The sequence below is a fragment of the Candidatus Flexicrinis affinis genome (assembly GCA_016716525.1).
GTDB classification, from domain to species: domain Bacteria; phylum Chloroflexota; class Anaerolineae; order Aggregatilineales; family Phototrophicaceae; genus Flexicrinis; species Flexicrinis affinis.
In genome coordinates, this window is sequence record JADJWE010000006.1 from 1 (window position 1) to 57,671 (window position 57,671).

52 protein-coding genes, 1 tRNA gene and 2 pseudogenes (1 of these 55 running past the window's edge) are annotated in these 57,671 nt (G+C 61.9%); 33 read left to right on the plus strand and 22 right to left on the minus strand.

The genetic code is table 11. From position 1 onward, the window contains the following. Positions 1–60 precede the first annotated feature (60 nt). From IPM16_15320 to IPM16_15340, 5 genes and pseudogenes are all read left to right on the plus strand, one after another. Positions 61–1,130: pseudogene (locus tag IPM16_15320) on the plus strand (PLP-dependent transferase). Between the two features lie 520 nt (positions 1,131–1,650). Beyond that, positions 1,651–1,806, plus strand: a complete 156-nt coding sequence (locus tag IPM16_15325) for a hypothetical protein (protein MBK9124470.1) — start codon at positions 1,651–1,653, stop codon at positions 1,804–1,806. A 255-nt stretch (positions 1,807–2,061) separates the two neighbouring features. Further along, the gene (locus IPM16_15330) at positions 2,062–2,313 is read left to right on the plus strand and encodes a hypothetical protein (protein MBK9124471.1); all 252 of its coding nucleotides are present in this window, start codon (positions 2,062–2,064) and stop codon (positions 2,311–2,313) included. Between the two features lie 175 nt (positions 2,314–2,488). Beyond that, positions 2,489–3,343, plus strand: coding sequence for a S8 family serine peptidase (locus IPM16_15335; protein ID MBK9124472.1), 855 nt, complete (start codon positions 2,489–2,491; stop codon positions 3,341–3,343). Between the two features lie 322 nt (positions 3,344–3,665). Then, a pseudogene (locus IPM16_15340) lies at positions 3,666–4,333 on the plus strand (esterase). 39 nt (positions 4,334–4,372) lie between these two features. Here IPM16_15340 and IPM16_15345 read toward each other — a convergent pair. Beyond that, positions 4,373–4,651, minus strand: a complete 279-nt coding sequence (locus IPM16_15345; protein ID MBK9124473.1) for a hypothetical protein — start codon at positions 4,649–4,651, stop codon at positions 4,373–4,375. 10 nt (positions 4,652–4,661) lie between these two features. On the opposite strand from IPM16_15345, the gene IPM16_15350 reads away from it, so the two are divergent. The 4 genes from IPM16_15350 to IPM16_15365 all read left to right on the plus strand — a co-directional run bounded on the left by IPM16_15350 (position 4,662) and on the right by IPM16_15365 (position 8,139). Next, entirely contained in the window at positions 4,662–5,366 is a 705-nt protein-coding gene (locus tag IPM16_15350; GenBank protein ID MBK9124474.1) for a hypothetical protein, read from the plus strand. A 2-nt stretch (positions 5,367–5,368) separates the two neighbouring features. Further along, a complete protein-coding gene (locus IPM16_15355) occupies positions 5,369–6,727 on the plus strand; it encodes a circularly permuted type 2 ATP-grasp protein (GenBank protein MBK9124475.1) in 1,359 nt (452 codons plus the stop codon). Positions 6,728–7,324: 597 nt separating this feature from the next. Then, complete coding sequence (locus IPM16_15360; GenBank protein ID MBK9124476.1) at positions 7,325–7,681, plus strand: IS5 family transposase; 357 nt, start codon at positions 7,325–7,327, stop codon at positions 7,679–7,681. Further along, the gene (locus IPM16_15365; GenBank protein MBK9124477.1) at positions 7,681–8,139 is read left to right on the plus strand and encodes a transposase; all 459 of its coding nucleotides are present in this window, start codon (positions 7,681–7,683) and stop codon (positions 8,137–8,139) included. Before IPM16_15360 ends, IPM16_15365 begins: the two co-directional genes overlap by 1 nt. On the opposite strand, the gene IPM16_15370 is transcribed toward IPM16_15365, so the two are convergent. After that, entirely contained in the window at positions 8,093–8,602 is a 510-nt protein-coding gene (locus tag IPM16_15370; protein MBK9124478.1) for a hypothetical protein, read from the minus strand. The two genes, IPM16_15365 and IPM16_15370, sit on opposite strands and share 47 nt — an antisense overlap. Then, positions 8,592–9,467 carry an ATP-binding domain-containing protein gene (locus tag IPM16_15375; protein ID MBK9124479.1) on the minus strand — a complete coding sequence of 292 codons (876 nt, stop codon included), beginning with the start codon at positions 9,465–9,467 and terminating at the stop codon, positions 8,592–8,594. Before IPM16_15375 ends, IPM16_15370 begins: the two co-directional genes overlap by 11 nt. 124 nt (positions 9,468–9,591) lie before the next feature. On the opposite strand from IPM16_15375, the gene IPM16_15380 reads away from it, so the two are divergent. Both IPM16_15380 and IPM16_15385 read left to right on the plus strand, forming a co-directional pair. After that, positions 9,592–9,789 carry a hypothetical protein gene (locus tag IPM16_15380; GenBank protein ID MBK9124480.1) on the plus strand — a complete coding sequence of 66 codons (198 nt, stop codon included), beginning with the start codon at positions 9,592–9,594 and terminating at the stop codon, positions 9,787–9,789. After that, a complete protein-coding gene (locus tag IPM16_15385) occupies positions 9,753–10,400 on the plus strand; it encodes an IS982 family transposase (GenBank protein ID MBK9124481.1) in 648 nt (215 codons plus the stop codon). The genes IPM16_15380 and IPM16_15385 overlap by 37 nt, the downstream gene beginning before the upstream one ends. Before the next feature lie 3 nt (positions 10,401–10,403). Here IPM16_15385 and IPM16_15390 read toward each other — a convergent pair whose 3' ends face one another. The 4 genes from IPM16_15390 to IPM16_15405 form a co-directional block, all read right to left on the minus strand. Next, the gene (locus tag IPM16_15390; protein ID MBK9124482.1) at positions 10,404–11,405 is read right to left on the minus strand and encodes a DEAD/DEAH box helicase family protein; all 1,002 of its coding nucleotides are present in this window, start codon (positions 11,403–11,405) and stop codon (positions 10,404–10,406) included. Positions 11,406–11,475: 70 nt separating this feature from the next. Continuing rightward, positions 11,476–12,372, minus strand: coding sequence for an IS982 family transposase (locus tag IPM16_15395; protein ID MBK9124483.1), 897 nt, complete (start codon positions 12,370–12,372; stop codon positions 11,476–11,478). Between the two features lie 335 nt (positions 12,373–12,707). Continuing rightward, entirely contained in the window at positions 12,708–13,466 is a 759-nt protein-coding gene (locus tag IPM16_15400; GenBank protein ID MBK9124484.1) for a hypothetical protein, read from the minus strand. A 57-nt stretch (positions 13,467–13,523) separates the two neighbouring features. Further along, the gene (locus IPM16_15405) at positions 13,524–14,888 is read right to left on the minus strand and encodes a vanadium-dependent haloperoxidase (protein MBK9124485.1); all 1,365 of its coding nucleotides are present in this window, start codon (positions 14,886–14,888) and stop codon (positions 13,524–13,526) included. A gap of 271 nt (positions 14,889–15,159) precedes the next feature. Here IPM16_15405 and rpsO point away from each other — a divergent pair, with 271 nt between their 5' ends. Together rpsO and IPM16_15415 are read left to right on the plus strand one after the other, a co-directional pair. After that, positions 15,160–15,429: a 30S ribosomal protein S15 gene (gene rpsO / locus IPM16_15410; protein MBK9124486.1), complete on the plus strand. Its 270-nt coding sequence runs from the start codon at positions 15,160–15,162 to the stop codon at positions 15,427–15,429. Positions 15,430–15,616: 187 nt separating this feature from the next. Continuing rightward, complete coding sequence (locus IPM16_15415) at positions 15,617–17,905, plus strand: polyribonucleotide nucleotidyltransferase (protein ID MBK9124487.1); 2,289 nt, start codon at positions 15,617–15,619, stop codon at positions 17,903–17,905. A gap of 68 nt (positions 17,906–17,973) precedes the next feature. Here IPM16_15415 and IPM16_15420 read toward each other — a convergent pair whose 3' ends face one another. The 3 genes from IPM16_15420 to IPM16_15430 all read right to left on the minus strand — a co-directional run bounded on the left by IPM16_15420 (position 17,974) and on the right by IPM16_15430 (position 19,179). Beyond that, positions 17,974–18,402, minus strand: a complete 429-nt coding sequence (locus tag IPM16_15420; protein ID MBK9124488.1) for a putative toxin-antitoxin system toxin component, PIN family — start codon at positions 18,400–18,402, stop codon at positions 17,974–17,976. Continuing rightward, on the minus strand, positions 18,399–18,638 hold the full coding sequence (locus IPM16_15425; protein MBK9124489.1) for a hypothetical protein: 240 nt from the start codon (positions 18,636–18,638) through the stop codon (positions 18,399–18,401). The genes IPM16_15420 and IPM16_15425 overlap by 4 nt, the downstream gene beginning before the upstream one ends. A gap of 148 nt (positions 18,639–18,786) precedes the next feature. Continuing rightward, a complete protein-coding gene (locus IPM16_15430; protein MBK9124490.1) occupies positions 18,787–19,179 on the minus strand; it encodes a hypothetical protein in 393 nt (130 codons plus the stop codon). A gap of 175 nt (positions 19,180–19,354) precedes the next feature. Between IPM16_15430 and IPM16_15435 the strand changes: the two genes are divergently transcribed. After that, on the plus strand, positions 19,355–19,816 hold the full coding sequence (locus IPM16_15435; GenBank protein ID MBK9124491.1) for a DUF1801 domain-containing protein: 462 nt from the start codon (positions 19,355–19,357) through the stop codon (positions 19,814–19,816). A gap of 18 nt (positions 19,817–19,834) precedes the next feature. Here the strand turns inward: IPM16_15435 and IPM16_15440 are convergent, their stop codons facing one another. Further along, the gene (locus IPM16_15440) at positions 19,835–20,677 is read right to left on the minus strand and encodes a hypothetical protein (GenBank protein MBK9124492.1); all 843 of its coding nucleotides are present in this window, start codon (positions 20,675–20,677) and stop codon (positions 19,835–19,837) included. Positions 20,678–20,972: 295 nt separating this feature from the next. Here IPM16_15440 and IPM16_15445 point away from each other — a divergent pair, with 295 nt between their 5' ends. The 13 genes from IPM16_15445 (at position 20,973) to IPM16_15505 (ending at position 34,829) form a co-directional block, all read left to right on the plus strand. Then, positions 20,973–21,329, plus strand: coding sequence for an NADH-quinone oxidoreductase subunit A (locus IPM16_15445; protein ID MBK9124493.1), 357 nt, complete (start codon positions 20,973–20,975; stop codon positions 21,327–21,329). 23 nt (positions 21,330–21,352) lie between these two features. Next, the gene (nuoH, locus tag IPM16_15450; protein ID MBK9124494.1) at positions 21,353–22,564 is read left to right on the plus strand and encodes an NADH-quinone oxidoreductase subunit NuoH; all 1,212 of its coding nucleotides are present in this window, start codon (positions 21,353–21,355) and stop codon (positions 22,562–22,564) included. Between the two features lie 70 nt (positions 22,565–22,634). Beyond that, entirely contained in the window at positions 22,635–23,165 is a 531-nt protein-coding gene (locus tag IPM16_15455) for an NADH-quinone oxidoreductase subunit J (protein ID MBK9124495.1), read from the plus strand. A 10-nt stretch (positions 23,166–23,175) separates the two neighbouring features. Then, entirely contained in the window at positions 23,176–23,484 is a 309-nt protein-coding gene (gene nuoK / locus IPM16_15460; GenBank protein ID MBK9124496.1) for an NADH-quinone oxidoreductase subunit NuoK, read from the plus strand. Between the two features lie 15 nt (positions 23,485–23,499). Continuing rightward, positions 23,500–25,884, plus strand: coding sequence for an NADH-quinone oxidoreductase subunit L (locus IPM16_15465; GenBank protein MBK9124497.1), 2,385 nt, complete (start codon positions 23,500–23,502; stop codon positions 25,882–25,884). A 12-nt stretch (positions 25,885–25,896) separates the two neighbouring features. Further along, the gene (locus tag IPM16_15470) at positions 25,897–27,504 is read left to right on the plus strand and encodes an NADH-quinone oxidoreductase subunit M (GenBank protein MBK9124498.1); all 1,608 of its coding nucleotides are present in this window, start codon (positions 25,897–25,899) and stop codon (positions 27,502–27,504) included. 13 nt (positions 27,505–27,517) lie between these two features. After that, entirely contained in the window at positions 27,518–29,236 is a 1,719-nt protein-coding gene (locus IPM16_15475; protein MBK9124499.1) for an NADH-quinone oxidoreductase subunit M, read from the plus strand. Then, positions 29,237–30,727: an NADH-quinone oxidoreductase subunit N gene (locus tag IPM16_15480; GenBank protein ID MBK9124500.1), complete on the plus strand. Its 1,491-nt coding sequence runs from the start codon at positions 29,237–29,239 to the stop codon at positions 30,725–30,727. It abuts the gene before it with no gap. Between the two features lie 123 nt (positions 30,728–30,850). Further along, positions 30,851–31,138, plus strand: a complete 288-nt coding sequence (locus IPM16_15485; GenBank protein ID MBK9124501.1) for an AtpZ/AtpI family protein — start codon at positions 30,851–30,853, stop codon at positions 31,136–31,138. A 47-nt stretch (positions 31,139–31,185) separates the two neighbouring features. Further along, positions 31,186–32,772: a F0F1 ATP synthase subunit A gene (locus IPM16_15490; protein ID MBK9124502.1), complete on the plus strand. Its 1,587-nt coding sequence runs from the start codon at positions 31,186–31,188 to the stop codon at positions 32,770–32,772. 54 nt (positions 32,773–32,826) lie between these two features. After that, complete coding sequence (atpE, locus tag IPM16_15495; protein MBK9124503.1) at positions 32,827–33,066, plus strand: ATP synthase F0 subunit C; 240 nt, start codon at positions 32,827–32,829, stop codon at positions 33,064–33,066. A 31-nt stretch (positions 33,067–33,097) separates the two neighbouring features. Further along, a complete protein-coding gene (gene atpF, locus IPM16_15500) occupies positions 33,098–33,895 on the plus strand; it encodes a F0F1 ATP synthase subunit B (GenBank protein MBK9124504.1) in 798 nt (265 codons plus the stop codon). Positions 33,896–34,076: 181 nt separating this feature from the next. After that, positions 34,077–34,829, plus strand: coding sequence for a hypothetical protein (locus IPM16_15505; protein ID MBK9124505.1), 753 nt, complete (start codon positions 34,077–34,079; stop codon positions 34,827–34,829). 65 nt (positions 34,830–34,894) lie between these two features. Here IPM16_15505 and tpx read toward each other — a convergent pair whose 3' ends face one another. From tpx to IPM16_15520, 3 genes are all read right to left on the minus strand, one after another. Then, entirely contained in the window at positions 34,895–35,389 is a 495-nt protein-coding gene (gene tpx, locus IPM16_15510; protein ID MBK9124506.1) for a thiol peroxidase, read from the minus strand. Between the two features lie 84 nt (positions 35,390–35,473). Next, on the minus strand, positions 35,474–36,154 hold the full coding sequence (locus IPM16_15515) for a hypothetical protein (protein ID MBK9124507.1): 681 nt from the start codon (positions 36,152–36,154) through the stop codon (positions 35,474–35,476). A 113-nt stretch (positions 36,155–36,267) separates the two neighbouring features. Next, entirely contained in the window at positions 36,268–36,741 is a 474-nt protein-coding gene (locus IPM16_15520) for a hypothetical protein (protein ID MBK9124508.1), read from the minus strand. Between the two features lie 67 nt (positions 36,742–36,808). Here IPM16_15520 and IPM16_15525 point away from each other — a divergent pair, with 67 nt between their 5' ends. After that, the gene (locus IPM16_15525) at positions 36,809–37,189 is read left to right on the plus strand and encodes a hypothetical protein (protein MBK9124509.1); all 381 of its coding nucleotides are present in this window, start codon (positions 36,809–36,811) and stop codon (positions 37,187–37,189) included. A 376-nt stretch (positions 37,190–37,565) separates the two neighbouring features. Here IPM16_15525 and IPM16_15530 read toward each other — a convergent pair whose 3' ends face one another. Beyond that, positions 37,566–41,003: a WD40 repeat domain-containing protein gene (locus IPM16_15530; GenBank protein MBK9124510.1), complete on the minus strand. Its 3,438-nt coding sequence runs from the start codon at positions 41,001–41,003 to the stop codon at positions 37,566–37,568. A gap of 245 nt (positions 41,004–41,248) precedes the next feature. On the opposite strand from IPM16_15530, the gene icd reads away from it, so the two are divergent. The 4 genes from icd (at position 41,249) to IPM16_15550 (ending at position 49,197) form a co-directional block, all read left to right on the plus strand. After that, on the plus strand, positions 41,249–42,505 hold the full coding sequence (gene icd, locus IPM16_15535) for an isocitrate dehydrogenase (NADP(+)) (GenBank protein MBK9124511.1): 1,257 nt from the start codon (positions 41,249–41,251) through the stop codon (positions 42,503–42,505). Positions 42,506–42,710: 205 nt separating this feature from the next. After that, the gene (locus IPM16_15540; protein MBK9124512.1) at positions 42,711–44,234 is read left to right on the plus strand and encodes a protein kinase; all 1,524 of its coding nucleotides are present in this window, start codon (positions 42,711–42,713) and stop codon (positions 44,232–44,234) included. A gap of 155 nt (positions 44,235–44,389) precedes the next feature. After that, positions 44,390–48,541 carry a DUF87 domain-containing protein gene (locus IPM16_15545; GenBank protein ID MBK9124513.1) on the plus strand — a complete coding sequence of 1,384 codons (4,152 nt, stop codon included), beginning with the start codon at positions 44,390–44,392 and terminating at the stop codon, positions 48,539–48,541. 8 nt (positions 48,542–48,549) lie between these two features. Next, on the plus strand, positions 48,550–49,197 hold the full coding sequence (locus IPM16_15550) for a hypothetical protein (GenBank protein ID MBK9124514.1): 648 nt from the start codon (positions 48,550–48,552) through the stop codon (positions 49,195–49,197). Positions 49,198–49,337: 140 nt separating this feature from the next. Here the strand turns inward: IPM16_15550 and IPM16_15555 are convergent, their stop codons facing one another. The 5 genes from IPM16_15555 to sdhC form a co-directional block, all read right to left on the minus strand. Beyond that, positions 49,338–50,408 (minus strand): hypothetical protein, encoded by a 1,071-nt coding sequence (locus IPM16_15555; protein ID MBK9124515.1) that lies wholly within the window; start codon positions 50,406–50,408, stop codon positions 49,338–49,340. 935 nt (positions 50,409–51,343) lie between these two features. Then, positions 51,344–51,589 (minus strand): hypothetical protein, encoded by a 246-nt coding sequence (locus tag IPM16_15560; protein MBK9124516.1) that lies wholly within the window; start codon positions 51,587–51,589, stop codon positions 51,344–51,346. A gap of 195 nt (positions 51,590–51,784) precedes the next feature. Next, the gene (locus tag IPM16_15565) at positions 51,785–52,567 is read right to left on the minus strand and encodes a succinate dehydrogenase iron-sulfur subunit (protein ID MBK9124517.1); all 783 of its coding nucleotides are present in this window, start codon (positions 52,565–52,567) and stop codon (positions 51,785–51,787) included. A gap of 39 nt (positions 52,568–52,606) precedes the next feature. Next, positions 52,607–54,445, minus strand: coding sequence for a succinate dehydrogenase flavoprotein subunit (locus IPM16_15570; GenBank protein MBK9124518.1), 1,839 nt, complete (start codon positions 54,443–54,445; stop codon positions 52,607–52,609). Positions 54,446–54,481: 36 nt separating this feature from the next. Then, entirely contained in the window at positions 54,482–55,534 is a 1,053-nt protein-coding gene (sdhC, locus tag IPM16_15575; GenBank protein MBK9124519.1) for a succinate dehydrogenase, cytochrome b556 subunit, read from the minus strand. A gap of 218 nt (positions 55,535–55,752) precedes the next feature. Here sdhC and IPM16_15580 point away from each other — a divergent pair. Further along, positions 55,753–55,825 (plus strand) — tRNA-Arg (locus IPM16_15580). Positions 55,826–56,768: 943 nt separating this feature from the next. Here the strand turns inward: IPM16_15580 and IPM16_15585 are convergent. Both IPM16_15585 and IPM16_15590 read right to left on the minus strand, forming a co-directional pair. Continuing rightward, a complete protein-coding gene (locus IPM16_15585; protein ID MBK9124520.1) occupies positions 56,769–57,500 on the minus strand; it encodes a recombinase family protein in 732 nt (243 codons plus the stop codon). 17 nt (positions 57,501–57,517) lie between these two features. Then, on the minus strand, positions 57,518–57,671 hold the 3' portion of the coding sequence (locus IPM16_15590) for a hypothetical protein (GenBank protein ID MBK9124521.1). 44 nt of this gene lie beyond the right edge of the window; the window shows 154 of its 198 coding nt (coding positions 45–198); its start codon lies off the right edge, out of view — the gene reads right to left on this strand; it ends in the stop codon at positions 57,518–57,520.

The window sequence follows — 57,671 nt, forward strand, 5'->3', positions numbered from 1 at the left end:
CCATCTCGATACGCTGGCGATCCACACGCCGGTCAGAGCGATCCGACGACCGGCGCGATTATGACGCGCCGATCTATCAGACATCGACCTACGTGCAGGCCGCACCGGCCGAGCGTTCGAGAGCTGAATACAGCCGCACCGACAACCCGACCCGCTCGGCTGCAAAGAGTGCGTCGCGGCCATCGGGGCAGTAAGTTCGGGCTGGCGTTCGCCAGCGGGCTGGCCGCCATCGACACGATCGGCGCGCCTGTTCAGCCCCGGCGATCACATAATCTCGTCGGGGATGACGTGTACGGCGGCGTTTCGCTTGTTCGAGAGAGTCCTCGCGCGTTACGGCCTGACGTTCAGCTGGGTCGACCTGACCGATCTGGATGCGGTGAAAGCGGCGTTTACCCCGGCGACCCGCCTGCTGTGGCTGGAGACGCCGACCAATCCGATGCTGCGCCTTGCCCGATATCGCCCGCGCTGGCCGCGCCGTGCCCCTTCGAGCGCGTGCTGGTGGCCGTCGACAACACGTTTTGCAGCCCCGTCATCCAACAGCCCTGCTGCTGGGTGCGGGACACATCGTGATACGCCAGCACGAAGTATCTTGGGGCCACTCCGACGTGGTTGGCGGCGTGGTCGCGTTCAACGACCCGGAGATTTACGCCCAACTGAAGTTTCTGCAGAACGCCATCGGCGCGGTGCGGGGGCCGCTGGTAACGGTTCCTCACCCTGCGCGGCATCAAGACCCTCGGCGTACGCATCGAACGGCACAGCAGCAACGCCACCGCCGTCGCGCGCATGCTCGAAGACCACCCTGCCGTCCGGCAGGTCATCTACCCCGGCCTCGACAGCCACCCCCAGTACGCACTGGCACAGCGCCAAATGCGCCTCCCCGGCGGCATGATCTCGGTGATCCTGCGACACCGCCGAACAGGCGCATCGCCTCGTCACGCGGACGAAGCTGTTGCCCGCACTCGCCGAGTCGCTGGGCGGCGTGAGCTTGATCGAGCACCGCGTACAGCAGGACTCACGCCAGCACCGCCGACAGCGACATCGCCGTGCCCCCCGCAGTTGGTGCGCCTGAGCGTCGGCATCAGAACGTCGACGACCTGATCGACGACTTGCGGACGGCGCTGGCCGACTGACAACCGTTGAAGCGGACTTGCCTTAACGCCTTGTTGAAGTGTTGACAACGTCACGCTAAAATTCCGCTGGTCCAGTCGGGGTAGGAACGAAAGCTCACGCCAGACAACTATCTTGGCCATCTCGGTTATCTCTAAAGCGAGGACCTCTTGTACGAATCCAAACGACAAGGGGCGCGTACGCTGCTCTTGACCGAGGAGAAGCTCAAGGACGAGTGGCCGCGGGACGCTGTCGACGATGTTCCAGATGCCCAATCTCAGCAACGGCTCCCGGACGTTCCACGCGGTATCGTATCTGGCGCGGACACCAGAAGATCGACGCAATCATCCCGCTGGACGAGTACGACGTCGAAATGGCGGCGATCCTGCGCGAACATCTACGTTTGCGCGGCATGGGGCCACAACCAGACCAAGAACTTTCGCGACAAGCTGGCGATGCGAGAAGTCACGTCGCGCGCCGGGCTGCGCGTGCCGGAGTCCGTCGGCGTCATCAACCACGAGGACATCCACGCGTATACCGACCATGTCCCGCCGCCGTGGGTGCTCAGCCGCGCTGGAAGCCGGCGCGATGGGCATCAAGCGCGTGGCGAACAAGGACGAACTGTGGTGGTTCATCAACGAATTGGGCGATCAAGCCTCGTTCCGCGTTATGGAGCAGTACGTCCCGGGCGACGTGTAACACGCCGACGCGCTCACGGTGAACGGCGAAACGATCTTCGTCAACGTGTCGTTACGGCAGGCCGCCGCTCGCCAGCCATGACGGCGGCGTATTCACGACCTACACGCTGCCGGCCAGCGACCCGGACGCCGAAGCCATCATCCGCTGAATCGTCCGGTGATCGAGGCGTTAGGGCAAAGCCATGGCCCGACCCATGCAAAGTTCATCAAGGGTCACGCCGACGGCGAGTTCTAGTTTGCCCGGAGATCGCCGCCCGTGTCGGCGGCGCGCACATTACCGACCTCGTCGCCGCGACGACCGGGCGTAAACCTGTGGGCAGAGTGGGCAAGGCTGGAAATCGCCACCGCGCGGCGAACCGTACAGCCTTCCCCGCTCAAGAACCTGCACGGCACGCTTTTGGTTTGCCTCGCCAAGCAGGAATGGCCGGACCTCAACACCTATAACGCGCCGGAAGTGGTCTGGCGCATCCACAAGTCGCACCACGCGGGGGTTGATCATCGCCGGTGAAGAACGCGACACGATCGACGCCCTGCGCGCCGAGTACGGCGAGCGTTTCGTTCGGGATTTCCTCGCCGTCGCACCGGCGCGCGAAAGCCATCTCGACGCCTAGCATGCCCGTGTATTGCCGACCTGATCCGAACGCCCGCCCGTGGATCACGCTGCCTGCCGGACAGCCCCGCTAATGCCCGTCCTGACGCCCTCGCTGCGACCGACGCCGGAGCGGGTCGGCGCACTGAGCGACTTTACCGGCACGGGCGTAACCATCGCGGTGATCGACAGCGGCTTTTATGCGCATCCCGACCTGCGCGGGCGCATCCGCGTCCACGTGGACGCCACGACCGACGACATCGTCGAGTCGCAGAGTGTGTCCAAGTCGCCGGCATATAGCTGGCACGGCATGATGACCAGCGTGATTTGCGCCGGGGACGGATGGCGCAGCGGCGGGAAGTACCGCGGCATCGCCAGCGGCGCCGAGCTTGTGCTGGTCAAGATCAGCAGTCCCAAGAACGAGGTCAAAGAGGTCGACATACAGCGCGGGCTGGAGTGGGTGCTGGCCAATCACCGCCGCTACCACATCCGGGTCGTGAACCTGTCGGTCGGCGGCGACTTCGTCAGCTACGACGGCCAACATCCACTGCATCTGGTAATCCGCACGCTGACGCAGGAAGGCGTGATCGTGGTCGCGGCCGCCGGCAACCGCCCGGTGAATCACCTGCTGCCGCCCGCCTCGTCGGCCGAAGCCATTACCGTAGGCGGGCTGGACGACAACAACACCGACGACCGCAGCGAATGGCGCTTGTACGGCCACAACAGCGGGCTGGCCTACGACGGCTCGGACAAGCCGGATCTGGTCGCGCCGGCGCGTTGGATCGCATCGCCGATCATGCCAAGCACGCCGGTCGCGTGGGAGGCGTTCTGGATTGGTCCGCTGCTGGAGAATTCAGCGAAACATCCGATCCGCCAGCTCATGGAGTCTGGAAGCGCCGACAGGGGCCTGACCAAGCTGTTCGGCCAACCATACAGCCCAACTTGCTGAGCACGCTGCAGGCGCGCGCTTACGAACATAAACTCATCGACGCGTACCACCAGCACGTCGACGGCACATCGGTCGCCACGCCGATTGTGACGTCGGTGATCGCGCAGATGCTCGAAGTCAATGCGGAACTGTCGCCGGCGCAGGTCAAAGCCGTGCTCAAGCGGACAGCTCAGGTGCTGGAGGATCGCGAATCAACCCGGCAGGGGGGCCGGGTGCTCGATGCCGCCGCTGCAGTGCGCATGGTGCGCGCTGGCGGCTTAGGGGAAACGATCACTATGACCGCGAATACCACCGCTGGTACAGTCCGTCGCTCCAGCGGGACATGGAACTGCTCATTTTCGGACATGCCGGCGCGCGGGTACTCGTATTTCCCACCAGCCGCGGCAAGTATTACGAGTGGAAGACCGCGGCATGTGGAGCAAGCTGTCGTGGTTCATCGACAATGGACACTTGCAGTTCTACTGCGTCGACAGCGTCGACGGCGAAAGTTGGTACAACCGTCATGCGCATCCGGGCCAGCGCGCGTGGCGGCAGACGCAGTATGACAACTACCTGTATAACGAGGTCGTGCCGCTGTCGCGCAGCAAGAACCCGAATCCGTTCATGATCACGCTGGGGCGAGCTTCGGCGCGTACCACGCGATGAACCGGCCTCAAGCACCCGGACGCGGTCGGGCGTATCCTCGGCCTGAGCGGGATTTACGACATCAGCTACTGGACGGACGGCTGGAATGGCGAGCACGTCTACCTCAACAACCTGACGTGGTACATCCCCGGCGAGAACGACCCGCGCCGGATCGCCATGCTGCAGCAGCTCGACATCATCATGGTAGCCGGCAGCGACGACCCGCTGCTCGATCGTTCCCGGACGATGAGCCGCGTGCCGTGGTCGAAGGGCATCGGCAACGCCCTGCGCGAGTGGAACGGCTGGAATCACGACTGGGGCTACTGGGAGCAGATGATCCGCGCGTACATCGGCGGACACGACTAGACGCAACCCGGGCTGCCGCACGCTGTGTGAGCGGCCTTGCTAAACGAAGAGAAGGCTCGCATCGAGCCGGGAGCGTGAACTATGGCAGAACCGTTGAAGATTGGATTGTTTGTCGGGCGCGAGTGGTCGTTTCCGCCCGCGTTCATCGAAGAGGTCAACAAGCGGAACGAGGGCGTGGTCGCCGAGTTCATGAACATCGGCGGGACGCGCATGAACGAAGCGGTGCCGTACCGCGTCATCATCGACCGCATCAGCCACGAAGTGCCGTATTACCGGTCGTTCCTCAAGAACGCGGCGCTGCAAGGTGAAGGTCGTCAACGACCCATTCATGTGGTCGTCCGACGACAAGTTCTTCGACGCCAGCCTCGCCGACCAGTTGGGCGTGGCGCATCCGAAGACGGTCGTGCTGCCCAACCACAGCTACGTCCCCGGCATCGTGCCGAACGAGAGCCTGCGCAACCTGACCTACCCGCTCGACTGGTATACGCTGGTCGAGTACGTCGGCGGCTTCCCGGTGATCCTCAAGGATGCCCACGGCGGCGGCTGGCAGGACGTGTACGTGGCGCACAGCATGGAAGAGCTGTGGCACTACTACAACCAGTCCGGCCTGCTGACGATGGTCTTGCAGGAGTACATCACGTGGGACAACTACGCGCGCGTGATGTGCCTCGGCCAAAATGACATCTACGTGATGAAGTACAAGCCCGGCCGCCACGGCGCGGGCCGCTACTTCGAAGAGCACGACTTCTCGCGCGAGCTGTACGACCGCATCGTGCGCGACAGCATCGCGCTGGTCGAGGCGCTCGGCTACGACATGAACACGGTCGAGTTCGCCATCCGCGACGGCATCCCGTACGCCATCGACTTTATGAACCCGGCGCCGGACATGGACATCAATTCGCTCGGCAAGAAGCACTTCGAGTGGATGGTGACGCACATGGCCGATATGTGCATTCGGCTGGCCAAGTCGGACGCGTCGACCGGATCGCGCTACGTGTGGTACGAAAAGGCGAATAACGCCCGGAGCAAATAGCCATGATTCAGCAGGCCATCCAGCACTACCACGATCTGCTCGTCGGCGGCCTTGCTGAAGAGACGCACCAACAGCTCATGGAGTGGCAGCGCGAGCGCCGCCTGTACTTTGGCGCCGTGCCGGTCTGCCGCGTGCTGCGCCCGCACTTCTATAACGTCGAGGCGTGGGAGTACCTGCGCGAGCGCACGGCGCTGGTGCTGAGCGCCTTCCGCAAGGCGCACGACGCCGCGATGAACGACGTGAAGCTGCGCGAGCAGCTCGACCTCGAGCCGTACGAGGAGGAGATGCTGCACGTCGACAAAGACGCGCGCATCGACACGCCGTGGACGTCCTCGCGGCTCGACTCGTTCTTCCGGCCCGAGACCGGCTACCTCAAGTTCGTCGAGTACAACGCGGAGACTCCGGCCGGCATCGGCTATGGCGACACGCTGACCGGCGTGTTCGAAGACCTGCCGGTGTTCCACCGCTTCCAGCAGCGCTACCGCGTTCAGCCGACGCGCGGCATGAGCCACCTGCTAGAGTGCATCCTGCGCGGGTACCGCGAGTGGGGCGGCCATGACCGTCCGCAGATCGCCGTGCTGGATTGGGCCAACGTGCCGACCCGCAACGAGCACTACATGAGCGCCGAGTACTTCGAGTCGCACGGCTATACGTCGATCGTGACCGAGCCGGAGGCGCTCGAATACCGCGACGGCGGGCTGTATCAGGGTGACTTCAAGGTCGACATCATCTACAAGCGCGTGCTGTGCACCGAGTTGATCCACCAGCTCGGCATGCAGCACGACGTGGTGCGCGCGGTGCGCGACGGCGCGGTGTTCATCACCAACTCGTTCAGCGCCAAGCTGCTGGCGAAGAAGGCGTCGCTGGCGGTGTTGAGCGACGAGACCAACGCGCACCTGTTCTCCCCGCGCGAGCTGGACGCCGTCCATGCGCACATCCCGTGGACGCGCCGCGTGCAGGATCGCAAGACGACCTACGAGGGGCAGGAGGTCGACCTGCTGGAGTGGGTGGCCGACAACCGGCACAAGCTGGTGATCAAGCCCAACGACGAGTACGGCGGCAGCGGAGTCATCATTGGCTGGGAGGTCGACAGCGACCGCTGGAACGCGGCGATCGGGCACGCCATGACGACCCCGCACGTGGTGCAGGAGCGCGTGCAGACCATCGAGCGCGACTACGCGGCGATGATCGACGGCCGGCTCGACATCAGCAAGCGGTACGTGGACGCCGACCCGTACGCCTACTACGGCGAGCGCATCGAGGGCTGCCTGACGCGCCTGTCCGGCACGGCCCTGCTCAACGTCACCGCCGGCACCGGCTCGGTCGTGCCGGTGTTCGTGATTGAGGAAGCCGGGGCGTAGAGACGCCGAACGTCTCCGCCCGAAACACCAACCTGCCGACGATGAGGGTGGCCGAACGCTGCGCGCCGTGGGCTCGCGGAAGAAGTTTGCCGCGGGGGGCCGGGGGCTCGGCGGGGTGGTTACCATGGAGATAACTACGAAAGCATGCCAGGAAACACAAGATGCGCAATGTGTCCCACATCGTCAATTGGAGTTGATGCGAAACAAGGCGAGTTTACGTGTCGTATCTCGGTTTCATTCCGGTATTTCCCCTCAGGTGTCAGTCGCTTGTTTCGGTATACGTCTGGATTGTTGATCGCCACTACCAGCTCTATGAACTGCCACGGTGAGGGAAGTCTGGATACAACCAACCTAGAATATGGAAAACTACTTAGGTGAAGATGACAGTCGTGATGAAGCACACCTCGACCTTGGTCAGGTGCGTAATCGATCCTCATGTAACCAACGAGTCGACTGTAACCACCTGCTGTGACTGCAATATCATACTCGTTAATCAACGCCAGAAGTGCAGTTCGATCTTCATTGCTCATCTTTGAACTAGAAGCGGTTTCAAAAATTGAGCGGTAACGGTACACTGGTGGGATGAGCCGACATGACGTGACTGACCAACAGTGGGAAATTCTGGAGCCGTTGATCCCTAAGCAGAAGCCGGGGCGCGGGCGACCGCGTGCGGATGATCGCCGTACGCTGAACGGCATTCTGTTCGTCCTGAAGACGGGCTGCCAATGGAAAGATATGCCCGAAGAGTTCGGCGACCATGTGACGTGCTGGCGGCGGCTGGATCGCTGGCAGCGGGACGGGACGTGGGAGCGGATCTGGCGGGCGCTGCTGGGGCAACTGGATGCGCAAGGCAAGTTGGAATGGACCGAAGCGTTTCTGGATGGGAGTTTCACCCCCGCTAAAAAGGGGGCTCCGGCGTCGGAACGACGAAGGTCGGCAAAGGCAGTCAAGTGATGCTGGTGGTAGAAGGACATGGGTTGCCAATTGGGGTGGTGGTGGAAAGCGCCACGCCTCACGAAGTCACGTTGGCGCAAGCCGTGATTGATGACGTTATGGTGCCCCGTGCGAAGCGCAAACCCCGGCGTCGCCCGCGCGCGCTGGGCGCTGACAAAGGGTTCGACAGCCGACGTCTGCGGGCCGCCTTGCGCCGGCGAGGGATCCGGCCCCGGATCCCGCAGCGCAAACGTGCCGAGGGCCACCGACCGCGGCGCGGTCGGCCGCAGGCGCCGTTGGGACGCACCCGGCGTTGGGTTGTCGAACGCACCTTCGCGTGGATGGACAACTGCCGTCGGCTGGTCGTGCGCTACGAGCGCAAGCTGGAAAACTTCAAAGCGTTCTGTCTGGTTGCCTTTATCCAATGGTCCCTCAACCGGCTACTGCGGCCTGTTGCCGCCATCGCCCCGTATTATTGAAATAGGCTCTAGTGTTTCCATCGCGGACTGTAGTTGAGTTATGTGGCGACTCAGCGTCGTATGCAGCCTCAATCGATATTTGCCTGAGTTTGCCTGAAGAATCTTGAAGCTCGACACCTCTGTCGCTACTTGGCCACGTCGGCGTATCAACTTCTTCGCGGGTGTCGATCAAGCTGAAATAACCGAGGCTTGCACTGACAATTTCTTTACCTCTTCGATCGAACCTATAGTGGACGCGTACCGCCGCGCCGCCTTCGAATTGAAACGAGAATTGCCGCCTGTTAACCATCTCAGCCAAGGCATCTTCAGTCGGAATTTCTGAGATAAGCTCGGAGGATCGCTGATTCCATGTTAGTTCGACGAAATCACCGAACTGACGAACTACAAAATTCTGGTTGATGGTGTGTGGCGACCAGAACTGATAGGCCGCGCTAAGCGACGCATACACTTGCTTAAGGTTCATCGTCTAGCTCATCCATGAGTTTCTTCAGTTCCTTCACGGATGACGGATCTTCTTCCATTGCCGCGAGGATTGCTCGTTTATTCAGGTTTCGTAACTTTGTCAAGGCGCTGGCGGCATCAGCTTTCTCTCTCCTCCTTTTCTTTGTTCCCGCATCTAGTCGGCGCTGAATTTCATTCATATCTGGAAATACAAATCTGAAGTAAGGCTGATCACCCAAGATGTTGTTGATCTCCTTGGTTGCCACCTCCATCTTCTTTCCAATCCCTGTAATCCTCACCCAAGCTTTGGAACGCGAAATGGCCGCGAACGCTTGATTACGAATTCCAGGTTCGTCGACGAAGTCGTATAGAAACTCGAAGTTCATAACGTAAATGACATCTGCCTCGTTTCCTTTCGCCCTGAAGACTGTGGTTAAAGTGACGTATCCGGGTTCCGCAAAGGCATCACTGCTATTGAGGACCCCGGGTATGGTTGAGGGAATTGCAAACTCCAACAAACGCGACTGAAGGTTTGAGAGGTTACTGCGGACAACGTCCCGGCGTGGATTCAGTGAAATCACTACGATCTTTTCTGGTGCTACGCCTTCGTCTCGCACATCGCGCCGGATTGAATCGGCTATCCAGGCAAGTTCACTCTCACGATCGTCGAAGCTTCTTGCCACGATGAGGTGCTGCGTTCCTGTGTATATCTCTGAAATTCGGTTTGGGCTGTTCTCTGCAGGTCGAAATATCTCGACCTTGTTACCCTTTTCAAGGATCCCAGTCACTTCATAACCTATTGCCTCCCACGACTCCCTACGCCCAAGCATCTGAACGCAATCTCCATCGGGATTGTAGATCCCCAATCCGATCGCATGAGCAAGCATGAGCACTTCTTGCGGGCAGCGATATGACTTATAAAGCACCAACCTTGATTGCTAGTTGAGGTCGTCCATGCGGCGGTCGCTAGAATGGTTGTCGCCAAACAAAGCCACGAGGCGAGCCAACCGCATGGACGAGACCTACATTGTAACCGCATATGTCGTGTTGGATGACGTGCTGAAAGTGATGAACTACCGGGACGATGTGCGAGCGACGGTGAGCGCGGCGGAGGTGCTGACGGTGGCGGTGGTGGCGGCGCGGTACTTCCAAAACCACCATGAACGGGCCTTGTGCGTATTGCAGCGGATCGGCGCGCTGCCGGGCTGAGCGTCTCGCGGTTCAACCGCAAACTGCACCGTCTGAGCCAGCACATCGGTCACCTGCTGAGCGTCTTGATGGAGGTGCTGCAGGCGGGGGAGGTGTTCATCATCGACAGCATGCCGGTGCCGGTCTGCAAGCGGGTGCGGGCGAGACGCTGTCGCAAGCTGCAGGGCAAGCGCTACTTCGGCCACTGTGCGGCCAAGGACGAAACCTTCTTCGGCTGGCGCTTGCATCTGGTGTGCAGCAGTGACGGCCTGCCAGTGGCTTTCGACGTCATGCCAGCCGCTTGGCACGACCTGACCGGGGTCCAATGGCTCACCGCCGAGCTCGCGGCCGGCTCGACCGTCGTGGGCGACAAGGGCTACAACAGCGACCTGGATGAAACGTTGTGCGACTACTACGGCGCTATTCTGCTGCTGCCCAAACGACGCAAGAACATGGTCCAGGATGTCCCCGAACATCGGGCGCTGCTGCGCCGTTTCCGTCCGGTCATCAGGACGGTTCACAGCCAGCTCGAGAAGATGGGCGTTCAGCGACTCCATGCGCGCACCAATCTCGGCCTGTTTCTCAAGCTGTACGCTTCGCTGCTCGCCTTGCTCTTTAATCCGTTTGTCTAGCAATCAAGGTAGCACCAGATCCTTTTCGATACCGCTTGGATAGTCCTGATCATCAAGCACTACTAGAGGATTGCCACTGTCATCTACTCCAAAGCGTTCCTCAGGAGTCGGAATATCAAGTGCTATCAAGCTTTGTAACTCGTCATATGCCCACGTAATCGGGTGAGGCTCTGTCGTAAGTCGATAAAGCAACTGGAAAAACTCGTTCGGCATGTCTTGTGCCTCATCGACTAATACATAGTCATACACAGGGACAATCGGGCGCTTCAATGCATCGATACAACATGCCCTGAATGGATCTGAGTAGTTCAATTGCCTAGCTTCATCCAAAGTCATCGGTTTGACGCCCTGACGAGCGCTCAAGTCAGAGTAAACGCCTGGCCGAGTATCGCCGCCCCACGAATGCCTAATATGAACTTGGCTCCAGTCGGGATCTTCCTTGCTATGAACCCTATAGAAGTGTGTAATCAAGGATCTAGCCTGGTTATACAGGCTTCTTGTATGAAAAGTGAAAAGCACTTTTCGATCAGGGAAGTGCAGATGAATATTGGCTACCTTCATAGCGAGAAGGACGGTTTTTCCGGTGCCCGCAAGACCGCGAATCTGCTGGGGACCCGGTGCAATCTGTAGCGCTGCCTTCTCTTGCTCATCATCAAGAAGGGCTATCTCCCTGTCAAGCAGCCTAATAGCGTCACTCAATCGATCAGCGCGCAAAGATGTATTACTGGAGGGCTTCGTCAGTGGTGTGACACCTTGCATTATGGCACGGGCTCGGCGCCAGTAATCCTCGGTAAGTTCTACCTCGAGGCTATGCAAGACAGTTGAAACATCGCCATCCGACCAAATCACCAGTGCGTCTGTAAGGATATCGCCGAACTTTCCACGAAAATCTTGGGCGGAAATCAATGGTAGAGCCAATACTGCTCGAGGTCGCAGGATATCTCTGAGATACCGATCCTCTCCAAAAAGCGATTGCAGCTTGAACGCGAAGTCTTCCAGTTCCAATAGCGGAGCTTCTATCTGCGAATCGTTTACTTGCCATTCCTCTTTTGTTGCTTGTGCGATTTCTTCCAGCCTAAATGGGAGACACCGTATGGCAACAGGGTTGAACTTTGTTAGCAAGAGAGTCAATTCTGCGAATACACCTGTGTTTACCTTGATTGCTAGACAAACGGATTAAAGAGCAAGGCGAGCAGCGAAGCGTACAGCTTGAGAAACAGGCCGAGATTGGTGCGCGCATGGGTCGCTGAACGCCCATCTTCTCGAGCTGGCTGTGAACCGTCTCGATGACCGGACGGAAACGGCGCAGCAGCGCCCGATGTTCGGGGACATCCTGGACCATGTTCTTGCGTCGTTTGGGCAGCAGCAGAATAGCGCCGTAGTAGTCGCACAACGTTTCATCCAGGTCGCTGTTGTAGCCCTTGTCGCCCACGACGGTCGAGCCGGCCGCGAGCTCGGCGGTGAGCCATTGGACCCCGGTCAGGTCGTGCCAAGCGGCTGGCATGACGTCGAAAGCCACTGGCAGGCCGTCACTGCTGCACACCAGATGCAAGCGCCAGCCGAAGAAGGTTTCGTCCTTGGCCGCACAGTGGCCGAAGTAGCGCTTGCCCTGCAGCTTGCGACAGCGTCTCGCCCGCACCCGCTTGCAGACCGGCACCGGCATGCTGTCGATGATGAACACCTCCCCCGCCTGCAGCACCTCCATCAAGACGCTCAGCAGGTGACCGATGTGCTGGCTCAGACGGTGCAGTTTGCGGTTGAACCGCGAGACGCTCAGCCCCGGCAGCGCGCCGATCCGCTGCAATACGCACAAGGCCCGTTCATGGTGGTTTTGGAAGTACCGCGCCGCCACCACCGCCACCGTCAGCACCTCCGCCGCGCTCACCGTCGCTCGCACATCGTCCCGGTAGTTCATCACTTTCAGCACGTCATCCAACACGACATATGCGGTTACAATGTAGGTCTCGTCCATGCGGTTGGCTCGCCTCGTGGCTTTGTTTGGCGACAACCATTCTAGCGACCGCCGCATGGACGACCTCAACTAGCAATCAAGGTTGTGTTTATCTTTATCACGGGATGTTTGTAATAACAGACACCATCGACATGGGATAACTTTTCCGAAATCCAGCGCAAGACGGTCCGAGCCGCGCTGTCTTGCTCGAAAGTGTGAAGTGCGGATAGAAACTCGATCATGCGCCCCAAGTCCTATTGAGACTCGACTATCACGGTATTCTACATGAAACATGACTCTCACGGTCACATTGTATGGGTCTGTAACAAAGATTGAGAGTCTTGTTGACCCCACCCTCACGGCGGGTCAAGCGGAAGCACCTCCAGCTTGACGCTCTTGTCGGCGAACATGTGGAACACGAAGAAGCGCTTGTCCGGGTGCAGGCGCTTACACTCGTTCATCGCCTCGATGATGAGCTGCAGGTTCTTCGGGTCGTCGTCGCTCATGCCGAACTGGTGCGGCAAGCTCGGGCCGTGCGTCCCCAGCCCGACCTCCACCGACCGGATAATCGCCAGCTTCTTCAGTGCCGGGATGGTGTAGTGCAGGTTCTCGTCGCCCAGTTCGAGCCGCGCCGGGATGTGGCTCACCGGGTAGATGGTCAGGTAGTTCGGCTCCGCGGCGATGAACCCGGCCTCCTTCAGCACGCGAATCCCTGCCCGGATCACGTTGGGGTGGTGGCCGCGCGCGGTGATGATCGACAGGGGCCGGCCCTTGGCGCAGGCGTGCTCGAAGAATTCCCACGACGGCGCCTGCCACTCGTCCGGCGGCTTGGTCTCGATCACATGCCGGATATCCGCGACGAAGTGCTGTTGATCGGGCGACTCGAGCTGCTCGTCCGGGATGTCGCGGAAGTGCTGATACGACCCTTCGAAGACGGCGTAGTCCTGCCACTCGCCCGGCACGCCCAACCGTGACGCGATCTGGGCGTATTGGCCGGTGCTCACGCGCTCGATCGCGCCGGTCATCGTGTTCTGAACGAGGATCGACGTATCGAGATACATGACGTTGTCGTCAAAGTCGAAAAAGTAGAAGCTCTGCGCCTGTCCGGTGGTCATGGGTCTGCGTCCTGCTGCTGTCGCGCGACTCCTCTAGCATACCGCGGGGTTGTCGGCTCAGGCCGACGGCGCGCGGAACTGGAGCGCGTTCACCTTGCGGCCGATGCAGCGCCCGTGTTCGAGGCCCAGCTCGATGGCGGCGCGGTAGTGGATGCCGCCGTACAGCCGCGAGATCGCCGCTTCCTCGGCCATCTCGGAGAACGACCGGTAATCGCGCGCCGGCAGTCCGCGGGCATCGTGCGTGTGGTCGGTGAAACGGTACTCGTCGCCGAACAGGCCGGCCAACACGACCGCCGCCGCGCCGGACTGCACCGAATGTCCGGACGGGTACTCGGGGAACGGCGGCGTGTTGACGATCGACATCCATTCCGGGTCGATCAGCTCGCGGATCACGGTGATCGGCCGAATGAGATGGTAGATGTACTTGGCGTTCCAGCAGCCGATGAACGCGTCGGCCACGGCGATCCCCATGCGGGCGTAGGCCTCGGCGGCCACGTCCAGCGACGCGCCTTCCTGCCGCAGCACCTGTGTCAGCACCGAGATCGAATGGCCGGGCGGGGTGGCGGTCACGCCGGGATCGTCCGACCAGAACTCGGCGATGGCGGTCTGCTCGTCGGTCAGCGCCATCGACACGTCGTAGACCTCGCGCACCTCGGCGAGGAACGCAGTCGATCCCTGCTCGGCATACGGCGCATCGACCCTGCATTCTGCGCCGGACTCGAGCGCGAACGACCGGTTGTCGCCCCAATAGGGCTGCATGGCGGGCTGCGGATTGCCACCGCGGCGCGGCGTCGGCACCCACATCGTCAACCCGACCGGGCGCACGTAGTCGGCTGGGAAGTTGAGCATGTAGCCCTCGTGGCCGCCGTCGGTCATCGACCAGTCATAGATTGCGCGCGCCACCAGCGTGCCGTGCACGGCGGAACGAATCGCGGTGTCGAGGTCGGTCTGCGCGGCGAGCGTGTTGTTGGTCTCCGCCTCCAGCGCGTTGATCGCCGCTTTTCCGGCGTCGGTCGCGTTGGGGAACATCAAGCGTGAGATTTCGGCCAGCGCGGCGTTGGCGACGATCCCCCAGTGCAGCGGCCGATCCGCGGCGGGCTGCGGCACCCCGGTGAATCCGTTGAGCTGACCGACCAGCGACTGATAGCCGGGCATGCCGGCCACCAGCGACTCATACAGCGCCACGCCGGAATACCCGAACGCCCGCGAGGCCACCGGCGGGGTGAAGCCGGGGCTCGTCCGCACCAGCTCAAGCTGCAGGTCGAACCATGCGGTCGCTACGTCGGCGGGCTGGTCGGCGGCCATCTGCGCGGGCGGCTGCGCGGCGACGGGCAGCACAGCGACAGTCAGCAGGAGGAGCGCTAACAGCGCAAAAGCCCGGACACTGCGGACAAGGATCAGCATTCTGATTCGAGCGTTCATCACTCACTCCCCGTCATCGTGACCACGCGATCACGAGCGGGCAGGATACGCCTCTGCCCACCTGCAGAATGTACTGCATACACCCCCTTCCTTGCATTCAGGTCGGCGTACGCGTCGTGCGATACCGGCTATACCAGCCCGCCTCTCCCCACCAAACACTGACCCCTGACCGCGCGGATGGGGTGTGCTACAATGCTTCTATCCGTTTTTCGACCCGTGGGCCTAAATGTCCGGCCTACGTGGTGACAGTCGCAAGGACAGGCAAACGCGAATGACCATCACCAAAGAGCAAAAGCAGACGATCATCGCCGATTTCGCCGTTAAGGAAGGCGATACCGGTTCGCCGCAGGTGCAAATCGCCCTGCTCAGCACGCGCATCTCTCAGCTGACCGAGCACCTCAAGATCCACAAGCACGACAATCATTCGCGCCGGGGTCTGCTCAAGCTGGTCGGCGAGCGCCGCAGCCACCTGAACTATCTGGCCCGCAAGGATCCTGAAGCCTACCGCGAGATCCTCGGGAAGTTGGGGCTGCGTAAGTAAGTGTTGGAAGTAGGGTCTGAGACGTCATCCGGAACGACCGCAGCGGCGATCAGATCCTTTTTCTGTTTTGGTCATGGAGTGCCCGGCATTGCAGGCATTGGAGAATGCCGCTAACGCACTGCGTTAGCCGTATCTTCCAATCCCTGACTGCCGGGCCTCTTGCTATCCCAAGGGGGAAAATCGAGACATGGTAGATCTACAAGTCAAGACCGCCAAGCGCTTCACCGCGCTCATCGGCGGCGAGGAAATCGTGTTGGAGACCGGCAAGCTGGCCGAACAGGCCGGCGGTGCGGTCACCATTCAGCTCGGCGACACGCTCATCTTTGCGTCCGCCACCATGGGCAAGAACCCGCGCGAGGGGATCGACTTCTTCCCGCTCAGCGTGGACTTCGAGGAGAAGCTGTACGCCGCCGGGCGCATCCCGGGGAGCTTTTTCCGCCGCGAAGGCCGCCCGTCCGAATCGGCAATTCTCACCAGCCGCGTCATCGACCGGCCTCTGCGCCCGCTGTTCCCGGACGACCTGCGCAACGAAGTGCAGGTCATCCTCATGCCGCTGTCGCATGATCAGGAACATCAGGCGGACATGCTCGGCATCGTCGCCGCGAGCGCCGCGCTGACGATCAGCGACGTGCCGTTTGACGGCCCGGTCGCCGGCGTCCGAATTGGCTGCGTCGACGGGGAGCTGGTCGTCAATCCGACCCTCAGCCAGATGGCCAACAGCACGCTCGACCTGCGCGTGGCCGGCACCGCCGACGCGATCAACATGGTCGAGTGCGGCGCGCAGGAGATCGACGAAGACACGATGCTGCGCGCGCTGGCGCTGGCGCATGAGACGATTCAGCCGCTGATCGAGATCCAGAAGGCGATGGCCGAGGCGGTCGGCAAGCCCAAGCGGGCCTATACGCCGGCCGTCATCAAGAAGGAACTGTTCGAGGAGATCGCCGGTAAGGCGCGCCTCAAGCTGCGTGACATCCTCACCAACATCACCGACCGCACCGAACGTAACGATGCCGTCGACGCGCTGCAAGCGTCGCTGGTCGCCGAGTACGAAGCAAACAACGCCGCGCTGGTCAACGGCGCCGAGCCTGTCACGGTCAAGGACATCGCGAAGGCGATGGACGACCTGATGTACGAGGAGGTCCGCCGCCGAATCGTGGACGACGGCGTGCGCCCGGATGGCCGCGACACGGTCACCATCCGCCCGCTGTCGGCGGAGGTCGGCTTACTGCCGCGCGTGCACGGCTCCGGCCTGTTCGCCCGCGGCCAGACTCAGGTGCTCAGCATCGCCACGCTCGGAACCCCGGGCGACGCGCAAGAGCTCGACAACGTCGCGCCTGAAGCCAACAAGCGCTACATGCACCATTACAACTTCCCGCCCTACTCGACCGGCGAGGCCTACCCGCTGCGCGGCACCAAGCGCCGCGAAGTCGGGCACGGTGCGCTGGCCGAGACGGCGCTGCGCTACATGATCCCCGAGGAAGACGTGTTCCCCTACACCATCCGCGTCGTCAGCGAGGTAATGAGCAGCAACGGCTCGACCTCGATGGCGTCGGTGTGCGGCAGCACGCTCGCGCTGATGGACGCCGGTGTGCCGCTCAAGCGGCCGGTCGCCGGTATCGCCATGGGCCTCATCAAGGAAGGCGACAAGGTCGCCGTCCTGACCGACATTCAGGGCCTTGAGGATCACCTCGGCGACATGGACTTCAAGGTGGCCGGCACCGATCAGGGCATCACCGCCTTGCAGATGGATATCAAAATCAAGGGCGTCACGCACGACGTGATGAAGCAGGCGCTGGCGCAGGCCAAAGACGCGCGCATGACGATCTTGGAAGTCATCAAGAGCGCCATCCCCGAGCCGCGCGCCAAGCTGAGCGACTACGCGCCGCGCATGGAGACGGTCAAGATCGACGTCGACAAGATCGGCGCGGTGATCGGGCCGGGCGGCAAGATGATCCGCGGCCTGCAGGAGAAGCACGGCGTCAAGATCGACATTCAAGACGACGGCACGGTGTTCGTCTCCGGCCAGAATGGCGCCGGCGTGGACAATGCGCTTGAGGAAATCCGCGGCATGACCGAATCGGCCGTGCTGGGGCGCATCTACACCGGGCGCGTCACCCGCATCGAGAGCTACGGCTGCTTCGTGGAAATCCTGCCGGGCAAAGAAGGCATGGTGCACATCAGCCAGCTGGCCGACTACCGCGTCAACAAGGTTGAGGACGAGGTCGCGATTGGCGACGAGATCATGGTGATGGTCACCGACGTCGATCCGGGCGGCAAGGTCCGTCTGAGCCGGCAGGCCGTGCTGGAAGGCTGGACGCTGGAAGAAGCGCAGTCGAAGGACAGTCGTCCGCGCGGTGGGGGCGGCGGCGACCGGCGCGGCGGCGGGGATCGCCGGGGCGGTGGCGACCGCGGCGGATACCGTGGCGGTGGCGATCGCGGGGGTGATCGCGGCGGCGGCGGATACCGCGGCGGCTGATCTCAATCCCAAGCCAAACAAGTAACGAACCGGCGTGCGGACGATCCGCACGCCGGTTTTCGATTGCACTATTTCGCCTCGCGACTCAATGCACTCAGAAAGTCCGCCGGCGAAATCACATGGAGATTCCCGTAGCGATCCAGCGCCTGAAGATCTCGATCACCCGAGACGAGATATTCGACCCGTGCCGAGACGGCGCACTCGACAAGCATCACATCTTTGGGATCTCGAAGTGCTGCGATCTTCATGGACACCGGTTCAACGACACGGCACGTCGACTGCCACAGCCTGACTACGTCCGATGGGGTTCGACCAATAGAAGCGAACTTAGCCGCAAACTTCTTGCGTGTCAGAACGTCTTCCAACTCAAGCAGAATCGGAACAGAGGTATAGGAGATAACACGGCCTGTCAACACGCCGTCAATGACTTCAGCGGACGTCCCAGTCCAGAGCAATCCCGATACGACAACGTTCGTATCGATGACCGCCGTGGTCATCGCGCTAAACGCTCTGCGCGCGCCCTTTCGAGTTCTGCTTCGATCTCGGATTCCGAAAGTTCAGGCGGAGCGGCGCGAAGCACTTCAACAAGGCTGCGCAGCTCGCTTTGAGCCGACTGCCGCTTCAATTCATGCTGTATGTAGGCGGCAAACGACTCGGCATCGAGCAATCCGGCGGCGCGCGCCTCCTCTGCGAGCTCTTTCGGCAAGGTCAACATGATCTGAACGTCGGTCATCCGCATAGATCCTCTATCTTCGTGTTTTCAGTATACTGCCAAAGGCCTTGTTGCGGCCCCTCCCGCCAGCAGGCTTTCGCCCTCTGGACTTGAACCTTAGCCCCGAGTCTCCCCCTCTCCATGGCCTTGGCGAGGTGAGGTTTCGTGGCTACCCATCCGCGGTGACGATCACCGGATTCTGACCGTCGGTCATGATGAGGAACGAGCCGCAGTTGCGCGGGAGCTGCGCGACCAGCGCTTCGAGCAGATGCCGGTCGCCGGAGACGGTGAACAGCATCTCGGTTTGGCCGCGCAGGCGCGCGTCGATGCGCAGCGCCTCGTGCGCGCCGTCCATCACCGCGAGCGACCACGACTTGCCGGACTTGTCCTGTACCATGCGCCGGACGGGCTCGTCCAGCCGGTCGAACGCCGCACGCACCTCGTCGGCGGTCGGGTAACGGCCCAGCCGGACGCCGTCCGGGACAGGCCCGCCGAGGAACGCGGTGAACTGCGCGCCGCGCATCTCATCGCTCAAGGGCACAAGTTGGTGAAGTTGGGACATGAAAAACTCCGGACACTCGCCAGCAACGGGAGTATACGCGATCAGAACCGAAACGTCCCTGACTCTCGCGACAAAGTGATGTGTGCCTCGCCACGACATCGAGTCGCGGCAAATCTGCGAAAACGGGGCGATTTCAAGACGCAAACATAGCACATCTGTTATATGATTCATGGGTATGACGAGGGAGGAGATTGAGATGGGTCAGCCGGCGAAGAAGTCAGGCAAGAAAGCGCAGGGATTCACGGCGGAAGAACGTGCCGCAATGAAGGAACGCGCTCGAGAGTTGAAGGCGGCCGCGCAGCGGGCAGACGGCGAGCAAGACGTGCTCGATAAGATCGCGGAGATGCCGGAACCGGAGCGCGGTATGGCCGAGCGACTCCATGCGCTCATCAAGGCCAGCGCGCCGGTGCTCGTGCCGCGAACGTGGTACGGTCAGCCTGCCTACACCAAGGATGACAAAGTCGTGTGCTTCTTCCAGAGCGCGCAGAAGTTCAATACGCGATATGCGACGCTCGGATTCACCGACGCGGCAAACCTCGACGAGGGCGCCTTTTGGCCGGTCGCGTTCGGACTCAAGGAGTTGACTCCAGCAATAGAGAAGCAGATCAGCGAACTGGTAAAGAAAGCAGTGAGTTGAGGACCGGGCACGGTCCAGCTAGTTCGGCGGGATGTGGACCTCGCACGGGGACGACGTACAGGTCGCCAACACGATGTCGTCGCGCTCGACCGTGAAACCGGCAGGCCAGAAGATCACCGAGGGGCCAACCTCGAACAGTGCATACAGCCGATCCCCGGCGCACTCCGGCGGCGGATTGCGGCGGCCCACCGACGCATCGCGCAAGCGCAGGCATTGGCCGTCCGGCAGGGTCTCGTGTACCGGTCCCCAGTCCTCGGCGCGCCAGCGCGTGCTTCGATCGCTGAGGGCGCGGAAGCGGACGCGCGCCAAAGACATCCGTGCGCCGCTTTCATTGACGACGTTAAACGCGTCCTGATCCCAGATCAGCACGGCGTTGGGCGGCAGGGTCGCGCCTTCGACCGTTGGCGGGATCGTCTCACCGGTCACGGGCGTCACGGGGAGGACAGGCAGCGACGTCACCGCAGCGACGGGTTGATTCGTCGGAACGTCCGTCGGAACATCTGTCGGTGCGGTAGTCGGTTCTAGCGGCGGATCGGTCGGCGCCAGAAGTGGCGACGGCTCGTATGTCGGGCTGGAAACCGCGGCAGCGGCGACGGTCGGCGTGGGTATTTCGCCGTCGTTGTCCATCAGCGCAGGAATGATCCCCACTACTGCTACCACAATCGAGATCATGCCGGTGATCAGCGCGGCGATGATCTGCGGATGGCCGAAGACACGCGCCGGCGGCGCAGGCTGCTGTGTCATCGGCGGCACCGGATCGTGCGGCACGGGCGTGCCGGACGGCGGTGTGGGTGGTTCAATAGACGGTGGCAGGGGATCGCTCATCGAGAGTGCCTTGACCGCCCAGTGGCGGTCGGACATACGCGGATGCTCGTATTGTAGCGACGTGCGAGCTCGCAGATCACAAAGGTTATCCTGCGATGTTGGCACGGAAGCGATCCGGTTAAGGCGCGGCATTCCTGTTTCAAACACGGGGGCGAATGTGCTACAATCCGCCGTCAGTTTGGGTGCATCGCGCCTTATTTTGGTGTCGTAAGTGCTGTGCGCCGCGCATTGCGCCGGCCGCGGGTGCTTTGCTATACTATCGACGCTTTGTGACAAACGACGCAAGCATGTTGACCTTATCGCTTACAGTGTGGGAGTCAGCCCCATGAATGTGCTGAACCAATGGGCGTTTATCGGCGTGTTTTTCCTGCTCGCGCCGCTGCTGCCCGCCTTGCCGATCGTGCTTGGCAACGTGTTTGCGCCGCGCAAACCGAACGCCATCAAACAAGCGACGTACGAGTGCGGCGTCGAAACGGTCGGCGATACGTGGGTGCAGTTCAAGGTTCAGTATTACATCTACGGCCTGATCTTCCTTGTCTTCGACGTTGAGATGGTGCTGCTGTTCCCGTGGGCGATGGCCTATCGGGACTTGGATTTCTTCGCGTTCGGCGCGGGGTTCCTGTTCATCTTCCTGCTGACCGACGCGCTGTTTTACGCGTTGGGCAAAAACGCGCTGAAGTGGGAATAACGCGGGGGCATTGAGGAACGGCTATGGACTGCATCAATAACCTGTCCCTGTGTTTGCGGCAAAGCGGTTTGGACGCCGGGCTGGCCGAGTTCGTCTCGATCTTCCTCGGCGTGGTCCTCGTTGCGACCTTCCCGCTGTTGGTGACGATCGTGCTGATCTGGGTCGAGCGCAAGTTCGCCGCCCGCATTCAGGATCGCATCGGCCCGAACCGCGTCGGCCCGTTCGGCCTGCTTCAGCCTCTGGCGGATGTCGTCAAGCTGCTCAGCAAGGAAAACATCACACCGTCGGGCGCCGACCGTCCGATATACAACCTTGCCCCGCCGTTCATGGTCGCGGCTGTGCTGCTGATCTGGGCGGTCATCCCGCTCTCGCCGATTCACTACGGTGTCGATCTCGAGATCGGCGCGCTGTATTTCGTGGCGGTCGCCAGCATCGGCACGCTTTCGGTGCTCATGGCGGGCTGGGCCAGTAACAACAAGTACGCGCTGCTCGGCGCCTTTCGCGTCGTCGCGCTGCTCATCAGCTACGAAGTCCCGCTCGCGCTGGCGCTGATCGTGCCGGTCATGCTGGCCAACAGCATGTCGATGATCGGTATCGTCGAGGCGCAGTGGGGCATGTGGTTCGTGTTCTCGGCGCCGATCGCCGCATTCCTGTTCTTCGTCGGCTCGCAGGCCGAGACCGGCCGCGCGCCGTTCGACCTCATCGAGGCCGAATCGGAACTGGTGGCCGGCTTCAACATCGAGTACAGCGGCATGAAGTTCGCCATGTTCTTCGCCGGCGAGTTCATGCACGTATTCACCAACGGCGTGCTGATGGCGGTGCTGTTCAGCGGCGGATGGATCGGGCCGTTTGTGGCCGAAGCGCCGTTGATCGGGTTGGTGTGGCTGCTGGCGAAGGCGTCGGTGTGGTACATCATCTCGCTGTGGGTGCGCAATTCGCTGCCGCGCTTGCGCATCGATCAGGTGATGTTGTTTAACTGGCAGTTCTTGGTGCCGCTGAGCATCGTCAATTTGTTGGTGACGGCGTTCCTGCTGCAGATTATCAAGGTCGCCGGGCTGGTGCCCGCAGATCCGGGCAATTTCGTGCAGAACATCCCGCAAACGCTGGTGCTGCTGGTGGGCAATCTGGCGGTGTTCGGCGGTGTGATGGTGATGCTGCGCAACCGCGGCCGGCGTGAACGTGCCGAGGACGCGGCCAAAGGGTTAAGCGCCCCCGCACACGCAGTCGGGGACTGAGAACAGTGCGAATGTCGCGCGGTTCGCTGGTTGGGGCGGCGAACCGCGCCTTTTTGCGAGGAGACGGCGTATGGTCATTGGCGGAATAACCCCTGAAGCCCTCGCGTTCGGGTTCTTTACGATCCTGACGCTAGGAGGTGCCTTGGGTGTCGCGCTCAACCGGAATCTGGTGCGCGGCGCGGTCTGGCTGATTGTCAGCCTGTTCGGCATGGCGGGGCTGTTCGTCCTGCTCAGCGCGCCGTTCTTGGCCGCGGTGCAGGTGCTGGTGTACATCGGTGCGATCGGTATTCTGTTCACGTTCGCCGTGATGCTCACGCGCAGCATGACGAACCTGCGCGAGCGTTTTACCAACCAATGGTGGATATCTGCGATCGTCGCCGCCTTGTTCTTCCTGTTCCTGCTGCTGGGCGTCGTTGTCCCAGTGTGGGGCGGCCTGACCCCTGATCAGGCCCCGGCCGTCGTCGGCACCACCGAGCAGTTGGGCGCCTCGTTTGTCGACGGCAATCAATTCGTGCTGCCGTTCGAAGTCGTGTCGCTGCTGCTCACCGCGGCGATCATCGGCGCTATCGTGATCGCACGTTTGCACGAGGAAGAGGAGTAAGGAGCGCAGCATGGTCCCGCTTTGGATGTATCTGGCCGTCGGCGCCGCGCTGTTCTGCATCGGCACCTACACGGTGCTTTCGCGGAAGAACGCCATCGCGATCCTGATGGGCGTCGAGCTGATGTTGAATGCCGTCAACCTCAATCTGGTTGGCTTCTGGCGCTATCAAGCGCCGGAGAATATGAGCGGGCAGGCGTTCGCCGCCTTCGTGCTCGTGATCGCCGCCGCGGAAGCTGCCGTGGGCTTGGCGATTATCATTGCGGTTTACCGCAGCCGCCGCTCGGTGGTGGTCGAAGATGTCGACCTGCTGCGCTGGTAGAGGGTATCGGACGTTATGATTGCTGACTTCTTGAACGACCCGAACTTCCTGCCGTGGCTGATCCCGGTCGGGCCGCTGCTTGGGTTCCTGATTATCGTGCTGGCCACCAACCGCAGCCGTTGGGTGCCGGCTACCGACCGGCACGAATACGGCGGGCATCACCCGGATTACAACGGCATGTCCGTGCCGGTTGTGGCGCCAGCGAGCCGAGTGCTGAGTATCGTCGTCGGCATGAGCGGCTCGATCGCCGCGTTCCTGATTGCGCTCGCGGTCGTGCTGCGCGTCTCGCAGGTCGACTTCGTGTTCGGCGAGCAGATCTTCGGCAGCGCCGTCGAGTGGCTGTCGGTCGGCATCGCCAATTTCAATATGGGTGTGATGGTCGACCCACTGACCACGATCATGCTGGTCATGGTACCGATCGCCGTGCTGTGCATCTTCATCTACAGCATCGGCTATATGGCCCACGACCCGCGCCAAGCCCGCTTCTTTGCCCTCATCTCGCTGTTTGCCGGCGCCATGTTGACGCTGGTCGTCGCCGACAACCTGCTGCTGCTGTTCGTTGGCTGGGAAATCATGGGCTTGTGCTCGTACCTCCTGATCGGCTTCTGGTTCGAGAAGGAAAGCGCGTACAAGGCCGCGATTAAGGCGTTCACGACCACCCGCGTCGCCGACGTCATCATGCTGCTGGGTATTGCCTATCTCTACTCCGTCACTGGCACGCTCAGCTTCCGCGAAATCCTGTACAACACCGAAGTGCTGGAGACACTCGCCAACACTCCGGCGATCCTGATCGGCGGCATGAGCGCGGCCGGTTTGATCGGCGTCTTCCTGATCATCGGCACGATCGGCAAATCGGCACAGTTCCCGCTGCACGTCTGGCTTCCGGACGCGATGGAAGGCCCGACCCCGGTCAGCGCGATGATCCATGCGGCCGCAATGGTCAGCGCAGGCGTGTACGCGATCCTGCGCATGTACCCGCTGCTCGAGGCCGGCGGTCACCCGCACGCGGGCGAATTCAACTCGCCGCTGCTGCTGATGGCGATTGTCGGCGGCTTCACCGCGTTGTTCTCCGCAACGATTGCCGTTGCCCAAAACGACGTCAAGAAGGTACTGGCCTATTCAACGATTTCGCAGCTCGGCTTCATGATGGCCGCGCTCGGCATCGGTGCCTTTATCGCCGCGGCCTTCCACCTAATCACGCACGCGTTCTTCAAGGCATTGTTGTTCATGGCGTCCGGCTCGGTCATCCACGCGATGGAGCACGGCGAACATCATGTCCATGAGCACGCGCATGGACACCATGACGACGAGGACGAGGACGAACATGCCCACGGCCACGCGGCCGAGGCACATCACGACGACCACGCCGAGCATCACGAGGAACATCACGACGAGGCGCACAGCGCGCCGCACTTCGACCCGCAGGACATGATGAACATGGGTGGGCTGGCCAAGCGCATCCCGGTCACGTTCTACACGTTCGTGATCGGCGGCTTGTCGCTGGCGGGCTTCCCGCTGCTGACTGCTGGCTTCTGGTCGAAGGACGAAATCCTCGCCGACGCATGGCTGGGCACGACCGAAGGCTTCGGCCCGCACGCGTTCGTGTTCCTCATGCTGGCGACAGCCGCGTTCCTCACCGCGTTCTACACGGCGCGGCAACTGTGCCTGACGTTCCTCGGCGAGCCGCGCACGGAAGAAGCCAAGCACGCGGGACTGGGTGGCCCGAGCAACGTCGTGTCGATCACGATGCAGCTCCCGCTGATCATCCTCGCCGTGTTCGCCATCATCGCCGGGTTTGTCGGCGTCCCGCCCGACTTCCCGATCTTCGGCGCGATCTTCTCGCCGGAGCACAACAACTTCAAGTACTTCGTCAACGAAACGTTGCCGCCGGCCATCCAAGCGGACGCACCGGCGTTCAACTGGTTCCCGGTGGCTGTGTCGTTCCTCGTCGCTCTGGGCGGTCTGGGGCTGGGCTACCTGATGTACGGGCGCAAGCCGCTGAAGGCGGGTGAGGAAGACCCGCTGATCAAGATGCTCGGTCCGGTGCACAACGTGTTGAAGAACAAGTACTTCTTCGACGAGCTGTACGAGACGATCTTCATCAAGCCGTCGCAGGCGGTCGCCCGCGCGGTGAGCGAGTTCGTCGATCGCGGCATCATCGACGGCACGCTGCACACGATCGGCTTCGTGTTCCGCTGGATAGGCGACCTGCTCAAGATGCTGAACCTGTGGCTCATTGACGGCTTCGGCGATGGCATCCCCCGCCTGATCGGCTGGACGGGCCTGCAAGTCCGCCGTATTCAGACCGGGCGCGTGCAGCAGTATCTGCTGCTGGTCGCCGCGGCCGCCGTCATCATCGGCCTGATCTTCGTGGTGTCGGCTGGCACCGCCGCCAACTAGAGGGGATGGAGCATGCAACTCGACGTTTTCGGGATTAACCCCCTCACCGTGCTGATCTTCGCCCCGGCGTTGGGCGGTCTGCTGGTGCTGGGCTTGCCCAACAACAAGACGATCGTGCGCTGGGCGTCACTGATCGTGTCGCTCGGCATCGCGCTGTTGGCGGCGATCGTGTTCTTCGCCTACGACCGCGACTTGGCCGGGTATCAGTTTGTCACCGACGGGCAGTGGTTCCCGCCGATCAACGCGCGCTGGACGCTCGGCGTCGACGGCATCAGCATCGCCATGGTGCTGTTGACCGGCATCCTCGTCCCGCTCGCGGTGCTGATCAGCTGGGAGATCGAGGATCGATTCAAGGCGCACCTGGCGCTGATCCTGTTCTTCGAGACCGGCCTGATGGGCGTGTTCGTGGCGCAGGACATGATGATCTTCTTCCTGTTCTACGAAGTCAGCCTCGTCCCGATCTACTTCCTGATCAAGGAATGGGGCGGCGCCAACCGGCAGTACGCGTCGACCAAGTTCTTCATCTACTCGGTCGGCGGCACGCTCGGCATGCTGCTGGCAACCCAGCTCATCGGCTTGACGGCCGGCACGTTCAACATCGAAGCACTGGCCAATCCGGCGACCGGATGGCCCGGCTTCAACCCGGAAGGCGGCGTGTTCCTCGGCGCCGACATCCAAACGGTCAAGACACTGGCGTTCATCGGCTTCTTCATCGCGTTCTGTATCAAGGTGCCGGTGTGGCCGTTCCACACGTGGCTTCCCGACGCGCACTCCGAGGCCCCGACCGCCGGTTCGATGCTGCTGGCCGGCGTCATGCTGAAGCTCGGCGCGTACGGGTTCATCCGTTTGGTCATCCCGCTGTTCCCGGATATCTGGGTCGCCGAGGTCAACATCCTCGGTGCATTCACCGTCGACTGGGCCGGCATCTTCGCCTTCCTCGCCATGCTCGGCGTGGTACTGGGGGCGTTCGCTGCGTTCGGGCAGAACGACATCAAACGGCTCGTTGCGTACAGTTCGGTGAACCACATGGGTTTTGTCGCGCTGGGGATCGCGGTGTATGCCGCAGTATACGGCCGGATGGTCGTGACCGGCAGCGACGGCGGCATGATGCAGGACGCGATCATCGCCGGAAACGGCGCCGTGCTGCAGATGTTCAACCACGGCCTGAGCAGTGCCGGCATGTTCCTTTTGGCCGGCGCGATCTATCACAAGACACACACCCGCGACCTGCGCGAATACGGAGGTCTGTGGGTGAAAGCGCCGGTGTATGGCGCGGTGTTCATCTTCACCAGCATGGCCAGCCTTGGTCTGCCGGGATTAAACGGCTTCGTCAGCGAGTTCCTCGTGGTGCGCGGCTCGTGGCCGGTGTTCACGGCGCTGACGGCCATCTCGATGATCGGCTTGCTGTTCACCGGTTCGTACATTCTGAAGGGCATCCGCGCGGTGCTGCACGGTCCGTTCAACCTACACTGGCGCGACTATCACCTTGAGATCGAGCGGCGCGAGTTTGTGGCGATCGCTCCCCTCATGGTGCTGATGTTGTTTACCGGTATCGTCCCGAATTGGATCCTGCCGGTGATCAATGACTCGGTGACCCGCATCCTGAGCGCGCTGAGTTAGGGGTAAAGTGAACATGCTTGAAGGGTTCTCGTTTCCAGTCCTGAGCGCCATCATCTGGGTGCCGATCATCGCCGGCGTGGTGATCCTGTTCATCGACGCCAAACAGCGCGATCTCGTGCGCGGCGTGGCCATCAGCGCGGCCACGATCGTGCTGGCGCTCTCGTTCCTCGTCTACTTCACCTACAACAGTCAGGTGCAGCAGGTGATGGACAATCAGGAGTTGCTGCTGCAAGCGGGCGGCTCGATGATGGGCACGCAAATGTTCGTCGACGGGCTGGCCTTTGTCGAACACGCCACGTGGATTGAAAGCCTCGGTATCAGCTACCACCTCGCCGTTGACGGCCTCAGCGCGCCCATGGTGCTGTTGACCGGCATGGTCGCGGTGGCCGGCGTGCTGATTAGCTGGCGCATCCAAGACCGCATCCGCGAGTTCATGGCGTTCTTCATGCTGCTGGTGGCCGGCGTCTACGGCGTGTTCATCGCCGTAGACCTGTTCGTGCTGTTCTTCTTCTACGAGCTGGCGATCTTCCCGATGTACCTGCTGATCGCGGGCTGGGGCTGGGTCAAGCTGCGCGAATACGCTGCGATGAAGCTCACGCTCTACATCCTGATCGGCTCGGTGGTCGCGCTGGTCGGCGTGATCGCGATGGTGCTCACGGCTTCGAACTACTTCGCTGCTGAAGGCGCGGGGGTGTTCGAGGCGGCCAAGCAGGCCGGCCTGCTCGCTGAAAGCACGCCGACGTTCAACTTCAATATGGTCTCGCTCACGCTGGCGGCCGAAAACGGCGCATTCGATATCCCGGGCTTCCTCGGTATCGAAACCATGACGTTCGCCAAGCTGTGGTTCCCGTTCATCTTCATCGGCTTCGGCGTTCTGGCCGGCGTGTTCCCGTTCCACAACTGGTCGCCGGATGGTCACGTGGCCGCCCCGACCGCCGTTTCGATGATCCACGCCGGCGTGCTGATGAAGGTCGGCGCATACGCGGCTCTGCGCGCCAGCGTGCAATTGATGCCGGAGGGCGCTCAGACTCACCTGCCATGGATCGTGATACTCACGCTCATCAACGTGGTGCTGGGCGCGTTCATCGCGTTCCGACAACGCGACTTCAAGTACGTTATCGGGTTTAGCTCGGTGTCGCACATGGGTTTGGTGAGCATGGGCTTCGCTACGATGAACGTGACCGGCATGCACGGCGCGGGCATTCAGATGTTCAGCCACGGCGCGATGACGGCCCTCTTCTTCGGCTGTGTCGGCATGGTGTACGACCGCGCCCACACTCGCGACATCCCCAGCCTCGGCGGCATGATCAAGCAGATGCCGTGGGTCGGCTTCGCCTTCATCATCGGCGGTTTGACCAGCATGGGTATGCCGGGCTTCAGTGGGTTCGTCGCCGAGTATCCGATCTTCATGGGCTTGTTCGAGGCGACCAACGTCTCGCTGAACCTCGGCAGCCTGCAAGTGACCAATTACTACCCGATCATCGCGCTCATTGCGGTGCTTGGCATCGTGATCACGGCAGCCTATGTGCTCAGGGTGGTTAGTCAGGTGTTCTTCGGAGAGTTCCGGCAAGACAAGTATCCCGAAGTCGCGGATATCTTCGTCACCGACCGGATCATCCTGCTGCTGCTGGGGGTACCGCTGCTGATCATCGGCCTATACCCGGCGGTTATTGCGCCAATGGTCGAAGCTGGCGTTCGCCCGGTGGTTGCGCTGCTCGGAGGGGGGTTCTAAATGCTGCCGTTCGACTTTTTGACGCATCTCCCGGCCGTCGTGCCGGAAGTCGGGCTGACGGTATTGGCCCTGCTGGTGCTGCTGCTTGACCTGCGCCTGCACGGCGAGAACCGCAAGGTGATCGGCATGGTGGCCGGGCTGGGCATGATCGCGCTGGCGATTACGCCGTTCATCTGGGCGCCAACCGACGCTACCGCCACCTATTGGGGCGGCATGGTGCGCCACGACGCGCTTTCGCAAATCTTCAAAGTGATCGCGCTGCTGGCCGGCGGCATCGTATCGCTGCTGACCGTCGAAACGCACGAAATGGGCCGCAAGGGCGAGTTTTATCTGATCGTCGTTGTCAGCACGTTGGGCGCCTGTTTGATGGCGGCCTCGGCCGACCTGATCATGGTCTTCGTCGCCCTCGAAACGCTCTCGATCCCGCTCTACATCCTCGCCTCGTTCAGCCGCCGCGACAAGCGCAGCGCTGAGGCCGGCGTGAAGTACTTCCTGTTCGGCTCGTTCGCGTCGGCGATCATGCTGTACGGGTTCAGCCTGCTGTACGGCTTCACCGGCCAAACCAACTTGTACGCTATCGCCGAGTACCTCGGCAGCCCAGAATTCGGGGCCAATGCCGCGCCGGTTCTGGCGACACTCGTCCTGATCGTGGTCGGTTTCGGCTTCAAGATCAGCGCGGTGCCGTTCCACTTCTGGACGCCGGACGTCTACGAGGGCGCGCCGACGCCGGTCACCGCGTTCGTCAGCGTGGCCAGCAAGGCGGCAAGCTTCGCGCTGCTGATGCGCTTCTTCCTTGCGGTGTTCCCGCATTCGATGGTCATCGGCGGCGTCGAAATCCAGAACTTCTGGGTCAACTTGGCGGCTGTCACCGCAGCGCTCACGATGACGGTCGGTAATGTGCTGGCGCTGTCGCAGAAGAATATCAAGCGTCTGCTGGCGTATTCGAGCATCGCGCAGGCGGGCTACACGCTGATCGGTGTGGCGGCGCTGCATGCCGGCACGGCCCAGAGCGTCGCGTCGGTCACGTTCTACATGCTGATGTACCTGTTCACCAACATGGTGGCGTTCGGCGTCATCATCGTGTTCAGCGAAGCGACCGGCAGTGACGACATCAAGGACATGGCCGGTTTGAACCGGCGCAATCCGTGGATGGCGCTGGCGATGACGGTCGGCTTCCTGTCGCTGGGCGGCATTCCGCCCGCGGCCGGGTTCTTCGGCAAGTTCTTCCTGTTCAACGCTGCCGTCGAAGCCAACCTGACATGGCTGGCGATCGTCGGCGTGGTGAACGCGATCATCGGCCTCGTCTACTACTTGGTCGTCATCAAGGTTATGTACGTCGACCGCAGCGCCGACGAGGACAAAGCCATCCCCGTCGCGCCGGTTGCGGCGTGGGCGATGGGCGGCGCCACAGTTGCCGTGGTGCTGCTCGGGACGATCGGCACCCAGATCGTCTTCAACTGGGCGCTCACGAGCGCCAGCGCACTGCTCTAGCGGGTTTCCTCGGCCCCCTCATCTGAAGTACCGGATGAGGGGGCCGCATTGAACAGATCGTCCGTCATAGCAATCGATTTTTGATTGTGATAAACTACACAACGTTTGTGGCCGGAAGAGCCGATGACACAGCAGCATACCCCGCCCCCGCCGAAGCCGCGTCTCCTGAACGTCGGGGTCGCACTGGCCGCAGGGCAGGCCGGGTGCGTTACTGTCGTTATCGTCCTTCTGGCAGTTGCTTTAGGGCTGTGGCTTGATTCATTGATCGGGCGGCGCGGGCTGTGCACGCTGGGCTTGGTCATCCTGAGCATTCCGCTCAGCCTGACTCTGATGCTCAAGCTGGCGTTCAGAACCGTACGGCGCGCGGCGACAATACTGCCGACGCCCGCCCCATCGAGTAAGGAGGAGTGAGCTGTTGTGAGTGCGTTAGCGCGGGTAACTTACAGAGGGGAGTGGCGATGAGCGCAAGAGGACGCGGCTGCATCATCTTTGCCATCCTCGTGGTGGTAGGGATTGTATTCTGCGGAATCGTCCCGTTTGTGGTCATGCCTTCCGCGGGCATCGGCATGGCGCTTCCCGTCATCGCCGTCCCCGGTGAAGTCGTGACCCCGGGCGGATTATTTGGGATCGACCTGACCAACACCATCATCGGCACAGTTCTGGCCGACATCTTGGTGATCGTGTTTGCGCTGCTGGCATGGCGCGCATCGCGCGGTTGGACGAAAGAAATCCCCGGACGGTTCCAGTCCTTCGCCGAAACCATCGTCGAAGGCTTTTACGGTTTCTTGAGTGGCATTGGTGGAGAGCGTTTGCGCACCGCCCCGATGCTTTGGCCGCTGGTAGCGACGATCTTCCTGTTCCTGCTGGCCGGCAACATGCTGAAGCTGTTCCCCGGTGTCGAGACGGTGGGCAAGATGCACTGCGCCCACGTCGGCTTCAACGGCTACCCGATTGTGCCGGGCACGATGTCTGACACGAGCTGGCTGTTGTACGTTGACGCAGCGCTCGACAGCGGCACCGAGCAGACCGAGGCTATGGAACACGCCTGCGTCGAATACTTCGACGAGAAGGCCTACGAACGGCTCGTGATTGCGCCGGATGCCGAAGTTGGCGCCGTGATCGAGGAACTTGAGGCCGAGAAGGCCACCCTCGAATCCCAACTGGCGACTGCGGACGCCGAAGCGGCGACCGAGATCGAGCATCAGATCGAGTTCGTCGAGATGCGGATCGCGAGCGCCGAACAGCTCGAAGGCATCGAGCCGCAGATTGTTGCGCTTGAAGCGCAGGTCGAGGAAGCTCGTGCTGCCGAAGCTGGCAGCAGCGAATCGGCGGACGATCATGGCGCGGCCGAAGACGATCACAGCGAGACGGCAGCGACCGACGGTGAAGGCGAAGCGGCTGCAGAGGGTGAAGCAGCCCCGCTGCCCGAAACACCGGCCGTGACACTGGCTGAACTCGAAGCGCAGCTTGCCGACCTCGAAACCGAGCGCAACCTTGCGTTGTCGCAGCTGCATTACCCGGGCGCGACGCTGGCTTTGACGCCCGAGCAGCTTGAGCGCGGCGCCATCCCGTTCGTCTTCCACATCACGCCGTTTGTCCGCGGCCCGGCCACCGACCTCAGCCTGACGATCGCGCTGGCGGTACTGGCGGTTGTGCTGGTGCAGGTTTACGGTGTCATCTCGCAAGGCCCGGCCTACTTCGAGAAGTTCATCAACGTCACGGCGCTTGGCAACTTGAACAAGAAGCCGATGGGCGCGATCGACTTCCTCGTCGGCCTGATCGAAATCATTTCGGAAATCGGCAAGATCGTCTCTCTCGCCTTCCGTCTTTTCGGCAACCTATTTGCCGGCGGCGTGGCGCTCATGGCGATCTCGTTCCTCGTCGCGCTGTTGGTCCCGGGCGTTATCTACGGCCTCGAGATCATCATCGGTGCGGTGCAGGCGCTGGTGTTCTCGGTTCTCACTCTGGTGTTCTCTGTGCAGGCGATGGAAGGACATCATGGCGATGAGCATGATGACCACGCTGCTGCCGAGGCCCATCACTAAGTCACGTTGGTAATCACACTCTAGAAGCTGTCCAGAGGACAAGGAGCAAACGTCATGATTGAAGGTAACATCGCTGATGGGCTGAAGGCCGTAGGCGCAGGGCTCGCCATGATCGGTGCGTTGGGCCCGGGTGTCGGCATCGGTGTGCTGGTGAACGGCGCGCTGCAAGCAATCGGCCGCAACCCGGACGCGGCCGGCCAGGTTCAGACCAACATGATTCTCGGTATCGTGTTCGCCGAAGCCGTCGCCATTTACTGCTTGGTGGTCGCGCTTATCGTGCTGTTCGTGCTCTAATCGACGACTTCGAGCCTAGAGGAGGGTCGATATGAGACAACATAAGACACTGATGCTGCTGGTCGCGATGGCGCTGTTGGCGCTTGCGGTCACGCCTGCGTTTGCCGCCGAAGAAGGTGGCGATCCGCTCGGCGCACTCGGTATCAACGGCGGCTTCCTGCTGGCGCAGTGGGTCAACTTCGGTCTGATCTTCGTGCTGCTAACCGCCCTGCTGTGGCGCCCGATCATGAACCATCTTGACGCGCGCAGCGCCAAGATCAAGAAGGGCATCGAAGATGCCGCCGCCGCCGCCAACGCACGCAAGAACGCGGAAGCCGAAGCGGAGAAGATTCTGTCGCAGGCGCAGAAGGAAGTTCAGCTGAAGATCGCTGAAGGTCAGGGCCGCGCTGACGAAGTGGCCAAGCAAGTCGAGGCCGAAGCCCGCAAGGAAGCCGAGAAGATCCTGGCCGATGCCCGCGCCGCCGCTACGGCAGCCCGCGACACCGAACTTGCCGGCCTGCGCGGTCAGGTGACGTCGATTGCCGTCGCCATCAGCCAGCGCCTGATCGGCGAGACGCTCGACGAGAAGCGTCAGAAGAAGCTGGTCAGCGAGTTCCTCAGCAGCGTCCCGGCCGAGGCCAAAGGCCTCAAGGGCGCTGTCGAAGTCACCAGCGCAATGCCCCTCGAGGATGCCGAGAAGGACAGCGTCAAGAAGGCGCTCGGCGCGTCGGAGATCACCTACTCGGTCGACCCGACGATCCTCGGCGGTCTGGTGATCAAGGCCGGTGGCCGTGTCATCGACGGTTCGGTCAAGAACAACCTGAACGTACTGGCGTCACGCCTGAACTAACGCTCTAAACCACTCGCTCCAAGCCCTTAAGACCGCCCGGACGCCACGCGTCGGGCGGTTTTCTTTGTTCCGGGATGTCGACAACGATGTGAATGTTGTCAGGTGACACCCTGACATTCGTCGCCTGAAATCTACCGCGTTTCGTGCGTACTATAGGTGTAGAACGACAGGACATCTCGCCATGACGATGCAATCCGCACTGCCCAACCGTCCCGTGACCGACACCGCCGAGGGTGTTGTACGCGGCGCATTCGCGCTTCTAAATCCGTTCCGGCGCTCGTACCGCACCCAGTGGGGTGCCACCCATGAAGAACTTCGCCGCGCCCTTCCCGGCGACGACGTACTGCCCGAGGTCCGGTGGTCATCAACCCATGCCATCGACATCAACGCACCACCGGATCAGGTCTGGCCGTGGATCGTGCAAATCGGGCAGGGGCGCGGCGGATTCTACAGCTACGAGACGCTTGAAAACCTGTTCGGTTGCAAGATTACCAACGCAGACGAAATCGTCCCCGAGCTGCAGAATCTAGCCGTCGGTGACGAAATCCGCATGCATCCGAGCGACGCAATGCCGGTGTTCAAGGCGCTGCAGGTCACGGCGCCGACCACACTGCTGCTCGGAAATCGTCCCGCGTATGATGCCAAGCTCGATAGCACCATCGGCGTGACGTGGTTGTTCCAGCTCGAGCCGTCCAACCCTGGCACCACGCGCTTGATTACTCGCTGGCGGATGTTCTACACCCCCGACTCTACGCGTAACCGTCTCGCCTTCGGGCCGATGTTGATCGAGCCGATCGACTTCGTGATGGAAACCAAGATGTTGCAAGGGATCAAGGAGCGTGCCGAGCGCCGCCGGGCACAAATCGAAGAGGTCGATCCTTCGGAGGCACAGCCGAAGGCTCACCCGAAGTGGCAGCTCCCGATTTACCCGTAAAAGGACGCCTCATTCAAGACGGCCGTCGAGCAATTCGGCGGCCGTTCTGATTCAAGCCCATTGCCCTAAGCCAACGCGCGCGCGGCATCCAGCGCGGCGGTAAAGTCGACCTCGTCGCCCATAGCCGGCATATACTGCGCATAGCGCAGCACGTCTTCCTTGTCGACCACGAACACGGCGCGTTGGCAGATGCGCCACGGCACGACGTGTACGCCATACGCGTCGGCAAACCCCATGTCGAGATGGCACGACAGCGTCTCGGTCTTGTCGATACCCTCAGTCGCGCAGTAGCGGCCAAGCGCGTACGGCAGGTCGGCGCTGACGGTCAGCACGACGATATCGTCCGACAGGCCGGCGGCCTCGACGTTGAACCGGCGTGTCTGCGCGCTGCATACCCGCGTATCGATCGACGGCACGCACGAGATCACTTTAACCTTGCCGGCATACTCGGCCGACGTGCGCGCCTGATTGCGCGGCGTCGACAGAGACCAACCCGGCGCGGGAGCGCCGACCTCCAACATCGCGTTGCGCACTTCGAGTTCCATGCTGCCGACCTTCATGCCGGGACGGGACATAAACACCTCACACATTCAGATGGATTAGCCCGGCAGTATAGCGGCGAAAGCTAAGGCTCGGCTTAGGGTTCAGCCGGCCGCGCCGCTGAGGATAACCGGGATCGTATGTAGCACGTCACCCTGTGCGGTGATAATCTGCACCAGCACACTGCCGGTCGCGCCTCCGGGCGTGAGCGCCGCCTGCCACGGCAGTTCGTCCGCGAGATACGACGGCGGCAGCGTCACCTCGGCGCGGTCGATTTCGGCGCCGTCGTCGCCGACCAGAACGACCGAGAACGTGCGCTCGGACAATCCGGACGCGCGGCCCTGCACGCCGATCTCGTCGCCGCCGACCTCGTCACCGGGCTGCGGCACCGCGACGTCGATATACGTACCCTCGGGTCGATGCTCAATCGACGCCAGCGTGACCGACGCCGTGGCGTAGGGCGGGTCGTCAGGGGCGTCCGCCGCCGTGATCGACACCGTCGCTTCTGTGGGCGGCCCAGCGTACGGATGCACGAGTTCAATCTCGAAGCCGCCGTCGCGCGCGTCCACGGCTTGCTGTGTGAGTACCACCCCGTCCGCGACCGCAACAGTGACGATCAGCCCGCCGCTGTTGACGCCCTGCGCGTCGCCGGCCACGGTCACGACGCTGGAGTAGATCACCGTGCCGTTCGGCGGCGACACGAGCGTGACCGCGCCCGTCTTGCCCTGCGGGGCGCAGGCCGGCAACATGAGCGTCAGTGCGATGGCAGCAATCAGGCGGCGCATGGCGTGTCCTACTTGGGTGGATGTCCGTGGCGATTGTACCCGCCCCGCTCGGGCCGTCCACCCCTACGCGCCGCGTTGCCTGTCGCCCGGACTCGGGATATAATACATTTGTTCTAGTCTCGCAGGAGGAAATCGCATGACTGCCGCTGACTCCTTTGCCAACGGTGTGCGCCTACCTGACGGCACACGGCCGCCCGCTCGAACAGGCGCTTTACGCCTACCACTTCAGCGGCGGCTATGCCGGCGACGTGGTGACCGCGCTCACCCGCTACCAGAACCTCGACGGCGGCTTCGGCCACGGGCTTGAGCCGGACGTACGCCTCGCGGACTCGTCCGTGATCGCGACGTCGGTCGCCTTCCAGCACATGCAGGAGATCGGCATGCCGACCGATCACGCGATGGTCGTTCAAGCCTGCGCTTACCTGAATACGGTATACCTCCCCGACGAAGCGCGCTTCCCGATCATCCCGCCGGAGATCGACGACGCGCCGCATGCGCCGTGGTGGCAGTACGGCGGCGATTTGTGGCAGAGCAAGCTCAATCCGACCGCTGAGCTGCTCGGCTGTCTGTTCGCCTATCCGACGCACTTTCCCGCCGATGTACTCCAAAACGTACGCGAACAGGTCAGCAAAAACCGTTCAAAGCGCCGACTCGATGGAGATGCACGACCTGATGTGCTGCGTGCGTCTGGTCGAGAACCGGGCCACACCCGCCGATCTGCGCGACGCGCTGCTGCCCAAGCTGACCGAACTGGTCGACAAGGCCGTCGAGCGCGATCCGGCCAACTGGCCGAACTACACGCTTCCGCCGCTCGGGATCGTGTCGTCGCCCGCCTCGCCGTTTGCGCACCTGTTCGAACACGTGCTGCCCGCCAACCTCGACTTCATGCTGAGCTGGCAGAGCGAGGACGGCGGATGGCACCCCAACTGGAACTGGGGCTATCTGCCGGAGGTGTGGGCTGTCGCCGAGCGCGACTGGACGAGCGTCCTCACACTGACCAACCTCAAGAAACTGCGTGCCTTCGGCGCGGCGTAGAGAAAGGCGACCAAAGGGCTTTCGCCCTCTGGACTCCCGTTTCTGCGGACTGATGCCGCATGCGGCATCAGTCCGCGAGTAACGAGGTGCAGGAGTGCAAACTCCTGCCGAGGCTTGGGGCAGCGCCCCGACAACACACCCTTCTTACATTCTCAACACACGTTCGAAACACGTTGGGCGGATCATAGAGTCATGAGATGTCGCCATTGTGCAGGAGGTTCGAGATGTTCATCTTCCGCCCGTTCCGTGTGTTTCGCCGTCAGATGCGCCGTGCATGGCGCCGTCCGCTGCTGTTTGCGGCGACACGCCCACGCCGCGTGGTCGCCCGCCGCATGATGATGCGCCGCCGGTTCTGAGTCGGGTCGCGTCCCCGCGATCAATCCTCGACCTGCCAGAACCAGACCGTGCCGCCTGCGAGCACGGCCAGTGTGGTTCCATCCGGGCTGAACGCGACATCTTCAACACCCCGGTCCGGATGGTTCAATACCGCGAGTCGTGCTGCGGTCTCGGTCGAGTAGACTTCCACGATCCCGCTATGGTCGCCGACGGCGAGCAAGCTGCCGTCGCCGTTGAGCGCGGTGCTCACCGAGTTTGACAGCTCGGTCACAATCGAAATCACCCGAAGATCTGACATACGGACGATATCGATTCGGACGGGCATTTCGTCTGCAGTACTGGCACGATCACGGGTGGGTGGCACCACGGTCACCGTAAGGATCGCCCCGTCCTCGCTAATCGCAATGTGATGCGCCCATTGCCAATCGGCCGGCATGATCGGCTCAAGCGCGTAATTCTCGTTGAGCACGACCAGCCCCGAGCTTGTCGCGATCATCAGCCGGCCGTCAGGGTGATACGCCGCCACACCCAACATATCGACTGCTTCGGCGTCGTACAGGGCCTGCGTAGGCAGCAGTCCGCCGCTCGTTCGAAGCTGATCGACTCCCCAGATGGTCACGTTTGCCCGATCGTAGTCGTAATCCTGCCAGCTCGTCACCACGCGTGCACCGTCCGGGGAGACAGACAGTTCCTGACCGATGAAGTAGCGGTTCGTGCCATACCCGCGAATCTGGCCGGTCGGGTAATCAAGGATCGAGGCGACCGGCCACGACGCTTCGCCGCCGGAGTCTTCGGACATCACGGCGAGCAACTGCGTGCCCGGAATCCAAGTCAGTGCGTACGCCCCAAGCGAATGGCTGATCTCACGGATCAGGCCACCGGAGGCGACATCCCATTCGCTGATCGCGGTGCTGTACAGGTCACCGGTCGCCTTGCCGCCGCTCACTAGAACTCGCGCGCTGTCCGGCGTGAACGTAATGCCAGTCAGCCTCCTGTCGTCGAGCGGCGGGATGCTACTGTTTAGCGCAAGCTCCGCTGCGTTCGATGCATCGATCACTGGCGCGTCGTTCGCTGGCGTTTCTTTGTCCGCGCTCGCGGGCGCAGGCTCGCCGGTCACGCCGAACGTCGACACGCCATCGCCAAACCGCGCGAACAGATAGGCTCCATCACTGCTGAATTCCAGTGATCTGACTCTCCGCACGACATCCTCAATCGTCCGGTCGGTGATCGGCCCGGGCTGGCGAACGTTCCACAGGTAGAGGTCGTCCGCGTCTGTCGAGGCAAACACCGAGCCGTCCGGGCTGAACGCGCCGATCCCCTCGCCGGCGAACCGCAGTATCACTTCGTTGGATTCGATGTCCCACACTTCGACCTCCGGCAGCCCCCAGCGCTTGATGGCGACCTGCGTGCCGGTCGGGCTAAGGACAGCCCTCTCAGTGCCTTCGATGACCAGCAGCGGGGTATCGACTATCAACGGCTCGTCCGCGCCGGGGGGTACGGTTGGAACGTTCCACACGTAAATATCCGGTGGACTGTACCAATTTGATCTGACCTCCGCGACCACGATGCGCGAGTCCAGACTGAACGCGATTGAGTCCGCACTGGATGGGCCGAGCACATTCGACCGAAGCAGTATCATCGGAAAGTCGGGCTGATCGCCGTCAAACTCAGTGGGCCAGAGTGCCACTGGGTTGTCGTTATGATCAGTCGCTAGATACTTACCATCTGGCGAGAAAGCTGCGGCATCTGAACCACTGTAGTTTGTCTCCCATGTCCACACTTTAGTGGGTTCGGGCCCAGCTAAAATGACTTGACCGATGTATTGCGCCCAAATCCGCACCAGCGCGGTGAACCGACCGTCCGGGCTTTCTACGACTGGACACCCGGAATAGTACGAGAAGTCATCGCCTGTGTGGTAACGCACAGTCACGCGCGTTACTTCGGCGGGTCCACACACGTCGCGGAATTGAACGAGCGTCTCACGGCTGAATTCGGCGTCGAGTTCTTCCCCGGTCACGAGATCGAACACGCGATCACTGTCGAATACCCCTACGGCTTTGTCGCGGTCAACTGCTACCAACCGACCGTACGAGGTCTCGATTACCGGGATCGTAAGGGTCGTCCCGTCGATCAACGAGCCGACGACGACATTACCCTCCTGCCAGTAGGCATACCGCGAGCCTTCATCATCGACTTTCGCCCCGCGCGGGAATGTCGTGATGACCCGCCCAGACTCGAGTTCTAACGCCGAGACCTCCGTGTTTGCGGTTTGCACCAGCACGCGCTGACTGTCCATGCTGAACGTGGGAAATCCGCAATTGGCCGGAATTTCCATGTGAAGCGACGGGGTATCCTTCGATAGGTCCCAGACCAGCGTCGTCTCATCAGTCGTGACCGACAGCCAGCGCGCGTCGCGGCTGAATCGAGCAGGCTGAGAGCTGTAGCAGACGTCTTTCCCGACCGCTAGAAGTTCGATGCAGTCCTGCTTCACATCGCCGTCTGCGATTTCCCACAGAAATCCTTGCCCCGAGCTGTCAAGGCCGAAGAGATACTTGCGGTCCGCGGAGCCGTGTACCGAGTCGATGAATACGAACTGCCACCACTCATCCCGAGCGCATGGAAGGCGCTCCCAGCCACTGTCTGCGCTCCAGATCATCGGCTTGCTGTACTGCATGGTGCCGGCAACCCAGCGCCCATAGGCGTCGACGGCCGGCAGCGAAAACCACTCGCCGCCGGGGGTGACGTTCTCGCCAGTCTTCGCGTCGTAGAACTGCGTGTACTCGAAGAAGGCGCCGTATATGGCGCTGGTTGTGGATGCTGTGATCAGCAGCGACTCGTCTGCCGAGAATTTGAGCGTGTGTACGATTTCCAGATAGTGATCGAATTCCGCCAGCAGAGTCTCGTTCTCGAAATCCCAAAGCTGGAAATGAAGCCCGAAATGCTCAGGCGATGGAAATGCGAAGGCGACCCGCGAAGCGTAGTACCCGCTGGAGAAGACAATCTTGAGCGGCGCATAGGGCATGCCTGTGCGTATCACCTTGTCCCTCGTATAGACGACATACTGGTCCCCTTCCAGCCGCACGTGGGTGAATCGGTCGGTGCCTTCCTGAAACTGCCGCGCCGGTCGGTCTTGGAACTCGTATTGATATTCGAATTCGGATGCCGCCCAAATCACGCCCCCCGACTCCACACCGACTTCAGGCTCGAACTCGATGTCCGGGCCGGCGTCCGGCAACTCGCGCAACGGCGCTTCGGGCTGGTTCGTATCGTAGATGACGGCACCCCGGCTCGTCGCAATTCCGATCGTGGGTCTGGCCCATCCGAAGTCAATCTCGCCCGGGAGCGGCGACGCCACAGTGCGGATGAGCCCGACCTGCCGCAGGGTATCGGGCGTGATGGGCGGCACGCCCGGCGGCTGCGCAATTGGCCGCGCGACAGACAGCAACAACGCAATCACTATCCACAGTACCCGTGCCATAATGGTTCCTTGAATATCTCGTACTAAGACTATTTTGCGTCAAGAGCGGCTCTGCGATCACAATCGAACCCGCTACGCGACTGCACCGCTCTCCCACCTGCTCGATGACGGACGACGACGCATTGGCGACGCCACCGGGAATCACCCGCCACGCCCCGCCCGCACCCTCGGCATCCGCGGCGGGCACACTCTGCGCTATAATCGTCGCGTTCGCGTCACGACTAACGACTAGGAGTGTTTTTTCGATGGGCTTCGACAAGATCCGCGTCCCTGAGACCGGACAAAAAATCACCTTCACCAACGGCGTCATGAACGTCCCCGACAACCCGATCCTGATGTACATCGAAGGCGACGGCATCGGCTACGACATCATGACGGCCAGCCTGCGCATCTGGGATGCGGCGGTGGCGAAAGCCTACGGCGGCAACCGCAAGGTCGCGTGGATGGAAATCTACAGCGGCGAGAAGGCCGCCTCGGTCTACGACGGCGATTACATGCCGGAGGAGACGTTCGACGCGCTGCGCGAGTTCTACGTCGGCATCAAAGGCCCGTTGACCACGCCGGTCGGCGGCGGCTTCCGCAGCTTGAACGTCACGCTGCGGCAGGTGCTCGACCTGTACCAGTGCATCCGCCCGGTGCGCTGGTATCGCGGCGTGCCCTCACCGCTGCGCCATCCGGAAGACGTCGACGTCGTGATCTTCCGCGAGAACACCGAGGACATCTACGCCGGCATCGAGTTCGAGTCCGGCACACCCGAGAACGAAAAGCTGGCGAAGTTCCTGCGCGAAGAGATGGGCGTCACCAAGTTCTTCGAAGGCGCCGGCCTCGGCATCAAGCCGGTCAGCGCGTTCGGCAGCAAGCGCCTCATCCGTGCGGCCATCCAGTATGCCATCAAGCACGGCCGCAAGAGCGTCACGCTGGTGCACAAGGGCAACATCCAGAAGTTCACCGAAGGCGCGTTCATGAAGTGGGGCTACGAGGTCGCGCGCGAGGAATTCCCCAACGAGACGATCGCGTGGGAAGAGGTCGCCAAGAATCACGGCGGCAAGGTGCCCGAAGGCAAGATCCTGATTCAGGACACCATCGCGGACATCACCTTCCAGCACATGCTGCTTCGCCCGAAGGAGCACTCGGTACTGGCGACCACGAACCTCAACGGCGACTACCTCAGCGACGCGATCGCGGCCGAGGTCGGCGGCGTAGGCATCGCGCCGGGGGCCAACGTCGGCGATCAGGTCGCGCTGTTCGAGGCCACCCACGGCACCGCGCCCAAGTACACCAACCTCGACAAGGTCAACCCGGGTTCGCTGCTTTTCAGCGGCTGTATGATGCTCGAGCATATCGGCTGGACCGAGGCGTCGGAGATGATCACCAAGGCGTACGAATTGACGCTGGATCAGAAGATCGTGACCTACGACTTCGCCCGCCAGATGCAGGGCGCGACCGAGGTCGCAACCAGCAAGTTTGCCGACGCGATCATCGACAACATGAATCGCGTCTAGCGCGCACACGCGACTCCCGCCGCCTGAGCCGTTCGGCTGACGGCGCGTTCGCATCCCACGATCTCACCCCAACCTGCATACGCTGCAGTCCCCCCTCTCCGAGTTGGAGAGGGGGTTAGGGGGTTGAGGTACCCCAACCGCGTGCGCATCCTGACAGTGAATGGTATAGTTGTTAGGTTACGCGGGAGGGGGACGGCAGACCAGCATGATAGGTCGTAAGCTCCGTAATCGTTACACAGTTCAAGCATTGATTGGCGAGGGTTCGACGGCGGCGGTATATAAAGCCATCGACGACCGGCTCGGCCGCACGGTGGCGATTAAGCTGCTGCTGCCGAACGTCCGCGACACGACCCGCAAGCGCTTCATGCAGGAGGCCAACGCCGCCGCGCAGCTCAGCCACCCGAACATCATGGCGATGTTCGAGCTGGAGGACGACGACGAGCGCCCATTCCTCGTGCTGGAGTACGTCGAAGGCGACCCGCTTAGCAAGTACGTCCCGTCCTCGCCGGAGACGATCGTCAAGCTGGGACGGCAGGTCGCACTCGCGCTGCAATACGCGCACGAAAAAGGCTTCATCCACCGCGACATCAAGCCGGCCAACATCAAGGTCACGGCCAACGGCCAAGTCAAGCTGATGGACATGGGCCTCGCGCTCAGCCGGCACACCCCGCGCGTGACCGCGCACGGCATGGTGATCGGCACGCCGGCCTATCTCTCGCCCGAACAGGCGCAGGGTCAGCCGCTCGACGCACGCACCGACATCTACTCGCTCGGCATCGTGCTGTACGAGATGGCGACCGGCCGCCTGCCGTTCACGTCCGAAGACATCGGCATGCTGCTGCGCCAGCAGGTGATGCAGCCCCCGGCGCCGGTCACGCAGTTCGTGGCGGACTTCCCGCGGTCGCTCGAAGCAGTGATCCTCAAGTCGCTCGAAAAACAGCCCGCCCGCCGCTATCAGTCCGCGGCGCAGTTGGCCGCCGCTCTTGATGCCGCGATGTACGGCATGACCCACCCCGGCCCGGCCGCACAAGCGTCAAGCCCCGCCGCCTCGACCTCCACGGGCGAGAGCGCGCGCACGCTGCGCGTGATGCTGGCAGACGATCATACGCTGCTGCGTCAGTCGCTGGCCGGCATGCTGGAGGCGTCGGGGAATTTCGTCGTCGTGGCCGAGGCGGGCGACGGCGAGACCGCGCTCAACAAGGCGATGGCCGTGCTGCCCGACCTGCTGCTGCTCGACATCAACATGCCCGGCCGCAGCGGGCTGGAAATCCTGCCGCTGCTGCGCCGTGACGCCCCGCAGGTCAAGGTACTGATCCTGACCGGACGCGAGGAGGACTCGTATATCATCCGCGCGCTGCGGGCCGGGGCCAATGGCTACCTGCTCAAGAGCGCCGACGAGTCCGAGCTGCTGGACGGCATCAGCCGCGTCATGCAGGGCCAGCTCGTGCTGGGCCGCGGCGTGGCCGAGCGCGTCGTCAGCGGATTTCTCGTGGGCGGCACCAGCACGCTCGACGAGACCGAGACACGCATCATCCAGCGCGTGGCCGCCGGCTTCGAAAACGAGCAGATCGGCGAAGCCCTCGAAATCCCCCTCACCGAGGTGATCGAGACGATCGCGCGGCTGATGGACAAGCTCGGCGCGAAGGACCGGCACTCCGCGGCGCTGCGCGCGCTGCAGCGCGGCTTGATCGTGATCGAGGACGTGCACAACCTCGCAGTCAAGGCGTAGCCGGGCCATATCCCAAACAGTGGATTTATCTGCTATAATTAGAACATGCGTTCCAAAATAGTTTCGTTCCGTGCGGTGCGATGTGGTATGCTAGTTTTCGGTGCATCACGGCGCCAAACCGACCGCATCCCGCGGCGGGAAGAGGGTAGTAAGTAATGGCGTTCTCTGACGACGATCGCTACGACGACGACGTGAATCAGGACGACGGTTACGAGGGCTTCCCTGACGAAGACGATCAGGACGATGCCCCCGCGTCGCCGCGCGATCGCATACGCAACCAGATTAACCCATACAGTGCCAAGCCGGACGCGCCGAACGCACCCGGCAGTCGAGGCTCGCCGTTCCGCAGTACCGACTCGCCCGGGAGCAGCGGTTCGGGCAGCCGTCCCGGTTACGGGGGCAGTTACGGCAGCGGTGGCGGTGGCAGCGGAAGTACAAGCGGGAGTGGCAGTCGCGGGCCGGGCAATCCATTCAGCAGCGGCGGCGGATCTGGGAGCGGGTCGAGCAACCCATATGGAAGTTCGTCGGGTCCCCGCCAGCTTGGCGCCAGCGGCGCCAGCAACCCGCCACCCAGCCGTTCGACCGGCACGTTTTCGTCTTCCAGCAGCCGCCCGAGTTCGCCCGGCAGCGACCGACCTTCGTACACAGCCAGCAGCGCGCCGCCGTCACGTTCGACGGGCGAGAACAGTCCCTACCGCAGCCCGAGCGAATCCACGCCTTACTCGCGGCCCGGCGACCGGCGCGACGACCGACCCAGCTCGGCCAGCAGCCGGCCCGCAGACAGCAAGCCGGCGGCAAAGCCCGACGACAAGTCCGGCGGGCGCGGGATCGGCGGGTTCTTCGGCCGCGGCAAGGATGACAAGCCCGACGCCAAGAAAGATGCCGGCCGCCCGCAGCAGAACCGCCCGCCCGACAAGAAGAAAGACGACGGCGGCGGCAAAGGCATTTTCGGCGTCGTCTCGAACCGGTTTGGCCGCGGCGGCGACAAGCAGGCCGCAAAGCCAGACGCCGGGCGCGGCGCACCCGCGTCTTCGTCGTCCTATGGACGCTCTGCGTCGCCCCCAAACAAGCCTGACCGCAAACCGGCCAGCGGTGACAAAGCCGCAGGCGCGGGCGGACTCTCCGCGCTGACCGGCCGTATCGGCGGGATTTTCAAGCGCGGCGGCGACAAAGATGCGAAGCCCGGCGCCAAACCGCCGGGTCGAGATGCAAGCCCCGGTCAGCCGCTGGCGAGCATGTCCGGTTCGCGCTCGGCCCCGCCCAGCGCCCAAAGCGGCGCGCGCCAACAGCAGCCCCCGAGCCGGGCCGCAGCCGCCGAACGCGGCGAGGGTAAAGGCGGGCTTTGGGAGGCGCTGACGAGCCGGCTGCGCGGGGGCGGCAAGGCCGACGCCCAGCCGCAAAGCCGCACCCGCCGCGAAGGCACTAGCAACCGCGTCCCGGAAGTGACGACGGCCGGCTGGAACCTCGATACACAGCTTGACCTCGTCGGCATCGGCCTGATGGTCGGCGCGTTGATCCTGCTGCTGTCGTCGCTGTCCGGCGATCAAGGCGCGGCGATCGGTGCCGTCAACACATTCCTCGGCCAAGTCTTCGGCTGGGGCGCGATCGTCGTCCCGTTCCTGATGGGCGGGATCGGCGCGTTCCTGTTGGTCACCCGCTTTGGCGACACGCCGCCGGAGATCGACGCGGTGCGTGTGGCCGGCGCGGTCAGCTTCTACGTCGCGCTGCTCACGCTGTTCCAGTTCATCGTCGTGCTCGACCCGCTGTTCCAAGGCGACCTCGCCACCATGAAGCTGTTGGTCGATGGCTACACGTGGGGCTTGGGGCGCGGCGGCGGCGTGATCGGAACCGGCATCCACCTGTTCCTTGTCGAGAACATCGGCGAGATCGGCGGGTTCGTGCTGTTGGCCGGATGGATGGGCGTCAGCCTGATGCTGTTCACCCGCACATCCGCCACGCAGTTGATCGTCATTATCGTCAGCCTGACGCGCAGTTTCCGCGTGTCGTGGCAGCACCGGCAGCAGTTGGCGTCTGCCCGTCGCGCCGTGGCACAGCAGGAAGCGGCCGCACGCGCCGCTGCACAGCGCCAGATCGCCGTCTCTAAGCCCAATGCCGGCGAACTGAGACCGGGGACAGCCGGGGCGCTCCCCGCTGGCGAAGCCCGTCAACAGCCCCTGCCCCTCGAAGATCTGCCGATCCGGGTGGGCGGGCAGATGGTGAGCGCCGAAACAGCGGCCGCCGCCTCGGTTCCGGCAGCGGCGGGCGCGCGCGGAGCGTTCGGCGGTTTGCTCAAGCGCCTGCCGGGCTCGGGCAGCCGCGGCACGCAAAGCGACTCCGAAGCCGAGACCGCCCCCACCGGTGGAGCGCGCGGATTCCTCAGCCGCCGGGCGGGATCGACCTTTACGAACGGCGCACTGGAAGGCGGGTCGCCGGCCGCAGCGCCACCCCCGCCGCCGCCGTCTAGCGTGCCGCCCTCGATGCAACCTGCGGCCTTGCAGCATCCCGCCGCGCCGGCCCCGTCGCCGGCCTATGCGCCCTACCAGCAGCCAACACAGACTCCGGCACCGGCCAACGCCAGCTCGACTCCATCGCCGCAGCCTGTTCCGCCCGGACCCGCCGCGCGCCCGATCCAACCTGCGCCGCAGCCTGCGCAATCTACACCTGAGCCGGCCACGCGCCAGCCCAGCCCGTACGGCCCATCGGTGCAGAACAACACGCCGATCAGCACGCCCAAGCCGCCCAGCATCGAGACGCACCGGCCCAAGCGCAGTTACACGATGGTCGATTTCCGCACGCTGCTGGCTCCCGGCTCGAAAGGCGACTACGACCGCAAGGCGCTGGTCGAGCGCGCACGCATCATCGGCGAGACGCTCGAGAGCTTCGGAGCGCCCGGCAAGGTCGTGGAGATCAACACCGGCCCGGTGATCACCCAGTTCGGCGTCGAGCCGGGATACATCACCCAGCGCGACCGCCAGAGCCGCGTTAAGGTGAGCGCCATCGCCCAGCTCGACAAAGACTTGCAGCTCGCCCTCGGCGCACGGTCGATCCGTATTGAAGCGCCGGTGCCGGGCAAGGGCTACGTCGGCATCGAAGTCCCGAACGACACGCCCATGACGGTCAGCCTGCGCGACCTGATGGAGTCGAACCGCTACCAGCGCATCAAGTCGCCGCTGGCGATCGCGCTCGGCGAGGCGGTCGACGGCACGCCGGTCGCCGCCGATCTGTCGAGCATGCCGCATCTGCTGATCGCCGGGACGACCGGCTCCGGTAAGTCGGTGATGGTCAACGCCATCATCTGCAGCCTGCTGCTGCGCAATACGCCGGATGTCGTGCGCTTCATCATGGTGGACCCCAAGCGCGTCGAGTTAACGACCTACAACGGCATCCCGCATCTGGTGGCGCCGGTCGTCGTCGAGGTCGAGCGCATCATCGGCGTGCTCAAGTGGGTCACGCGCGAGATGGACGACCGCTACAAGCGGTTCAGCGTGGCCGGCGCGCGCAACATTGACGACTACAACCGCAACCGCGCGGCCGAAGTCGAGCAGATGCCGTACATCATCGTGGTCATCGACGAGTTGGCCGACCTGATGATGCTGGCCCCGGAAGAGGCCGAAAGGTACATCACGCGCATCGCCGCCATGGCGCGCGCGACCGGCATCCACCTCGTGATCGCCACGCAGCGCCCGTCGGCGGACGTCGTCACCGGCCTGATCAAAGCCAACTTCCCGGCGCGTATCGCGTTCGCCGTGGCGTCCAACGTCGACAGCCGCGTCATCCTCGATCAGCCGGGCGCGGAAAAGCTGCTGGGACGCGGCGACATGCTGTACCTCAGCGGCGACTCGCCCGCGCCGGTGCGTCTGCAAGGCGTGTTCCTGAGCGATCAGGAAATCCAGACGATCGTGAAGCACTGGAAGGCGCAAAGCGACGGCACGACCCAAACACCGCTGCAAGCCTTCGCCGCGGCGGACAAGGACGACGAGTCGAAGCAGGCGTCCGGGTTCGGCGCGACGGCCGGGCGCGGCATGGCGTCCAGCGGGCCGATCTTCCCGCAGAAGGCGCTGTTCGATGAAGACGACGAGGACGACGGCGACGAGTCCGGCGAGGACATGCCGGACGACGAGTTGTACGAGCGCGCGGTCGATCTGGTGCGGCGGCAGAACGGCGCGTCGGTGTCGCTGCTGCAGCGCAAGATGCGCATCGGCTACGCGCGTGCGGCCCGTCTGATCGACGCAATGGAAGACCGCGGGATCATCGGCCCGGCCAAGGAAGGCAGCAGCAAGCAGCGCGACGTCCTGCCGGCGAAGTAAGGTAAACGATGGGAATCGGAACAGATCTCATAATCGGCATCATTTCAACGTTTGCTGGTGTAGCGATTGCATTGGGGATTGAAAGGGCGCGCCGCCCTCGGCTTGAGATCGCAGTCGGCAAACCATTCGACTTTCCCATTCAAGCTAGAGAGATGCGCGTGCTGCGACTCACTGTTTGTAACAGACCATTGCCCAGAGTACTGCTGTGGTTCTATCAGAGTGAGCCTGCCATGAACTGCGTTGCGCAGCATGAGATTTTCCGCCCCGATGGAACAAGACTGTTTATGTCTTCAGTTACGGCGCGTTGGAGCGGAAGCCCGGAGCCCGAGTTAATTGAGCGTGCTGACGGCAAAGTACTTTGGAAGGAAACGAACAGCGAGGACTTACCACCTGCAAGTGAAACAAGTCTCGATGTAGTGGTTCGACGTGAAGGCAGCCAAGATGCCTTTCCGTTTGTGAACGCCAGTTACACCAATCCTCGCTACGAGCTCCCGAACTACCGAATACCACATGGGACATTCTTGATAAAAACGACCATTCGAACGGGTGGCCGCACTTTCGCAGAAGCCTTTCATCTCTCAAACGACAGCCACCTTGACCATTTTCGGATCGAAAGAGTAGCTGACCCGAACACACGGCGACAATTAGGGCTATAGTCCGCCCATACAGTTGTCTGACAAGATATCAAACCGGGTTGCTGCCGGCGCCGGGCACAATGATGCGCAGGGCGTCGAGGATCGCTTGAAGCACGGGCAGCAGCAGCTCGGCCATTAGCGCGCCGGTGGGCATGTTTCACTCACTCGCTCGCTTGAATACCCATTCGTAAGCCATGTATCCGCGCTGCTACGGGATCTAAGTGCACACACAACGGCACGCCGGGGAAGTCTATCCTTATCGCAACGATGTCCATGACACCCGATGATGGTACTTGAACTTGTATCGGGTGTTCAACGAGTGCTGCGTTTCCTGGCATCTCGGCAAGAAGAACTTCCTCTCCCTCCTCAGAAAGTGGCTTCAGGCGATCATCTACCATTACAAGGAGAGCATATCGCGTCAGATCCAGGTTCGAGAAACTCGAAAACCGATCGTCTACGAAATAGCGGGTTTGTCCGAGTTCTATGTTGAAGCTCAGCCGCTCGCCAGCAACAAACGGATCGAAGAACGGTTTGTAGTATCCCGTAAACAGGTCAAACCAGACTGGAGTGCGCAGTGCGCCATCAAGGAGCGGCGGATCGTTAGGGTGTGGTTCGGCCGGCAGCATTCGTTGGTAGGCTCGAGGATCCTTTCCTACGATGGAGGGATCACCAACGATAAGGGTCATGCGCGCAGAGAAGAAATCCAGAAGCCGTTCGAATTCATACGGAGACGTTGGGCTGTCCAAATTCGGGATCCCAATCAGTACGACATCGTAGAGACCTTCTTCCTGTAGGGGCGGAAGCTCGATGGTAAGTGAAAACACTTGTCGCCAAGGAATCAGCTCGATGAGGAGCAGTTCGCCATTCAGACCAAGTGGCAATATCGTCTCGTTGATGAGTGCGAAGTAGTGTACGGTAATCGGTTCATCGGGCGGGTTCTTCAGACCACCAATATACTCGATCTCATAATTGAGCTTGACTGATACGTTGCGGTCTACCCCAAAAACCTGCAGCCCATAAAGCGCTGCAAAGGCGTCCGGATAGAAGACGCGTTGTAGTCCGATTTCGACTTCATATGGCGCTCCGCCCTGAAGAGGGGTCGGAAGTTCAAGCCATGATGATGACTGGTTTGGGCATACCGGTGAAGGAGCCACGATCTGCTGTGCGGCGCTCGGGAGCAGTGCAGCGGCCACGACAACGATGAGAATGATGCCCCGAACAAGTCTGGTCATGCTGCAATCCATGGCTGCAATGTATAAGTGTCACGCGGGCCAGACGGCACTTCACAAGAGGCGCCGTCCGGCTACCGATTTGACTCAATTCTGACAGTTGTAACCTACGTTCGCGGTGGCAGTCCCAAAGAGCATCGTACCATTACCCTTTGTAAACGAGTGCAAAGTGTTGTTCACAGCCTGATACGGTGTTGTGCTCCAGAACAGAACCCACATGCAACCCGACCAATACTGCAGGGAAGCAGAAGTCACGTAGCTCCAGGCAGGTCCCCGCAGATCGCACGAGTCAGGGGTCGATTGCGGAGGGAAAGTGTAGACATAGAAGCTGTTTACCCGGGCGCAAATCCAACGTCTGGGCGACACCTCTTTGGTATACGTTGAACTCGCAAATGCCCAAGCCGCGTTTCCTGAGAACCATAGGTTCGCTTCGCCCCGGTGTTTGCCACTCACAAAGTCTAATCGTGGCATATTGAGGTTCTGATACGCAGACCATCCTGCTGTAATATCTCGCGTGTTCGATGAAAAGGAACGACCTTTCCCATCGCCAATAAAGACTGCATTGAACATTCGGATCGGTCCAGGAACATACCAGTCTGCCTTCACATGTGGGAATCCCACGGGTGCTGGAGGCGAAAAACCCGGTTGCGGAGGAGGCGGCAATGGCTTGGGCGGACTGGCAATGGTCTCCGCTGCGATTAGGAGTACAAGCAGAACTACCACGAAGACACTTGGACGGACTTTCATTTCACATCTCCTGTGCCAGCGGCAATTGTTGCTGGATATGAAGAATGTACCCCCCCCCTTGCATTCCTCGTCAATCATTGAGTAACTATGAGTTTTGGTACGAAAGTCCTTGTATCACGCTGCGCACGGGAACGACCCAGAGTCAACTGTGCGTAGCTATGCTATCGTTCTCTAAAGTTCTGTTGCAGCCGCTACACCGGATTACTGCCGGCGCCGGGCACGATGATGCGTAGCGTGTCGAGGATCGCCTGAAGGACGGGCAGCAACAGCTCGGCCATCAGCGCGCCGATCATCACCAGCGCGACCACGTAGTGCCACCAGCGCAGATTGACGCGCGGGGTCTCGTCCGGCTCGCCTTCGCGCGTGTATCGCTCAAATATGAAACGGTCGTCGTCCGCGTCGGGGTCGAAGGGTTCGTAGTCGTTGTGGTAGCTCATGCGCGCGCTCTGCTGTCACCTCTCGGAATCAGCATAGCCGAAGTCCAGAAGAATCAGATAAGCGCAAAGACAAGTTGTCAGAGATCAGTTGCCAGGCGTCAGTTGGTGGCCCGGATGCCGTCAACCTTCACGCGCAAAAAAATCCCCCTCTCCCCGCGTGCGAGGGAGAGGGGGATTTAGGGGGTGAGGGGTTGTTTAGCTGCTGAACACGACTTCCTTGATCTCGGTGACCTTGATGATGCCCTCCGGCGAGCCGCGCATGATCGCCAGCTTGACTTCGCCGATGGCCTTCGTCACTTCGATCTCGCGCGGGCAGGCCGGCGTGCAGTTGAAGATCGTGCGGCAGCGCCACACGCCGTTGGGCTCCGCCAAGATTGCGAGGCGCTCGGCGGCGGCCTTGTCGCGGCTGTCGAAGATGAAGCGGTGCGCCTGCACGATCGCCGCCGGGCCGACATACTTGCCATTGGACCAGAACGACGGGCACGCCGTGGTACAGCACGCGCACAGGATGCACTTGGTCGTGTCGTCGAAGCGCTCGCGGTCTTCCTGCGTCTGGAAGCGCTCGCGGCCGTTTGCCGGCAAGGGATCGTCGTTGACGAAGAACGGCATCACCTCGCGGTAGTGCGCGAAGAACGGCTCCATATCGACGATCAGGTCTTTCAGCACGGGCAGGCCGAGGATCGGCTCGACCTGAATCTTCACGCTGGCCGGGATCGGCGAGAATAGGTCGCGGATCAGCGCCTTGCAGGCCAGCATGTTGCGCCCGTTGATGCGCATCGCGTCCGAGCCGCAAACGCCGTGCGCGCACGAACGGCGCATCGCCAGCGTGCCGTCCTGCTCCCACTTCACGCGGTGCAGCAAGTCCAGAACGCGATCGGTCGGGTCACAGCCGGTCAGGCTGAACTCCTCCCAGTACGGCTTGCGCTTCTGGGTGTCTTCCGGGTTATAGCGCCGAACGCGCAGTGTTACATCAACCATTTGTCGTCCTCTTCGTCATCGGGTGTGTTCCACCGGGCGTTAGTACACGCGTTCCTTCGGGGCAAAGCGCGGATCTTCCTCGGCCAGCGACATGTCGACCTTCTTGTCCATGTTGATCTTGTATTCCGGCGCGGCGATCCCGTACAGGCTCGGCGCTTCACGGTAGACCAGCGTATGGACGAGCAGGTTGGCGTCGTCGCGCTTGGGGAAATCCTCGCGGCTGTGCGCGCCACGGCTCTCGCGCCGGTTGAGCGCGCTGACGGCCGTGACCTCGGCCAGATCGATCAGGTTTTCGAGTTCCCACGCTTCCATCACGTCGGTGTTGAAGCGCTTGCCGCGGTCGTCCACGTGCAGGTCCTTAATGAACGTCTCGCGCAGCTCGCGCAGTCCTTCGATCGCGGCCTGCATCGTCTCCTCGGTGCGGTACACGCCGACGTTGTCGTTCATCAGCTTCTGCATACGGTCGCGGATGGTATACGCGCGCGTCTTGCCCTTGCTGGTGCGGATGCGCTCGAACTCGCCGCTGATCTCCTTGCCCGCGTCTGCCGGCAGGTCGGTGAAGCCGGCCGTCTTGACGAACTTGGCGATGTTCATACCGCCGCGCCGCCCGAACACGACTAGATCGACCAGCGAGTTGGTGCCGAGACGGTTGGCGCCGTGCGCGCTTACGCAGGCGGTCTCGCCAGCGGCGTACATGCCGGGCACGACCGTCCAGTTCGCATCGATCACAACCTCGGCGTCGACGTTGGTCGGGATGCCGCCCATCGCATAGTGCGCGGTCGGCTGAATCGGCATTGGCTCGACCACCGGATCAACTCCCAAATAGGTGCGGCAGAAATCGAGGATGTCCGGCAGTTTCTTCTCGACGTATTCGCGGTCGATCCGCTTGCTCTCGCCAGCCTCGGCGAAGTAGCGGTTGACCGTCTCGGGGCGAATGTCGAGGTACACGTAGTCGCGGCCCTGGATGCCGTTGCCGGCCTTGATCTCGTTGTAGATCGCGCGGCTGATGACGTCGCGGCTGGCGAGGTCTTTCACACGCGGAGCGTATTTCTCCATAAAGCGCTCGCCGTGGCGGTTGACCAAAATGCCGCCCTCGCCGCGCACGCCCTCGGTGATCAGGATGCCGAGCTTGAAGATGCCGGTCGGGTGGAACTGGAAGAACTCCATGTCCTGCATCGGGATGCCGCGCCGGAACACCGCCGCCGCGCCGTCGCCGGTCATGCTGTGCGCGTTGCTGGTCACCTGCCAGCAGCGGCCCCACCCGCCCGAGGCGAACAGCGTCGCCTTGGCGTGGAAGATGTGGAAATCGCCGGTGTTCAGGTCGATCGCCACCGCGCCGACGCACACGTCCCCGTTCATCAAGACGTCGACGACGTGATACTCGTCGTAGAACTTGACGCCGGCCTTGATGCACTGCTGGTACAGCGTCTGCAAGATCATGTGGCCGGTACGGTCGGCGGCGTGGCAGGCGCGGTATACCAGCTTCTCGCCAAAATTCTGCGTGTGGCCGCCAAAGCGCCGCTGGCTGATCTTGCCCTCGGCGGTGCGGTCGAACGGCAGGCCCATGTGCTCGAGTTCGAGGACGGCATCGACCGCCTCTTCCGCCAGCACCTTGGCCGCGTTCTGATCGGCCAGATAATCGCCGCCCTTGACCGTGTCGTAGGCGTGGTAAATCGGTTTGTCGGGGTTCGGGTCATCCCCGATTTTGTTGCCCAACGCCGCGCCGATGCCGCCCTGCGCCGCGCCGGTGTGACTGCGCGTCGGGTACAGCTTGGACACGACCGCGACGTTCGCGCCGCCCATGCTGGCATACAGCGCCGCCATCAAGCCCGCGCCGCCGGCCCCGACAATCACTGCGTCGACCTTATGTGTGTTCATCCATCACCTTTCCCAGCTCGTTTCTACCGGTACGTCTCAACCACCAATGCGAGCTTGGCAGAATTCGGACAGCGTTTTGCCCAGTTCTTCCTGAGCATGGCAGGCCATGTCGAGCGCAGTCGGCTCGATCCCCGCCAGCAGCGCCGCGCCACCGACGACCAGCAGCACCACGCCGCCGATCACGGTGACATAGGTGGCCGCACGGCGCAGCAGCGGTTTGTCGCTGGTGTAGTCGGTCAACACGTAGCGCAGGCCGTTGAAGCCGTGCACCGTCACCAACAGCAGCAGGCCGATGTCATACAGCTTCCACACCGCGACGCCTGTGGTCGGCCCCGCCAGCGACGTATTCCAGCGGCTGAGCACGAACTCGGTCGCCGTCCCGCTGACGTTGATCAGGCCGCGCGTGCCGATGATCGTGGAACCGGCCTCGGTCAGCGCAAACACGCCTTGCAGCACGTGCATCATGGCCAGATGGCCGAACACCAGCGGCAGAATCAGAATGCCGCTCAGGCGCATGAACGACCACCAGAAGCGCTCGAGCTGGCTTCCCGCGCGGCCATTGGCTTCGCCGCCACCGGTCACCAGACCGACAAGGCCGGACAGCAGCACCGCACCGATGATCGCCGCGACGATGCCGACCGCGAACGGCACCTGCGCCAGCAGGACGCGATCGAGGCCGAGCACAAACGGGTCATGGCTGTAGTGGTCGATCACCTCAATCAGCATTAAGGCAAACACCGGCACCAATGTGACGGCTGTCAGCCCAAGCACGGCATACGCGGCGCGCTGCTGATGCTTCCACCAACGCGGCTGAAAGTCGAAGATGACGATTCGGATACCGTTGTAGGCGTGATACACCACGCAGGCGATGAGGATGAACTCACCGATGGTGAACAGGGGTGACTGATAGGCCGCGATCGCCTCTTCGTACAGGCCGGGGTAGAACACCGCCCATGACGTGTCGATCACGTGCAGAGTCAAAAAGAGGACGACGCCGAGGCCGGAGATGCGGTGAAGCACCCAGCTCCACTGCCCAATGGCGCCGCGATACCGCAGCGTCTCGGTAAGGGTTAAGACGAGCGAATTCAACGCGATCCGCCTTCCACTACATTCCCAACAAATGGGCGTAAATCACGCCCGTTTTTCTCTAGGCGGTGATTATAGCACGCAGATGGTTTCACACAACGCGCGTGGTCTGTTAACTCCGGTTAATTTCGGGCGAATTGGACTCACTCGGTGTTTGGCAAGCCTTCTATGTGGCATTCGGCTAGCACGGACGGGAAACGGCCCGTATAATTAATGGGAATGCCCTCGTAGCTCAAAGGATAGAGCAAAGCACTCCTAAGGCTGAGGTTGTGGGTTCGACTCCCACCGAGGGTACCTGAAGCGGGAATCGCCGAACATTGACCAGCCGCGAGGCTGGTTTTTGTTTCCGTCTCAACTCCACCGCTTTGCCGCACGCGATCGCTTACTTCCTTGAGATACGCGAACGGCGGCAGCAACTCCATCCGTAGTATTGCTCCCTCCGGGGAGACAACCACCCGGTCGACCATTTCACGCAGCAGTTTCCTTTGATCGCTGCGTTCCAGCTTGCCGTATAGTACACCCACTTTCGCAATCACTGTAATCGCGGCATCCAAATTCGCGATATGTATGGCGTTGCTCGTCTCAATAGATTCCAGCGCCTGACGCAACCCGCGACGCCGATCCTGCCATTCTGTCCACAAGTTATCCCAAACCTGATCTGTGATCTTTCCGGATGCATACAGTCGCAAGGCACGCGCCTCTTCTTCATCGATTTCCTTCAGTTTGCGCTTGAGGTCAGCGCGCTGATCAGGCCGAATTCGGCCCAGTTTGTCTGCCACCTCCTCGTTATAGCTGGCCTGAATCTGCGGAATCAACTCGGGATCGACCTGTATCTTCATAAGTTCAGCGGGGATCAACGAATCGACTTTGTTGCAGCGAATGTTGATATCGCTACTTTCGATGCAGTAGTAGGATGTGCCTCCGCCAGGACGCCCAGTATTCGACGTTGATCCACTTAGACGCTGGATCCTTCCATCCTTCAACTGCACATGAATGAGCCCACGCAGGAGGTAATCATAGTTGGTAACACTCTTGGGGCGCTGCGTATGGCGCGTGGCAAGAATCGCCAGTCCCCGCTCAAACTCCTCAGTTGTGACCAGCGGTTTCCACAGTCCCCGAACCTGTTTGGGCGCAATACAGGCTTTCTCGCTGACCACCCATCCGGCGTAGAACCAGTTGCAGAATATGCGCGACAGACCATTGGCCGCGTCCTTACGCTTCCCGGAAGCATCGACCATCACAAAGGGACGTCCACTCCGAAAAAGGTGCCCCGTGCATGAAGCTCATCGCAGATTTGCGACAGCGTGTACTGATCGGTCAACAATAGGTCCCATGCAGTACGCCAGACCTTGAACTGCTCAGGATCCGGCTCGATCCATCGCTTGTAGCGACCCGTGTGAGTCTTGTCGGCTTGCTCCGCCTTCTCCTCGCAGTTGATGTAGCCATCCGGCGCTTTGCCGATAAATCCCCCGGCGCGTTGCTTCGCGCGCAGTCCACCCGTAACGCGCTGCCCCAACTTGATCGACTCACGCCGGGCAAGCGTGAATGACAGACTCACGAGAATCCGGTCATCAGGATCAATTGGATCAAGATCGGGGTAATCTGCAAAGCGAACGGCAACTCCGATTTCATGGAGTGCATCGATCGCCATCAAAGCCTCCGTATCGTTGCGACCGAATCGTTCAGCATTCTCTACCGCGACATGTGAGAAGTGTCCAGCACGGGCATGCTCAAGCATGAGTTGAAAGCCCGGGCGGTTGTTAGCGGATCGGCCGCTCAGATTGTCGATGTACTCGCCAATAACCGGCAGTGTTGCCCGGCTGAACAGCGATGACTCGATCGTATGGCGCTGCCGCCGCTGGGAGTTCTCGGGGTTCTGTGCCTCTTCGCTGCTGGTGCGGAGATAGACAGCCCATCCGTGCCTGGGCGGCGGTCTCCGGCTGCCTTGACGACTCATCGCATACTCCAATCATTCGTCTGGATAGCTTACATCGAGACGTCCGATCTGTGTTTTTTGGGACGGTTTTCATCGGTCTCATGCTCAGACGGGCTCGTATCAACGTTACCGGCGGGAATCTCGAATTGAACCCGGACAAGAATCTCCGCGACACGGATAATGCGCAGAATCATGTCGCCCATC

What these genes read in the sequence shown, in the direction of transcription:
- IPM16_15325 (MBK9124470.1), top strand. Translation starts at nt 1,651, where the DNA reads ATGTCCCGCCGCCGTGGGTGCTCAGCCGCGCTGGAAGCCGGCGCGATG.
- IPM16_15335 (MBK9124472.1), top strand. Translation starts at nt 2,489, where the DNA reads ATGCCCGTCCTGACGCCCTCGCTGCGACCGACGCCGGAGCGGGTCGGC.
- IPM16_15350 (MBK9124474.1), top strand. Translation starts at nt 4,662, where the DNA reads ATGTGGTCGTCCGACGACAAGTTCTTCGACGCCAGCCTCGCCGACCAG.
- IPM16_15355 (MBK9124475.1), top strand. Translation starts at nt 5,369, where the DNA reads ATGATTCAGCAGGCCATCCAGCACTACCACGATCTGCTCGTCGGCGGC.
- IPM16_15365 (MBK9124477.1), top strand. Translation starts at nt 7,681, where the DNA reads ATGCTGGTGGTAGAAGGACATGGGTTGCCAATTGGGGTGGTGGTGGAA.
- IPM16_15370 (MBK9124478.1), bottom strand. Translation starts at nt 8,602, where the DNA reads ATGAACCTTAAGCAAGTGTATGCGTCGCTTAGCGCGGCCTATCAGTTC.
- IPM16_15375 (MBK9124479.1), bottom strand. Translation starts at nt 9,467, where the DNA reads ATGCTTGCTCATGCGATCGGATTGGGGATCTACAATCCCGATGGAGAT.
- IPM16_15380 (MBK9124480.1), top strand. Translation starts at nt 9,592, where the DNA reads ATGGACGAGACCTACATTGTAACCGCATATGTCGTGTTGGATGACGTG.
- IPM16_15395 (MBK9124483.1), bottom strand. Translation starts at nt 12,372, where the DNA reads ATGGACGAGACCTACATTGTAACCGCATATGTCGTGTTGGATGACGTG.
- IPM16_15400 (MBK9124484.1), bottom strand. Translation starts at nt 13,466, where the DNA reads ATGACCACCGGACAGGCGCAGAGCTTCTACTTTTTCGACTTTGACGAC.
- IPM16_15405 (MBK9124485.1), bottom strand. Translation starts at nt 14,888, where the DNA reads ATGAACGCTCGAATCAGAATGCTGATCCTTGTCCGCAGTGTCCGGGCT.
- rpsO (MBK9124486.1), top strand. Translation starts at nt 15,160, where the DNA reads ATGACCATCACCAAAGAGCAAAAGCAGACGATCATCGCCGATTTCGCC.
- IPM16_15415 (MBK9124487.1), top strand. Translation starts at nt 15,617, where the DNA reads ATGGTAGATCTACAAGTCAAGACCGCCAAGCGCTTCACCGCGCTCATC.
- IPM16_15420 (MBK9124488.1), bottom strand. Translation starts at nt 18,402, where the DNA reads ATGACCACGGCGGTCATCGATACGAACGTTGTCGTATCGGGATTGCTC.
- IPM16_15425 (MBK9124489.1), bottom strand. Translation starts at nt 18,638, where the DNA reads ATGACCGACGTTCAGATCATGTTGACCTTGCCGAAAGAGCTCGCAGAG.
- IPM16_15430 (MBK9124490.1), bottom strand. Translation starts at nt 19,179, where the DNA reads ATGTCCCAACTTCACCAACTTGTGCCCTTGAGCGATGAGATGCGCGGC.
- IPM16_15435 (MBK9124491.1), top strand. Translation starts at nt 19,355, where the DNA reads ATGACGAGGGAGGAGATTGAGATGGGTCAGCCGGCGAAGAAGTCAGGC.
- IPM16_15440 (MBK9124492.1), bottom strand. Translation starts at nt 20,677, where the DNA reads ATGTCCGACCGCCACTGGGCGGTCAAGGCACTCTCGATGAGCGATCCC.
- nuoH (MBK9124494.1), top strand. Translation starts at nt 21,353, where the DNA reads ATGGACTGCATCAATAACCTGTCCCTGTGTTTGCGGCAAAGCGGTTTG.
- IPM16_15455 (MBK9124495.1), top strand. Translation starts at nt 22,635, where the DNA reads ATGGTCATTGGCGGAATAACCCCTGAAGCCCTCGCGTTCGGGTTCTTT.
- nuoK (MBK9124496.1), top strand. Translation starts at nt 23,176, where the DNA reads ATGGTCCCGCTTTGGATGTATCTGGCCGTCGGCGCCGCGCTGTTCTGC.
- IPM16_15465 (MBK9124497.1), top strand. Translation starts at nt 23,500, where the DNA reads ATGATTGCTGACTTCTTGAACGACCCGAACTTCCTGCCGTGGCTGATC.
- IPM16_15470 (MBK9124498.1), top strand. Translation starts at nt 25,897, where the DNA reads ATGCAACTCGACGTTTTCGGGATTAACCCCCTCACCGTGCTGATCTTC.
- IPM16_15475 (MBK9124499.1), top strand. Translation starts at nt 27,518, where the DNA reads ATGCTTGAAGGGTTCTCGTTTCCAGTCCTGAGCGCCATCATCTGGGTG.
- IPM16_15480 (MBK9124500.1), top strand. Translation starts at nt 29,237, where the DNA reads ATGCTGCCGTTCGACTTTTTGACGCATCTCCCGGCCGTCGTGCCGGAA.
- IPM16_15485 (MBK9124501.1), top strand. Translation starts at nt 30,851, where the DNA reads ATGACACAGCAGCATACCCCGCCCCCGCCGAAGCCGCGTCTCCTGAAC.
- IPM16_15490 (MBK9124502.1), top strand. Translation starts at nt 31,186, where the DNA reads ATGAGCGCAAGAGGACGCGGCTGCATCATCTTTGCCATCCTCGTGGTG.
- atpE (MBK9124503.1), top strand. Translation starts at nt 32,827, where the DNA reads ATGATTGAAGGTAACATCGCTGATGGGCTGAAGGCCGTAGGCGCAGGG.
- atpF (MBK9124504.1), top strand. Translation starts at nt 33,098, where the DNA reads ATGAGACAACATAAGACACTGATGCTGCTGGTCGCGATGGCGCTGTTG.
- IPM16_15505 (MBK9124505.1), top strand. Translation starts at nt 34,077, where the DNA reads ATGACGATGCAATCCGCACTGCCCAACCGTCCCGTGACCGACACCGCC.
- tpx (MBK9124506.1), bottom strand. Translation starts at nt 35,389, where the DNA reads ATGAAGGTCGGCAGCATGGAACTCGAAGTGCGCAACGCGATGTTGGAG.
- IPM16_15515 (MBK9124507.1), bottom strand. Translation starts at nt 36,154, where the DNA reads ATGCGCCGCCTGATTGCTGCCATCGCACTGACGCTCATGTTGCCGGCC.
- IPM16_15525 (MBK9124509.1), top strand. Translation starts at nt 36,809, where the DNA reads ATGGAGATGCACGACCTGATGTGCTGCGTGCGTCTGGTCGAGAACCGG.
- IPM16_15530 (MBK9124510.1), bottom strand. Translation starts at nt 41,003, where the DNA reads ATGGCACGGGTACTGTGGATAGTGATTGCGTTGTTGCTGTCTGTCGCG.
- icd (MBK9124511.1), top strand. Translation starts at nt 41,249, where the DNA reads ATGGGCTTCGACAAGATCCGCGTCCCTGAGACCGGACAAAAAATCACC.
- IPM16_15540 (MBK9124512.1), top strand. Translation starts at nt 42,711, where the DNA reads ATGATAGGTCGTAAGCTCCGTAATCGTTACACAGTTCAAGCATTGATT.
- IPM16_15545 (MBK9124513.1), top strand. Translation starts at nt 44,390, where the DNA reads ATGGCGTTCTCTGACGACGATCGCTACGACGACGACGTGAATCAGGAC.
- IPM16_15550 (MBK9124514.1), top strand. Translation starts at nt 48,550, where the DNA reads ATGGGAATCGGAACAGATCTCATAATCGGCATCATTTCAACGTTTGCT.
- IPM16_15555 (MBK9124515.1), bottom strand. Translation starts at nt 50,408, where the DNA reads ATGACCAGACTTGTTCGGGGCATCATTCTCATCGTTGTCGTGGCCGCT.
- IPM16_15560 (MBK9124516.1), bottom strand. Translation starts at nt 51,589, where the DNA reads ATGAGCTACCACAACGACTACGAACCCTTCGACCCCGACGCGGACGAC.
- IPM16_15565 (MBK9124517.1), bottom strand. Translation starts at nt 52,567, where the DNA reads ATGGTTGATGTAACACTGCGCGTTCGGCGCTATAACCCGGAAGACACC.
- IPM16_15570 (MBK9124518.1), bottom strand. Translation starts at nt 54,445, where the DNA reads ATGAACACACATAAGGTCGACGCAGTGATTGTCGGGGCCGGCGGCGCG.